At 71.4% G+C, this 49,898-nt stretch carries 39 protein-coding genes and 1 pseudogene (1 of these 40 running past the window's edge); 25 read left to right on the forward strand and 15 right to left on the reverse strand.

All coding sequences use genetic code 11. The features are described 5' to 3' along the window. Positions 1 to 183, reverse strand: partial view of a M48 family metalloprotease gene (locus tag ACRWK7_RS14375; protein WP_431856937.1) — the 5' end (the start) only. The gene continues 909 nt to the left of window position 1, outside the view; 183 of the gene's 1,092 nt are visible here — the first part of the coding sequence; its start codon is at positions 181 to 183; the stop codon falls past the left edge of the window. A gap of 153 nt (positions 184 to 336) precedes the next feature. Between ACRWK7_RS14375 and ACRWK7_RS14380 the strand changes: the two genes are divergently transcribed. After that, positions 337 to 822, forward strand: a complete 486-nt coding sequence (locus tag ACRWK7_RS14380; RefSeq protein WP_431856938.1) for a hypothetical protein — start codon at positions 337 to 339, stop codon at positions 820 to 822. Here the strand turns inward: ACRWK7_RS14380 and ACRWK7_RS14385 are convergent. Together ACRWK7_RS14385 and ACRWK7_RS14390 are read right to left on the reverse strand one after the other, a co-directional pair. Further along, on the reverse strand, positions 819 to 4,133 hold the full coding sequence (locus ACRWK7_RS14385) for a response regulator (RefSeq protein WP_431856939.1): 3,315 nt from the start codon (positions 4,131 to 4,133) through the stop codon (positions 819 to 821). The genes ACRWK7_RS14380 and ACRWK7_RS14385 overlap by 4 nt on opposite strands. Positions 4,134 to 4,307: 174 nt before the next feature. Further along, positions 4,308 to 5,111 carry a hypothetical protein gene (locus ACRWK7_RS14390; RefSeq protein WP_431856940.1) on the reverse strand — a complete coding sequence of 268 codons (804 nt, stop codon included), beginning with the start codon at positions 5,109 to 5,111 and terminating at the stop codon, positions 4,308 to 4,310. A gap of 210 nt (positions 5,112 to 5,321) precedes the next feature. Here ACRWK7_RS14390 and ACRWK7_RS14395 point away from each other — a divergent pair, with 210 nt between their 5' ends. Together ACRWK7_RS14395 and ACRWK7_RS14400 are read left to right on the forward strand one after the other, a co-directional pair. Further along, a complete protein-coding gene (locus tag ACRWK7_RS14395) occupies positions 5,322 to 5,597 on the forward strand; it encodes a hypothetical protein (protein ID WP_431856941.1) in 276 nt (91 codons plus the stop codon). A gap of 124 nt (positions 5,598 to 5,721) precedes the next feature. Continuing rightward, a complete protein-coding gene (locus ACRWK7_RS14400) occupies positions 5,722 to 6,303 on the forward strand; it encodes a hypothetical protein (RefSeq protein ID WP_431856942.1) in 582 nt (193 codons plus the stop codon). An 18-nt stretch (positions 6,304 to 6,321) separates the two neighbouring features. Here ACRWK7_RS14400 and ACRWK7_RS14405 read toward each other — a convergent pair whose 3' ends face one another. Further along, complete coding sequence (locus tag ACRWK7_RS14405; protein WP_431856943.1) at positions 6,322 to 6,495, reverse strand: hypothetical protein; 174 nt, start codon at positions 6,493 to 6,495, stop codon at positions 6,322 to 6,324. A 261-nt stretch (positions 6,496 to 6,756) separates the two neighbouring features. On the opposite strand from ACRWK7_RS14405, the gene ACRWK7_RS14410 reads away from it, so the two are divergent. The 8 genes from ACRWK7_RS14410 to ACRWK7_RS14445 all read left to right on the forward strand — a co-directional run bounded on the left by ACRWK7_RS14410 (position 6,757) and on the right by ACRWK7_RS14445 (position 14,065). Further along, entirely contained in the window at positions 6,757 to 6,927 is a 171-nt protein-coding gene (locus ACRWK7_RS14410; protein ID WP_431856944.1) for a hypothetical protein, read from the forward strand. 15 nt (positions 6,928 to 6,942) lie between these two features. After that, positions 6,943 to 7,134, forward strand: coding sequence for a hypothetical protein (locus tag ACRWK7_RS14415; RefSeq protein ID WP_431856945.1), 192 nt, complete (start codon positions 6,943 to 6,945; stop codon positions 7,132 to 7,134). A 21-nt stretch (positions 7,135 to 7,155) separates the two neighbouring features. Next, complete coding sequence (locus ACRWK7_RS14420; RefSeq protein ID WP_431856946.1) at positions 7,156 to 7,893, forward strand: Crp/Fnr family transcriptional regulator; 738 nt, start codon at positions 7,156 to 7,158, stop codon at positions 7,891 to 7,893. Next, complete coding sequence (locus ACRWK7_RS14425; RefSeq protein ID WP_431856947.1) at positions 7,890 to 8,285, forward strand: hypothetical protein; 396 nt, start codon at positions 7,890 to 7,892, stop codon at positions 8,283 to 8,285. Before ACRWK7_RS14420 ends, ACRWK7_RS14425 begins: the two co-directional genes overlap by 4 nt. A gap of 183 nt (positions 8,286 to 8,468) precedes the next feature. Next, on the forward strand, positions 8,469 to 9,203 hold the full coding sequence (locus tag ACRWK7_RS14430) for a substrate-binding periplasmic protein (RefSeq protein ID WP_431856948.1): 735 nt from the start codon (positions 8,469 to 8,471) through the stop codon (positions 9,201 to 9,203). A gap of 73 nt (positions 9,204 to 9,276) precedes the next feature. Then, positions 9,277 to 10,827, forward strand: coding sequence for a methyl-accepting chemotaxis protein (locus tag ACRWK7_RS14435; RefSeq protein WP_431856949.1), 1,551 nt, complete (start codon positions 9,277 to 9,279; stop codon positions 10,825 to 10,827). Positions 10,828 to 10,853: 26 nt separating this feature from the next. Further along, entirely contained in the window at positions 10,854 to 11,342 is a 489-nt protein-coding gene (uraH, locus tag ACRWK7_RS14440) for a hydroxyisourate hydrolase (RefSeq protein WP_431856950.1), read from the forward strand. A gap of 353 nt (positions 11,343 to 11,695) precedes the next feature. After that, positions 11,696 to 14,065 carry an ATP-binding protein gene (locus tag ACRWK7_RS14445; RefSeq protein WP_431856951.1) on the forward strand — a complete coding sequence of 790 codons (2,370 nt, stop codon included), beginning with the start codon at positions 11,696 to 11,698 and terminating at the stop codon, positions 14,063 to 14,065. Here the strand turns inward: ACRWK7_RS14445 and ACRWK7_RS14450 are convergent. Next, complete coding sequence (locus ACRWK7_RS14450) at positions 14,038 to 14,763, reverse strand: response regulator (protein WP_431856952.1); 726 nt, start codon at positions 14,761 to 14,763, stop codon at positions 14,038 to 14,040. The genes ACRWK7_RS14445 and ACRWK7_RS14450 overlap by 28 nt on opposite strands. Before the next feature lie 133 nt (positions 14,764 to 14,896). On the opposite strand from ACRWK7_RS14450, the gene ACRWK7_RS14455 reads away from it, so the two are divergent. The 5 genes from ACRWK7_RS14455 to ACRWK7_RS14475 all read left to right on the forward strand — a co-directional run bounded on the left by ACRWK7_RS14455 (position 14,897) and on the right by ACRWK7_RS14475 (position 22,770). Further along, positions 14,897 to 16,066 carry a NapC/NirT family cytochrome c gene (locus ACRWK7_RS14455; protein ID WP_431856953.1) on the forward strand — a complete coding sequence of 390 codons (1,170 nt, stop codon included), beginning with the start codon at positions 14,897 to 14,899 and terminating at the stop codon, positions 16,064 to 16,066. 13 nt (positions 16,067 to 16,079) lie between these two features. Further along, the gene (locus ACRWK7_RS14460; RefSeq protein WP_431856954.1) at positions 16,080 to 16,685 is read left to right on the forward strand and encodes a TorD/DmsD family molecular chaperone; all 606 of its coding nucleotides are present in this window, start codon (positions 16,080 to 16,082) and stop codon (positions 16,683 to 16,685) included. Between the two features lie 210 nt (positions 16,686 to 16,895). After that, entirely contained in the window at positions 16,896 to 19,367 is a 2,472-nt protein-coding gene (gene torA, locus ACRWK7_RS14465; RefSeq protein WP_431856955.1) for a trimethylamine-N-oxide reductase TorA, read from the forward strand. A 64-nt stretch (positions 19,368 to 19,431) separates the two neighbouring features. Continuing rightward, complete coding sequence (moaA, locus tag ACRWK7_RS14470) at positions 19,432 to 20,433, forward strand: GTP 3',8-cyclase MoaA (protein WP_431856956.1); 1,002 nt, start codon at positions 19,432 to 19,434, stop codon at positions 20,431 to 20,433. A 576-nt stretch (positions 20,434 to 21,009) separates the two neighbouring features. Continuing rightward, the gene (locus ACRWK7_RS14475; RefSeq protein WP_431856957.1) at positions 21,010 to 22,770 is read left to right on the forward strand and encodes a methyl-accepting chemotaxis protein; all 1,761 of its coding nucleotides are present in this window, start codon (positions 21,010 to 21,012) and stop codon (positions 22,768 to 22,770) included. Positions 22,771 to 22,834: 64 nt separating this feature from the next. Here ACRWK7_RS14475 and ACRWK7_RS14480 read toward each other — a convergent pair whose 3' ends face one another. Further along, entirely contained in the window at positions 22,835 to 23,203 is a 369-nt protein-coding gene (locus tag ACRWK7_RS14480) for a putative zinc-binding protein (RefSeq protein ID WP_431856959.1), read from the reverse strand. A 620-nt stretch (positions 23,204 to 23,823) separates the two neighbouring features. On the opposite strand from ACRWK7_RS14480, the gene ACRWK7_RS14485 reads away from it, so the two are divergent. From ACRWK7_RS14485 to ACRWK7_RS14505, 5 genes are all read left to right on the forward strand, one after another. After that, positions 23,824 to 29,154 (forward strand): filamentous hemagglutinin N-terminal domain-containing protein, encoded by a 5,331-nt coding sequence (locus ACRWK7_RS14485; RefSeq protein ID WP_431856960.1) that lies wholly within the window; start codon positions 23,824 to 23,826, stop codon positions 29,152 to 29,154. 8 nt (positions 29,155 to 29,162) lie between these two features. Then, entirely contained in the window at positions 29,163 to 30,923 is a 1,761-nt protein-coding gene (locus tag ACRWK7_RS14490) for a ShlB/FhaC/HecB family hemolysin secretion/activation protein (RefSeq protein ID WP_431856961.1), read from the forward strand. 13 nt (positions 30,924 to 30,936) lie between these two features. Beyond that, complete coding sequence (locus ACRWK7_RS14495; RefSeq protein WP_431856962.1) at positions 30,937 to 33,879, forward strand: FkbM family methyltransferase; 2,943 nt, start codon at positions 30,937 to 30,939, stop codon at positions 33,877 to 33,879. A gap of 334 nt (positions 33,880 to 34,213) precedes the next feature. Further along, positions 34,214 to 36,625 (forward strand): 7TM-DISM domain-containing protein, encoded by a 2,412-nt coding sequence (locus ACRWK7_RS14500; RefSeq protein WP_431856963.1) that lies wholly within the window; start codon positions 34,214 to 34,216, stop codon positions 36,623 to 36,625. Between the two features lie 106 nt (positions 36,626 to 36,731). After that, the gene (locus ACRWK7_RS14505; protein ID WP_431856976.1) at positions 36,732 to 37,358 is read left to right on the forward strand and encodes a response regulator transcription factor; all 627 of its coding nucleotides are present in this window, start codon (positions 36,732 to 36,734) and stop codon (positions 37,356 to 37,358) included. Positions 37,359 to 37,413: 55 nt separating this feature from the next. Here the strand turns inward: ACRWK7_RS14505 and ACRWK7_RS14510 are convergent, their stop codons facing one another. The 3 genes from ACRWK7_RS14510 to ACRWK7_RS14520 form a co-directional block, all read right to left on the reverse strand. Then, positions 37,414 to 38,451 (reverse strand): alpha/beta fold hydrolase, encoded by a 1,038-nt coding sequence (locus ACRWK7_RS14510; RefSeq protein ID WP_431856964.1) that lies wholly within the window; start codon positions 38,449 to 38,451, stop codon positions 37,414 to 37,416. A gap of 236 nt (positions 38,452 to 38,687) precedes the next feature. After that, positions 38,688 to 39,146, reverse strand: a complete 459-nt coding sequence (locus ACRWK7_RS14515; protein WP_431856965.1) for a hypothetical protein — start codon at positions 39,144 to 39,146, stop codon at positions 38,688 to 38,690. A 139-nt stretch (positions 39,147 to 39,285) separates the two neighbouring features. Next, complete coding sequence (locus ACRWK7_RS14520) at positions 39,286 to 39,744, reverse strand: PRC-barrel domain-containing protein (protein WP_431856966.1); 459 nt, start codon at positions 39,742 to 39,744, stop codon at positions 39,286 to 39,288. 117 nt (positions 39,745 to 39,861) lie between these two features. Between ACRWK7_RS14520 and ACRWK7_RS14525 the strand changes: the two genes are divergently transcribed. Further along, entirely contained in the window at positions 39,862 to 40,293 is a 432-nt protein-coding gene (locus ACRWK7_RS14525) for a hypothetical protein (RefSeq protein ID WP_431856967.1), read from the forward strand. A 4-nt stretch (positions 40,294 to 40,297) separates the two neighbouring features. On the opposite strand, the gene ACRWK7_RS14530 is transcribed toward ACRWK7_RS14525, so the two are convergent. From ACRWK7_RS14530 to ACRWK7_RS14540, 3 genes are all read right to left on the reverse strand, one after another. Continuing rightward, a complete protein-coding gene (locus ACRWK7_RS14530) occupies positions 40,298 to 42,901 on the reverse strand; it encodes an ATP-binding protein (protein ID WP_431856968.1) in 2,604 nt (867 codons plus the stop codon). 89 nt (positions 42,902 to 42,990) lie between these two features. Next, on the reverse strand, positions 42,991 to 43,305 hold the full coding sequence (locus ACRWK7_RS14535; RefSeq protein ID WP_431856969.1) for a hypothetical protein: 315 nt from the start codon (positions 43,303 to 43,305) through the stop codon (positions 42,991 to 42,993). Next, a complete protein-coding gene (locus tag ACRWK7_RS14540; RefSeq protein WP_431856970.1) occupies positions 43,302 to 44,561 on the reverse strand; it encodes a M16 family metallopeptidase in 1,260 nt (419 codons plus the stop codon). The genes ACRWK7_RS14535 and ACRWK7_RS14540 overlap by 4 nt, the downstream gene beginning before the upstream one ends. Positions 44,562 to 44,695: 134 nt before the next feature. Here ACRWK7_RS14540 and ACRWK7_RS14545 point away from each other — a divergent pair, with 134 nt between their 5' ends. Further along, positions 44,696 to 45,478 (forward strand): MBL fold metallo-hydrolase, encoded by a 783-nt coding sequence (locus ACRWK7_RS14545; protein ID WP_431856971.1) that lies wholly within the window; start codon positions 44,696 to 44,698, stop codon positions 45,476 to 45,478. Here ACRWK7_RS14545 and ACRWK7_RS14550 read toward each other — a convergent pair. Both ACRWK7_RS14550 and ACRWK7_RS14555 read right to left on the reverse strand, forming a co-directional pair. Then, positions 45,475 to 46,437 (reverse strand): DUF808 domain-containing protein, encoded by a 963-nt coding sequence (locus ACRWK7_RS14550; RefSeq protein WP_431856972.1) that lies wholly within the window; start codon positions 46,435 to 46,437, stop codon positions 45,475 to 45,477. The genes ACRWK7_RS14545 and ACRWK7_RS14550 overlap by 4 nt on opposite strands. A gap of 115 nt (positions 46,438 to 46,552) precedes the next feature. After that, the gene (locus tag ACRWK7_RS14555; protein WP_431856973.1) at positions 46,553 to 47,908 is read right to left on the reverse strand and encodes an aspartate aminotransferase family protein; all 1,356 of its coding nucleotides are present in this window, start codon (positions 47,906 to 47,908) and stop codon (positions 46,553 to 46,555) included. Positions 47,909 to 48,147: 239 nt separating this feature from the next. On the opposite strand from ACRWK7_RS14555, the gene ACRWK7_RS14560 reads away from it, so the two are divergent. Together ACRWK7_RS14560 and msrB are read left to right on the forward strand one after the other, a co-directional pair. Further along, positions 48,148 to 49,083 carry a LysR family transcriptional regulator gene (locus ACRWK7_RS14560; RefSeq protein ID WP_431856974.1) on the forward strand — a complete coding sequence of 312 codons (936 nt, stop codon included), beginning with the start codon at positions 48,148 to 48,150 and terminating at the stop codon, positions 49,081 to 49,083. Positions 49,084 to 49,115: 32 nt separating this feature from the next. Beyond that, the gene (gene msrB, locus ACRWK7_RS14565; protein ID WP_431856975.1) at positions 49,116 to 49,592 is read left to right on the forward strand and encodes a peptide-methionine (R)-S-oxide reductase MsrB; all 477 of its coding nucleotides are present in this window, start codon (positions 49,116 to 49,118) and stop codon (positions 49,590 to 49,592) included. A gap of 88 nt (positions 49,593 to 49,680) precedes the next feature. Here msrB and ACRWK7_RS14570 read toward each other — a convergent pair. After that, positions 49,681 to 49,898, reverse strand: a pseudogene (locus tag ACRWK7_RS14570) (bifunctional 4-hydroxy-2-oxoglutarate aldolase/2-dehydro-3-deoxy-phosphogluconate aldolase); the annotation flags it as partial.

Raw genomic sequence — 49,898 nt, forward strand, 5'->3', positions numbered from 1 at the left:
GGCGCTGCCGGGCATGGCGGGCGGCGCGGACAGGCCGGCGAGGCCGCGTTCGGCGGCGAGGCGGAGCTGCAGGTCGGCTTCGGCCCGCTGGCGGTCCCCGTCGATCCTCGGCACCTCGGCCACCGGGCGGCTGCACGCCGCCAGCATGGCCAGCGCCATCAGCGCACCCCAGCGCATCCGCATCGACCCTCCCCACGTCCGGACCGGCGCGCGGCCGCAAGAAACGTGCCGGGCGGCGGCTTTGTCACGGTTTCCCCAGCGGGCGGGGGACTATGCTGTTGCGAGGTCCGGGTGGCCTGGGTAGAAGCGGAACGGTCCTGTCGCGGAGCGGTGGTGGTGAGAAGACGCGCGTCCTTCCTGGCGGTCATGGCGACGGTGCCGGCCCTGCTGTGCGCCGCCCCGGCGCGGGCGGGCGGCGCGGACGACGCCGCGGTCCTCTGGGACTGGGTTGCCCGCACCATCGCCATGGTGGCGCGTTGCGCCGACCACGACGTCGAGCGGCGCGAGGAGCACCTCGACGTCATGGAGCAGTATTTCGACGACGTGAAGGACGCCCAAGCGAAGATCGAGGCGGTGCTGGCGCAGGAGGCCGCGCGCGCCGGCTCCCGCAGCCCGGCGCGCGACACCGCGCGGCGCATGGACGAGGCGTTGGTCAAGGCGCGCGCCGCCCTGGACGAGCAGAACCAGGGCCACGACATCCGCTTCGTCAAGAACGTCTGCAAGGGCCTGCCCACCGAGTACCGCGCCGGCAAGGCGCCGTTCGCCCCGCTGGCCGAGCGGTTCCCCGGGGAGAGCAGGACGATCGGGATCGCCGGGCCCTAGGTCATCGGGATCGGCATGCGTTCCCGGTAGGCCCGCAGCGCCGCCAGCCCTTCCTGCGCCGCCTCCTCGACGAGGGCGTGCAGGGCGCGCACGGCGGCGAGGTCGCCCTCGTGCGCGGCGGCGCAGAGCTGGCGGCAGCGCGCCGGCAGCACGCGCAGGCCGACGTTGCCGGCGTAGGACACCATCGCGTGCGCCCGGCGGTCCACCGCCGCCAGATCGTCGCCGGCGGCGCGCAGGGCGGTCAGCCGCTCGGGCGCCGAGCGCAGGAAGTCGTCGATCAAGTCAGCGCAGGAGCCGTTGCTGAGCGACTCCCGCAATTCGTCCAGGATGAACTCGTCGAGCACCGGCAGGTCGGCCTCGTCGGGATCGAGGGCGTTGGCGCCGTGGGCGGCGGCGCTCTGCACGGCGGCCAGCAGGGCGGCGCGCTCGATGGGCTTCAGCACGTGGCCGTCCATCCCGGCGTTGCGGCACTCCTCGATCTGGCGGGGCAGGGCGCCCGCGGTCAGCGCCAGGATCGGCAGCCGCCCGACCGGCGGCGGCAGGGCGCGGATGGCGCGCGCCGCCGCCAGACCGTCCATCACCGGCATCTGCACGTCCATCAGCACGAGGTCGTAGCGGGCGTGCTGCACGGCGTCCAGCGCCTCGGCACCGGTCTCCACGGTGTCCACCGCGTGCCCGGCGAGGCGCAGGATGGCCGAGGCCACCGTGCGGTTGCTGTCGAGGTCGTCGGCCACCAGGATGCGCAGCGGGTGCGGGGCGGAGGCCGGCGCCGGCGCCGGCAGCGCGGGCGGCGCGGGGCGCGGGGCGGCGGCGAGCAGGGTGTCGATCTTCGCCTTCAGCTCCAGCGCCGAGAACGGCTTGGGCAGCATTTCGTAGACCGGCTGCGGATCGTCGCTGCTGGTCACCGTGTGCGTCGCGAAGCCGGAGGTGACGATGATGCCCAGGGCGGGCCACAGGCGCTTCACCTGCTGGGCCAGTTCGATCCCGCTCATGCCCGGCGGCATGATCACGTCGGTGACCAGCAGGTCGATGGTTTCGCCGCCGTTCAGCACCGCCAGCGCCTCGTTGGCGTTTCCCGCCTGTAGGACACGGTGCCCGTAGCCCTCCAGCACCAGCGCCGTGGCCTGGCGCAGCAGAGCGTCGTCGTCCACCACCAGAATGCTGGCGACGCCCGGCGCCTGCGCGGCGGCGGCGCAGGGGGCGGGGAGGCGAACCAGACGCTCCGCCGGGAAGCGCGCCGCTATGGTGGATCCCTTGCCGACGCAGCTGCTCAACGCCAGCGTGCCGCCGTGCAGCTCCACCAGATGCCGGGTCAGCGGTAACCCCAGGCCGGTGCCGGTGATCTGTCGGTTCGCCGGGTTCTCGACCTGCTCAAACGCCTGGAGGACGCGCGGCATGTCCTTCTCGTCGATGCCGATGCCGGTGTCGGACACGGTGACCGTCGGCGCACCCTCCTGCAGGTCCACGGTCACGGTGACCTGACCGCCGCTCGGCGTGTACTTCACCGCGTTGGTCAGCAGGTTCAGCACGATCTGCCGGATCCGCTTCTCGTCGGCGCGGATGAACTGCGCCTCGGCCGCCACCCTGGCGGTGAGCGTGACGCCGGAGCGCTCGGCCCGCGCCGTGATCATTCGGGTGCAGAAACGGACAGCCGCCGAGAGGTCCACTGTGTCCTCGTGCAGGCGCAGGCGGCCGGCCTCGGCCTTGGCGTGGTCGAGGATTTCGTTGATCAGGCCCAGCAGGTGTTGGCCGCTGTCGCGGATGTCGGAGCCGAACTGCACGTACTGCCGGTCGCCGGCCGGGCCGAACGCCTCGCGGGCGATCAGGTCGGCGAAGCCGATGATGGCGTTGAGCGGCGTGCGCAGCTCGTGGCTGAGGCTGGCGAGGAAGGCGCTCTTGGACTGGTTGGCGAGTTCGGCGGTGCGCCGGGCCTCCTCCAGGTCCTCCTCCATGCGCTTGCGGTCGACGATGTCGCGGATGACGAAGACGAACTCCACCGGCTCGCCGGTGCGCGGGTCGGTGAGCAGCCTGGCCGACGCCTCCGTCCACACCCAGCCGCCGTCCTTGTGCTGCATCCGGAAGCTGGCGGTGCCGCGCGGCCGCGTCGGTGTCAGGCGGCTGAACAGGGCGCCCGCGGTGGCGCGGTCTTCGGGGTGGACCTGCCTGGTGAAGCCCTGTCCCGTCAGCTCTCCCGGCCGGTAGCCGAACACGTCGTGCACCGCCCCCGAGCAATAGGTGCGCACCCCGTCCAGCGACACCCGCACGATCACGTCGGAGACGTTCTCGGCCAGCAGGCGGTAGCGCGCCTCGCTCTCGCGCAGCGCCGCGTCAGCCTCGACGCGCCGGGCGATGTCGCGGATCACCATGACGTAGGCCGGCGCCCGGCCGGCGGCGTGGCCGGCGAAGGCGCTCACCCCGACCTCGACCCACACCCAGCGTCCCTCGGCGTGGCGGATGCGGCCGGTGAAGCGCGACTCCGGCGCGGGCGGCGCGTGCCCGCCGCCGGGCAGCGCCCCGGCGGCCAGCCGGTCGGCCGGGTGCAGCAGGTCGATGAAGCGCTGGCCGACCAGGTCGGACGGCGCGCAGCCCATCATCTCGCGCACGGCGCCGGAGGCGAAGGTCAGCACGCCGTCCGGCCCGACCTTGCCGATCACGTCGGAGACGGCGTCGGCGATCAGGCGGTAGCGGGCCTCGTTGTCGCGCAGCGCGCGCTCGCTCTCGACGCGGCGGCGCTCCCGCAGCAGCAGCGTGCCGAGGAACGCGGTGCCGAGCACCGAGACGGCGACCAGCATCGCGCTGTCGTCGTGCAGCCGCGTGCCGCGCAGCTCCGGCGGCAGCAGCGCCGCGCAGGCCACGTAGGCGAGGCCGGTGCACAGGCCGAGCAGCGCCATGTGCCGGCTGCCCAGCCGCATCCGGCGCGCCGCGGCGACGCGGGCGAAGCCGACGCCGATCAGCGCGGACGACGCGATGGCGCCCAGCCCGGCGTACACCCCGGCGCCGCCGAGCCAGACCCGGTAGGCCGCGGCCATCGCGGCGGCCACGGCGGCGGCGGTCGGCCCGCAGATCGGGCCAGCGAGGCCCAGCATCACCGCGCGCGCGTCGATGATGACGCCCGTCGCCACCGGAACCGGCTGCGCCATGGCGATCAGCGCCCCGGCGCCGAACAGCGCGCCGCACGTCAGCGGCCATGCCCGCCGGCGGCTCAGCCGGTGTTCCAGGTCGCCGTAGAGGATGGCGACGAGCGCGAGCAGGCCGACCCCCTTCAGGAGCTCGACCAGCGCCTCCGCCCAAGACAGCGTCCCCAACTGCATCGCCGACGCATTCCTCCACGCCGCAAGGCGCTCTTATGACGGCCGCTAGTCTCCACACCAGGGGATGGAGACTATTCAAACGGCCCGGTGGTTAAGGTTCAGTCAAACCACGTCGGCTTAGACGCCGCGCGGGGCCGTCTTATTCGGCAATCTCAAATTCGGTGTTGTCCGGTGTCAAGGCGGTGCCGCCTCGTTCCAGCGCCGGACGCGTTCGAGGGTCAGCGCCGCGGCGCGGCAGCGGTCGACCGCCGAGGTCTTCTCGCGCAGCAGGCCCAGGCGCTGCTCCTCGGCCGGCGTCAGGCGCGGCGTGCCGGTGCGCCGGCGCGCGGCGAGCGCCAGCTCGTCGATGGCTTCCGCCTCGCTGTACGCGCCGCAGGTCGCGGTGACCCGCTGCCGCTCCGCCGGGGCGAGGCCCTTGAGGTCGGCCGCCAGCCGCTCCTCCGACAGCGGGCGCGACGCCCCCGCCGGCAGGCTGGCCAGCGTCGCGGCGTAGGCCGGCGGCACCTCCATCGCGGCGAGGTACGCGGCGGCCTCCGGTTCGGCGACGCGGCGCAGCAGCAGGTGCTCGCCCAGGCGCTCGACGCCGGCCGCCCACACCAGGAAGCAGGCGCCGGCGCACACGCACTCGGCGCCCGGCTTGCAGTGCGGCGGGAAGACGCCGCCGCGGTCGGGACGGTAGTGCGGCGCCACCGTGGTCAGGTGGCGGGCGCGGATCAGGCGGCCGATGCGCATCGCCTCGCCGGCGTCGCCGCCGCGCGCCACCGTGTCGATGCGCGTGAGGTACGGGCCGGAGCGCGCCAGCAGCGCCGCCACGGCGTCGCCGTCGCCGCGCCGGATCTCGCCGGTCAACGCCAGCGCCCCGCACGTCCCCGCCGCCGGGGGTGCGGTGTCCGGAGCGGCGGCAACGACGCGGCGTACCTCGTCGCCCGAGACCGGCAGGCAGCGCACGGCGGCGCCGGCCGGCGCGGTCGCCGCCACCAGCCATCCCAGGAGCGCCGCGACCCCCCAGAGCAGCTTTTGACATTGGTCAAGCGGCGGGCGGCGCGCCGCGGAACACGAGTGCCGATTCATGACAACGCCGCAACAGAAATCGATCACGTGTGTCGTCATCGAGATCGATGCGTGGTTCTCTTCTCTTTCGGGGTATGGCATTGTTGATGCCGGGCGGTGTTTATTCGGGCGGTCACAATGAAGCGGGTGCTTTTCGGCGCCGCGTTGCTGCTGGGCGGCTGCAGCGCGCACGACGGGGCCTCTCTCAACGAGCGGCTCTACAAGTTCGCCAACGCCGGCATGGTGCGGGTGGGCGATCACGGCGCGCTGAACGCGTCGCAGGTCCATTCGCCACGCGAATGCGCCGCGCTGACGCGGCCGGGCGCCCAGATGACGCAGACCAGCTACGAGACTCTGCGCGCGCTGTGCGTCAAGGACGCCACCTTCAGCGCCGAGGTCTCGGCCCTCAACTGACGCGGCGCGGCGCCCCCGGCAAAGGTATGGGGGCGCAAAGGCCGCAGGGGGCGGAGGCGTGCCGGGGCGTACACTGGGGATGCCCGCGGGGTGTGCGCGGGCGCGCTCTCCGGGAGGGGCTCCGATGCGGCGGCTGATCCTGGCCCTTGCGGGCATGCTCTTGCTTTCCAACTCAGCGGTGGCGCAGGACGGCGTGCCCGACCTGCGCGCAACGGCGGTCGGCCGGCCGCTGGCGGCGGCCCTGGACACCTGCGGGATCCAGGTGATCCGCCATTCCATGCCCAAGGGCATCGGCGGGCTCTGGCTCGACACCAAGCACCTCATCATCCTGGCGCAGGACCTGGAGGGCAGCGAGGCCACCCTGGTCCTGGCCCATGAATCCACGCACGCCGCGCGGACCTGCGCCGGCCTGACGCCGCCGCAACCGGCGGACGTGGAGGCGCGGCCGGCCTGGATCGACGCCATGCTGGACGAGGAGGCGGAAGCCCTCGTCACCGAGGCGTCGATGGCGGCGGAACTGATCTCCGGCGGGGTGGAGGACGCGCGGGAGGCGGCGGCGCGGCGCCCCTTCGTCGATCCTCTGCTGGCGATGCTGGTCGATGGGGTTCCCAGGGCGCAGGTGCGGGCGGCGGCGCGCCATGCCATCGAGCAGACCACCTATCGGAAATACTACGAGTCGCTGTTCTCCCTGTCGGCGGCACGGTAACGGGCGGTTCGGAGCGGATCAGGCCAGGGCGCGGGCCTCCTCCAGGTGCCGGCGCGCGCGCGCCAGCGTTTCGCGGTTGTTCTCCAGCCGCTCGCGCAGCGTCCCGCCGGTCGGGTACAGCCGGACATCACCAAGCGTCCGTTCGGCCTTGTCGAGGAACGCCATGATGGTGAAGGCGGTGTCGGCGGTCATCGTCTGTCCTCTTCTTCTTGGGCTGCGGGCGTCGGGCGACGGGGCGGTCGCATCCTCCTCAGCAAACGCCGTGCCGCAGCGCGAACGACGGCGGATCAACGGGAATCCCCTATCGGGAAGGGGCCATTCTCCCATCCGAGGGAACGGCAGTGTCAAAAGCGGGAGCGTGCGGTAGCCGCGCGGCGCGGCTCCGGCGGGTGGGGATGTGGCACGCCCCATGCACTGCCGTTCGTACACACCGCCCCACGACACGAGGTCGCCATGCGCGACGACTATGAATTCCTCCTGGCCCTGAGCAACGAGGCCGACGAGGAGGTCCGCTCGCAGATCCGCCTGATCTGCGAGAAGCCGACGATCGCCGCCCCCGCCAAGCCGCCGGCCCGCGGCGTCCTGCCCCGCCGCCCCGAAACCAGCCGGCACGACGCCCGCTAACGCACGAGGCCTCCCATGCAAGGCCGCATCGCCATCAGCGCCTACTGCCACGCCCTGATCCTCGGCTTCGCCGATGACCGCGCCCGCGACGTCGCCGACCATGTGTTCCTGGAGCTGTTCCCGGAGGTTTCCGCCGCGGAGCGCAAGGCCATCCTCGACGCCGAGATCGACGCCGTGGAACCGCGCGGCATGCCCATCGCCCACTGATCCCTTCGCCCGGACCCCGCCATGAAGAAGATCCGCACCCGCCGCCAGGCCGAAGCCGCCAAGGCGCTGTCGTCCATCGCCCCCTTCGACCGCCTGTCGCTGCTGCGCTTCTGCGGCGTGACCGAGATGATCGAGGTGCGCAGCCTGCCGCGCGGCGCCGTCCTGTTCGCCCGCGGCTCGGCGCCGGACCAGCTGCTCATCCTGCTCAGCGGCACGGTGTCGCTGGAGGCGGCGGTGCGCGAGGGGCAGCCGACGGTGGTCGAGGTGATGGCCCAGCCCGGTCCGCTCAACGCCATCGCCGCGCTGGCCGGCGGCCCGTGCCCGGTGCAGGCGGTCGCCACCCGCCCGGTGCGCGTCGCCACGCTGCCGGTGGCGGTGGTCCGCTCGCTGGCCATGCTGGAGCCGGCCTTCGCCGAGGCGCTGTTCGGCATGATCGCCCAGCAGTACCGCGCCGCGGTCGAGCAGATCGGCGACCTGAAGGCGATGTCGGCGGCCGAGCGGCTGGGCTCCTACCTGCTCCAGCAGGCGTCCGCGGCGGAGCCGGCCGACGGCGGCGGCGTGCGCATGCGCCTGCCCATCGCCAAGAACCAGATCGCGCAGAAGATCGGCATGGTGCCGGAGAGCCTGTCGCGCGCCTTCGTCGGCCTGCGCCGGCTGGGCGTCACCACCGCCGGGCGCGACGTCGCCATCGCCGATCTGGCGCGGCTGCGCGCCTTCTGCGCCAACCGCAACGCCGAACCGGCGCGGGCGGCGTCGTGACCGGGCGGGGTGGCGCGCTGTTGGCGGCGCTCCTGCTGGCGCCGGCCGTCGCCGCGGCGGACCCGGCGGACGAGATCCGCGCGCTCGATCCGCCCATGGCCGCCGCGCTGGAGCGCGTCGCCACCGACTGCGCCGGGACGGAGACCATCGCCGACTGCCAGACCGCGATCCGCGCCTGGTTCGCCACGCACGACGCGCGCACGACCCGCTGGCAGCTCGACCATCTGATCGAGGAGCTGCGCTTCGACATCGAGGTCGCGGCCGTGCTCGGCGTCATGCGGCACGCCGAGGCCGCCGACGCGCTGCAGAGCTTCCGCGCCCGGCACGAGGCGCTGCAGGCCGCCCGCCGCGCCGCCGCGCCCCCGCCCGCGGGCAATTCCCTGATCCGGTAATGGTCATTGCGCCATTCCCGCAAATGGGAGTGGCGGAGCGGCGACGGCACCGACAATGGCGGCGGCGCGCGGTTTTCGCGGCGGCACGCCCATTGCTTTACCCCTTTCGACACGCCCGAGCCTCGCCTGACCCGCGCTCCCGCCGTGCCGCAACCGTGTGACAGCGCACAAGGAACCCGTTCCATGATCCGTTCCGTCCTCGCCGGCCTCCTCCTGGTCTCCACCGCCTCGGGCGCCTACGCCGCCGACGTGCCGGTCATGACCTACCATGAATTCCCGCCCTTCGTGACCGAGCAGGGCAAGGGCCTGACCTACGCGCTGGCCGACTACATGACGAAGAAGTCGGGCGGCAAGTACACCTTCGTGGTCGAGGCCATGCCGCGCAAGCGCCTGGACACCGCGCTGGCCGAGGGCAAGGCGGTGGTGGTGCCGTGGGCGACGCCGGCGTTCTTCGGCGACCAGGACCAGACCAAGTACAAGTGGTCGGCCACCCTCATCCAGGACGCCAACGCCGTGGTGTCGCCGAAGGCGGCCCCGGTCGAGTACGCCGGCCCGGAGAGCCTGTCCGGCAAGACCCTGGGCGGCGTCGCCGGCCACCGCTACGGCCCGGTCGACGCGCTGGTGGACGGCGGCAAGGTCAAGCGCGACGACGCCAACTCCGAGCTGACCAACCTGAAGAAGGCGGCGCAGGCGCGCATCGACGTGACCATCCTGGCCGACACCGCCGCGCGCTACCTGATCAAGAGCGAGAACCTGGCGGACAAGCTGCACGTCTCGGCGACGCCGCACAGCAAGTACGAGCGCCGCCTGTTCGTCGCCGGCCCGGACGCCGAGCTGGCCGGCTTCATCGCCAAGACGGTCGAGGGCATGGCCTCCGACGCCGACTGGAAGGCGATCAGCGAGCCGTACCTGAAGTAAGCGCCGACCCCGGGGGAGGGGGCCCGCCCCCTTTCCCCGTCCCCTGTTCCACGCCCCGACAGGAAGCCCCGCCATGTCCGCCGCCACCCGCCGCAAGAGTCTGAAGGTCACGTTCCTCGCCTGGACCGCCGCGCTGCTGGTCCTCGTCTTCGCCGGCTTCAGCGCGTGGCAGCTGCGCAACGAGGCGGCCGCCCAGCGGGCGCTGGTCGAGGCGCGCGGAACCCTCATCACCTCCCTGCAGGCCGAGGCGGTCGTGGCGCCGCTGTGGAACATGGAGGACGACACCGTCACCAAGATCCTGGCGAGCTTCGCCCGCGACCCGGACTACCAGGGCTCGCGCGTGCTGGACGGCGCCGGCAAGCCGACGCACACGCACGGCGCCGCCCCCAGTGCGGACGCCATGCTGTTCACCCAGGACATCGCCCGCGGCGGCAAGAAGATCGGCGTCCTGGAACTGCGGCTGTCGCGCGCCTCGCTGGAGGCGGCGCAGAGCGCCGCGATGATCGGCTCGGTGCTGACGCTGAGCGCGGTGGCCGCGGTGATCCTCGCCGGCTTCTTCGTGATGCTGCGCCACATCCTGCGCCCGCTCGACCGCATCCGCGAGGCGATGTACGCGCTGTCGCACGGCGACCTCTCCGCAGACGTTCCCGGCCTGGACCGCGCCGACGAGATCGGCTCGATGGCCGACGCGGTGCAGACGTTCAAGAACAACGCGCTGGAGATGCAGCGCATCGAGGCCGAGCGCGCCGCCGAGAAGCAGGCCGCCGAGGCCGAGAAGCGCCGCGCGCTGGCGCAGATGGTCAGCACCTTCGAGGCGTCGGTGCAGACCGTGGTGCAGTCGGTCGCCTCCGCCGCCACCGATCTCCAGGGCTCGGCCGAGACCATGAGCCGCGTTGCCCAGGAGACCCGCCGCCAGTCCACCGTCGTCAGCACCGCGTCGGAGCAGACCTCGGCCAACGTGCAGACCGTCGCCGCCGCCACCGAGGAGCTGTCCGCCTCCATCGGCGAGATCAGCAAGCAGGTCGGCCACGCCGCCACCGTCGCCAACCAGGCGGTGGAGGAGGCCAACCACGCCAACACCATCGTCCAGGGCCTCGCCACCGCCGCCGCCCGCATCGGCGAGGTGGTCAACCTCATCAACGACATCGCCTCGCAGACCAACCTCCTCGCCCTCAACGCCACCATCGAGGCGGCGCGCGCCGGCGAGATGGGCAAGGGCTTCGCGGTGGTGGCGAGCGAGGTGAAGGCGCTGGCCACCCAGACCTCGCGCGCCACCGACGACATCCGCGGCCAGATCACCGGGGTGCAGCAGGCCACCAACGAGGCGGTGCAGGCCATCCAGGCCATCACCGGCACCATCGGCGACATCAGCCAGGTGTCCGCCGCCATCGCCTCGGCGGTCGAGCAGCAGGGCGCCTCCACCAGCGAGATCGCCCGCAACGTCGAGCAGGCGGCGGTCGGCACGCAGAACGTGTCGGACAACATCGCCAACGTCAGCGAGGCCGCCGGCGAGGCCGGAACGGTGGCCGACACGGTGCTGACCGCCGCCGTCGCCCTGTCCCGCCAGGCCGGCGCGCTGCGCCGCGAGGTGGACCAGTTCATCAGCAACGTCCGGGCGGCGTGATCCGCCCCCTCCCAAGGAGAACGAGCATGTCGATGTCGAGACGAGAGGTCATGGCCGCCGGTGCCCTGGTGGCCGCCGCCGCCGTTCCCGCCGCCGCGCAGGCGCAGGGCGCCCCGGCCAGCCCGCCCCCGGCCAGCCCGACGGTGAGCGCCAACACCAAGCCGAAGCTGAGCACGCACGTGCTCGACACCTACCACGGCCGTCCGGGCGCCGGCGTGAAGATCGACTTCGCGCGCGTCGAGAAGGATGGGTCGAAGACCCTCATCAAGACCGTCACCACCAACGCCGACGGCCGTACCGACCAGCTGCTGTTCACCGCCGAGGAGATGGCGGTGGGCACCTACGAGCTGACCTTCCACGTTGCCGACTACTACCGCGCCCAGGGCCTGACGCTGCCCGAGCCGGCGTTCCTCGGCGCCGTGCCGGTGCGCTTCGGCATCTTCGACGCCAAGCAGGGCTACCACGTGCCGCTGCTGTGCACGCCGTGGACCTACACCACCTATCGCGGAAGCTGATGCCGTTCGTGCCCGCGCGCCGTCGGCTCGGCGAGTGGGTGCCAGGACGCTCAGGTGCGTCTCGGGCACACACAGCCGGCCGGCTCGCGCGGGAGTTCGTCCTGCCAGGGCGGCGGTGGCAACCAGAACCGTTGTAGTTCGAAGCAGGCGGAACCCGGGCCGGCATGAAAGGGGCTCTGCCCGCTGGCCCCTCGCGGTCGGCATAGCGGCACTCTGTCGACACCCGGCATTGTCAACACTATCCGCCAATAGCTGCCCAATCAGGTCATCGTCACTTGCCTCGTTCGATCTCTGCCAGTCGCCGCCATTGAAATGTGTATGATGGCCGGTCCGTGATGCGGGGGAGGTGCGGTGTGGCCAAACAGGCGGAAGACCTTCTGGCACCTTTGCGCCCGCTGGTGGAGGGCCGGGAGGACTGGCTCATCGAGCGGGTTCTCGGCTATGCCAAGGAGCACGGCTACGCCATGTACAGCTCGACCCTGGTCGAGGCGTGGCGGGCGTCCATCCGCGGCCTGTCGCAGGCGCTCGTGCACGCGCTCGAGGTGCACGCGCGGCCGCCGGTGCTGAACGCCGGGCTGGACTTCCACCGGGACTCGGTCGCCCGCTTCGGCGTCGAGGAGGCCCGTGCGCACCGCGCCCGCGGCATCCCGATCACGCTGTTCCTCGGCCTGCTCAAGTATTACCGGCAAAGCTACCAGGACCTCGTCGAGGAGGCCGGCCTCCCCCTGGCGACCGAGCGCGTCTGCCGACGCTTCATCGACCGCGTTTTCGACCGCGTCGAACTCGGGCTGTGCAGCGAATGGGATGGTCTCGCCGAGACGGAGAAGATCCGCGAGATCCAGGAGCACAACGTCGCCATCACGCGCGAGAAGCTGAAGTACCTGACGATCTTCGAAAGCCTGCGGGACCCGGTGATCTTCCTGGACCCGAGCGGCCGCATCGAGAACATGAACAACGCCGCCTGCAGCGTCTTCGACGTCGGCTCCGAGCCGGGCGTCCTGTACTACGGCCACGGGCTGATCGGCCCGGTGGCGGAACGCATGGGCGAGCTGCTGCGCGAAGCCGGCAACGACAGCGACGTCGAATGCACGCTGGACACCCGGCGCGGCCCCCGCCGGTTCGACGCCAAGCTGCGCCCCATGCTGGACATTTCGGAGCGCTTCCTGGGCACCGTCGTGATCCTCACCGACGTCACCGACTACCAGCGCGCCCGCGAGCAGGCCGAGCGCGCCAACCGCGCCAAGTCCGCCTTCCTGGCGACCATGAGCCACGAGATCCGCACGCCGCTCAACGGCATCCTCGGCATGGCGCAGCTTCTCCAGGCGACCGAGCCGTCGGCCCGGCAACGCTCCTGCATCGACGCCATCTCGACCTCCGGCGAGGCGCTGCTGGCGATCCTCAACGACGTGCTGGACTACTCGAAGATCGAGGCCGGCCGGCTGGAGCTGGAGGCCATCGACTTCCGCCTGGACGAGCTGCTGGAGACCATGCGCTCGCTGACGCAGCACCAGGCGGCGCGCAAGGGCATCGTGCTTCGCGTCGAGCGGGCGCCGCGCGTGCCGCAGCGTCTGCGCGGCGATCCGGCGAAGCTCAGCCAGGTGCTGCTCAACCTGATCGGCAACGCCATCAAGTTCACCGAACGCGGCGAGGTCGGGCTGCGCGTCTCGACCCAGGCTGGCGCGCCGCCCGGCCGGGTGCGGCTGCGTTTCGCGGTGACCGACACCGGCATCGGCATCCCACCCGACGCGCGCGCCCGGCTGTTCGAGGCGTTCGCGCAGAGCGATACCTCGATCTCCCGGCGTTACGGCGGCACCGGCCTGGGGCTCGCCATCTGCAAGCGCATCGTCGACGCCATCGGCGGCCGCATCGGGGTGGACAGCGCGCCGGGGGAGGGCAGCACCTTCTGGGTCGTCGTCGATCTCGACCGGGCCGCCCGTGCCGTGCCGACGCCGGTGCAGGATGTCGCCGACGAAACACGGATGCCGCCGCTGTCCGTGCTGGCCGCCGAGGACAACGAGGTGAACGCCGTCGTCCTGACCGGCCTGCTCGAACTGGACGGGCACCGGGTGACGCTGGCCGCCGACGGGCTGACGGCGGTGGACCTCGCCGCCGCGCACGACTTCGACCTGGTGCTGATGGATCTGCGCATGCCCGGCCTGGACGGGCTGGAGGCGGCGCGGCGCATCCGTGCCCTGGACGATCCCCGGCGCGCCGCAGTGCCCATCGTGGCGATCACCGCCAACAGCCAGCGCGCCAAGCTCGACGCCTGCTTCGCGGCGGGGATGGACGGCTTCCTCGGCAAGCCGTTCCGCCGGGAGGATCTGAGGAAGGCGTTGCGCGACGTGCTGGCCGAGCGGCAGCCGGGCAGCGCCGCGGCGCTCGACCCGGCGGTGCTGGCGGAGCACGCGGCGCTGCTCGGCTGCGAGCGGCTGGCCCGCATCGTCGATGCCTTCCGGACATCCAGCGCGGCGCTGCTCGCCGACCTGCGCGCGGCGGCGGCGGCGGGCGCGTGGGCGACGGCGGCGGAACGGGCGCACGCGTTGAAGAGCGCGTCGGGCAACGTCGGGCTGACGGCGTTCGCCGCGCTGGCGAAGCGGGCGGAGCGGGCGACGGACGCGGCGTCGGCGGCGGCGCTGGACGCCGCCTATCCGGGTGCGCTGGCGGCGCTCGATGCCGAGTACCGCAGGGTGTGCGCTCAGGCGACCGCTTCGACGAACACGTAACCGACGCCGTGCTCGGTCAGGATCATGCGCGGCGCGTTGGGGTCCGTCTCGACCTTGCGGCGCAGGCGGCCGACCAGCACGTCCACCGTGCGGTCGTTGGGCGCCCAGTCGCGCCGGCTGACGTGGTCGAGCAGGTTGTCGCGGGTCAGCACCCGACCCGGGTTGCGCACGAAGGCCAGCAGCAGCTCGAACTCGGCGCGGGTGAGGCGCACATCCTCGCCGGCCGGTGAGCTCAGGCGGCGCTTGCCGACGTCCAGCGACCAGCCGGCGAAATGCTTGACCGCCGCGCCGTCGGCCGGGGCCGCGTGCGCGGCGGAGGTGCGGCGCAGCAGGCCCTTGGCGCGGGCCAGCAGCTCACGGGCGCTGAACGGCTTGGTGACGTAGTCGTCCGCCCCGGTCTCCAGGCCGACGACGCGGTCGATCTCGTCGCTCTTGCCGGTCACCAGGATCACGCCGATGTCGGAGGTGCGGCGCACCTCGCGCAGCAGGGTCAGCCCGTCCTCCCCCGCCAGCCGGATGTCGAGCAGCACGAGGTCCACGTCGCCGTGCGCCAGCGCGGCGCGCATGCGTTCGCCGTTTTCCACGGCGCTGACGCGAAAGCCCTCGGCCTCGAAATAGGCGGTCAGGGTGATGCGGGTGGTCAGCTCGTCATCGACGACCAGGATGTGCTTGTGGGCGCTGTGCTGCTGGGTCGCCATGCGGCCGCTCTCTCCGCGGGGACGTCGTTTGCACGTCGTTTACAACATTCTACACGCCGTTCAAGCGCTGCCGAAACCCCGTTCACACGCCCCTGCTAAACGTGACGCTGTAGGAGAGCGTATGGAGGGCGTCATGCTCGGACGTGTGGTGAGGTGGTTCTCGAAGCCGGCGGCCTGGGGCGCGACCGCGCTGGCGGCGTCGGTCGCGGCGCTGGCCGCCTATGGCGGGTTCTCCGCGGTGGTGGACTACACCAACCGCATGGAGTTCTGCATCTCCTGCCACGAGATGAAGAACACCGTGTACGCGGAGTACCAGCACACGCCGCATTTCAGCAACCCGTCGGGCGTGCGGGCGGTGTGCGCCGACTGCCACGTGCCCAAGGCGCTGGGCCCCAAGCTGTGGCGCAAGATCCAGGCGTCGGGCGAGGTGTGGGGCAAGATCACCGGCGTCATCGACACGCCGGAGAAGTTCGAGGCGAAGCGCCTGGAACTGGCGAAGCGGGTGTGGGCGAGCATGGCGGCGAACGACTCGCGCGAATGCCGCAACTGCCATTCCTTCGAGACCATGACCATCGACAAGCAGCGCGAGAACGCCCAGAAGCTGCACCCGCAGGCCATCAAGGAAGGCGATACCTGCATCAGCTGCCACAAGGGCATCGCCCACAAGCTCCCTGACATGAAGGGCGGCTACAAGAAGGTGTTCGAGGAGCTGCTGGTCTCCGGCCCCCGGGACGCGGCGAAGGCAGAGCGGCTGTTCACGCTGCGCTCCAAGCCGCTGTTCCTCGATCCGGCGGCGGTCAAGCCGGGCGGCAAGGGTGACGGCGTGCTGCTGCCGGCGACCGAGGTCGCGGTGGTCGGGCGCAGCGGCGATCTGCTGAAGGTGCGCCTGGACGGCTGGCAGCAGGACGGCGTGGCGCAGATGATCTACGCCCGCAGCGGCAAACGGATCTTTTCGGCGGCGCTTGGCAAGCCGGGCGAGAAGGCGGTCGAGACCAAGTCCACCATGGTCGATCCCGACACCGAGCAGCGATGGAACGAGGTCGCGCTGACCGCCTGGATCTCAAATGACGACGTGACGTCCGACGCGACGAAGCTGTGGGCCTATGCCGGCGAGCTGTACAACGCGTCCTGCGGCACCTGCCACACGCTGCGCGCACCCAGCCACTACCTGGCCAACCAGTGGATCGGCAGCCTGGACGCCATGAAGCGCTTCATCTCCCTGGACAAGGAGGAGTACCGCTTCCTGCAGAAGTACCTGCAGCTGAACGCCCGCGACACCGGCGGCGCCACCGCTGCCCATTGAAGGAGGCCGGACCATGGCCGAAACCGTCAACGACACCCTGAAGCCGGTGCGGGGGGAGGTCTACCGGTGGCTGGCGGGCGTGTTCGCCCGCGAGCCGACCGCCGGAACCCTCGCCACCTACCGCAGCCCGGAAGGCCGCGCCATCCTTCAGGACTTGAGCCGGATGGAGCCTCTGCGGGAAGGGGCGGCCGGCTTCCTGACGCTGGTGAACGACGAGACGGACCTGGAGGCGCTGGCTTTCGAGTTGGCCGGCGTCTACGCCCGGCTGTTCCTGGGGGCCGGCGGGCCGGCGGCGGTGTCGCCCTACGAATCGGTGCACACCAGCCCGCAGCACCGCCTGTTCCAGCAGGCCACCACCGACATGGAGCGCCTGCTGGCCGAGCACGGCCTGTCGGTCGCCGGCGCGCCGGAACCGGCCGACCACATCGCCGTGGAGCTGGAGTTCCTGGCCGCGCTGGCGTCGTCGGGCGCGGCGGCGCTGGAACGCCGGCTGCTCGACGAGCACCTGCTGCGCTGGGCGCCGGCCTTCTGCGCGGCCTGCATCGAGCGCGATCCCGGCGGCTACTACGCCGCCGCGGCGCGGGTGCTGCGCGGCATGCTGGAGATGGAGGCGGCGTAGCCGCCGGACCGAGGTGCGGGGCCGGGCGCTGAGCGGCGCCCGGCCTTTTTCATGCCCGCCCCGGCCCCGTTCACACCCGGTTTACAAGATTTTTCACCGCGGTTACCCGCCCCCGAAACGCCGTTCACAACGCCCCCCTACAACGGGCAGCAGGGAAACAGGGTGCGGGGCCGTGTGGCACCGCCGCCCATCGCGCAAGGGGTGAACGCCATGACGAAGCTCTTCGAGAAGGACTTCCAGCCCTTCGTGTCGCGCCGGTCCTTCCTGGAAGGGGCGCTGATCGCCGGTGCCGGACTGCTGGCCGGGCCGTCGCTGCTGGCCAGGGGGGCGATGGCGGCGCAGCCGTCGGCGCTGGCCATGTCCGGCTGCCACTGGGGCGCCTTCCGGGCGCGCGTCGAGAACGGCCGGTTCGTCGAGGCGATCCCCTACGAGAAGGACCTCTTCCCCAGCCCGCAGCTGCCCGGCGTGCTGGACGCCGTCTATTCGCCGACCCGCATCAAGTACCCGATGGTGCGCGCCGGCTATCTCAAGGACGGCCCGAAGAGCGACACGGCCAAGCGCGGCGCCGACGAGTTCGTGCGCGTCAGCTGGGAGCAGGCGCTCGACCTCGTCGTCAAGGAGCTGCAGCGCGTCTCCAAGGAGCACGGGCCGACCGGCATCTACGCAGGCTCCTACGGCTGGAAGAGCGTGGGCAAGCTGCACAACTGCCAGAACCTGATGCGGCGCATGCTGAACCTGAACGGCAGCTACTGCTCGTCGGCCGGCGACTATTCGACCGGCGCCTCGCAGGTGGTCATGCCGCACGTCGTCGGCCGCCTGGAGGTCTATGAACAGCAAACCGCATGGCCGGTGGTGGTCGAGCACTCCAAGTTGGTCGTCATCTGGGGCGCCGACCCGGTGACCACCAACCAGATCGGCTGGATCGTCCCCGACCACGGCGGTTACGCCGGCCTGAAGGCGCTGAAGGAGAAGGGCACCAAGGTCGTCTGCATCGACCCCGTTCGCACCGCCACCGCCGAGTACCTGAACGCCGAGTGGATCGCGCCGAAGCCGCAGACCGACGTGGCGATCATGCTGGGCATCGCCCACACGCTGGTCGCCGAGAAGCTGCACGACCAGGCGTTCCTGGACGACTACACGGTCGGCTTCGACAAGTTCCTGCCCTACCTGATGGGCGAGACCGACAAGACGCCGAAGACCGCCGAGTGGGCGGCCGGCATCAGCGGCCTCGACGCCGAGCTGATCAAGCGCCTGGCGCGTGATTTCGCCAAGAACCGCACCATGCTGATGAGCGGCTGGTCCATGCAGCGCATGCACCACGGCGAGCAGGCGCACTGGATGCTGATCACGCTGGCCAGCATGCTGGGGCAGATCGGTCTGCCGGGCGGCGGCTTCGGCCTGTCCTACCACTACGCCAACGGCGGCGCGCCGAGCGCCGACAGCCCGGTGCTGCCGGGAATCACCGACGGCTCCAAGGCCGGCGGCGCGGCGTGGCTGGCGACCGGCGGTGCGGTGGTGATCCCGGTGGCACGGGTGGCCGACATGCTGCTGAACCCCGGCAAGACCATCGACTTCAACGGCGCCAAGGTCACCTACCCGGACGTCAAGCTGTGCTACTGGGTCGGCGGCAACCCGTTCGCCCACCACCAGGACCGCAACCGTCTGGTCAAGGCGTGGCGGAAGCTGGAGACGGTGATCGTCCACGACTTCCAGTGGACCGCCACCTGCCGGCACGCCGACATCGTGCTGCCGGCGACCACGACCTTCGAGCGCGACGACGTCGAGCAGGTCGGCGACTACGCCATGAAGGCGATCATCGGCCTGCACAAGGTCATCGACCCGGTGTTCGAGGCGCGCGACGACTACGAGATTTTCCGCGAGATCGCCAAGCGCCTGGGCAAGGAGAAGGAATTCACCGAGGGCAGGAGCCAGCTCGACTGGATCCGCTCCTTCTACGACGCGGCGTTGCAGCAGGCCAAGGCGAAGAACCAGAAGATGCCGCCGTTCGAGGACTTCTGGAAGGGCGATTCGGTGGTCGAGTTCGACGTTCCCAAGGAAGCCGCGGAGTACGTGCGCTACAAGAGCTTCCGCGACGAACCGCTGCTGGAGCCGCTGGGCACGCCGTCCGGCAAGATCGAGATCTACTCGAAGAACATCGAGAAGATGGGCTACGACGACTGCGGTCCGCACCCGCGGTGGATGGAGCCGGTCGAGTGGATGGGCGGCCCGACCAAGGCCACCTACCCGCTGCACGTCACCACCAGCCACCCGAACCTGCGGCTGCACTCGCAGCTCGCCGGCACGGTGCTGCGCGACAAGTACGCGGTGGCCGGCCGCGAGCCCTGCCTCGTCAACCCCAAGGACGCCGAGGCGCGCGGCATCAAGACCGGCGACGTGGTGCGGGTCTTCAACGACCGCGGCCAGATCCTGGCCGGCGCGGTGGTGACCGACACGATCCGCCCGGGCGTCGTCCGGGTGAGCGAGGGCGGCTGGTACGACCCGGCGGAACCGGGCACGCCGGGCACGCTGTGCAAGTACGGCGACGTCAACGCGCTGACCGTGGACGTGCCGACGTCGAAGCTCGCCCAGGGCAACTGCGGCCACACCGCGGTCGCCCAGCTCGAAAAGTACGCCGAAGCGGCCCCGGCGGTCACCGCCTTCGGCCCGCCGAAGAGCGCGTAGCGCCACCTCCTGCCCTCCCCCGCCTGCGGGCGGGGGAGGGGCCTTCCCAAAGAGAGCGACCGCCATGACGCCTCTACAGGACTCCTTCGGCCGCACGGTCAGCTACCTGCGCGTCTCGGTGACCGACCGCTGCGGCTTTCGCTGCGTCTACTGCATGGCGGAGGACGCCGGCTTCCTTCCCAAGGCCGAGGTGCTGTCGCTGGAGGAGATCGACCGGCTGGCCTCCGTCTTCGTCGGGCTCGGCACCCGCAGGCTGCGCCTGACCGGCGGCGAGCCGCTGGTGCGGCCCGGCATCATGGAACTGGTCCGCTCGCTCGGCCGGCATGTGAGATCCGGCGCGCTCGACGAGCTGACGCTGACCACCAACGGCTCGATGCTGTTCAAGCACGCCGCGGGGCTGGTGGATGCCGGGGTGAAGCGCATCAACGTGTCGCTCGACACCCTCGACCCGCACAAGTTCCAGGTCATCACCCGCTGGGGCAAGCTGGCCAAGGTGGTGGAAGGCATCCAGGCCGCCAAGGACGCCGGGCTGCACATCAAGATCAACACGGTGGCGCTGAAGGGCGTCAACGACGACGAGTTCCACACGATGATCGAGTGGTGCGGCGAGCGCGGCTTCGACCTGACCTTCATCGAGGTGATGCCGTTGGGCGACCTGGGCGACGTCTCCCGCCTCGACCAGCACATCCCGCTGACGCGGGTGCGCGCCGAGCTGGAGACACGCTGGACGCTGGAGGACACCGACCACCGCACCGGCGGCCCGGCGCGCTACGTGCGGGTGAAGGAGACCGGCAGACGGGTCGGCTTCATCACGCCGCTGACGCACAATTTCTGCGAAAGCTGCAACCGGGTGCGGCTGACCTGCACCGGCACGCTGTGCCTGTGCCTGGGCCAGGAGGACGCCGCCGACCTGCGCACGCCGCTGCGCCTGAGCGACGACGACGGCCTGCTGATCGACGCCGTGCGCGCCGCCGTCCGGCGCAAGCCGAAGGGCCACGACTTCATCATCGACCGCAACCGCCACGGCACCGCGGTGTCCCGCCAAATGAGCGCGACCGGAGGCTGAGCTGCGCGCCCTGATCGTCCTTATGCTACAACCACGGTTTCGGCGCCAGGAACACGCTGAGCGGCGATACCTGCTGGACGCGGCTGACCGTCCCGTTCTGACCGGCCGTTGAGGCTGTATGGATCGCACGGGCCATCGTGCGGCCTGCCGGGGTGTCGGCACGGCCCGCATCGCCAAGCAGGCCGCCCGTCCGTCGGAAAGAAGCCCGAGCGGATGCCGTTCTCGCCATCGCACGCCCCCGTGCCGGTTCTGGTCGCAAGCCGCCGCGGACCGGCGCGTCGGCGAACGGCTGAAGACGGCTGCCACCTCGCCCGCGCGGTCGATGGTTACCTCTGGGGCCTCATCCGCGGTGTTCTCTCCGGATCGACCATGCCGGCCGTCGCCGAGCGGTCGGCTGCTCCTGGCAATTGTTGCACCACGCTGGACGTGAACACTTCTTCGACGTGCTCCCCATTCCGCAATGGCAAGTGGTCGGTCAGACATTTCCTTTCCTGCTTAAGAATTATTTATCTTCATTGAGGTAAGGATCGTTTCCGGATGATGCTCCCGTTTCCGGGGCGGTCTGCGGAGTGGCCCATGGTCAAGAATCTCAGCATCAAGGGTAAGATCGGTCTGATCCTGGCGATCAGCGTCGTCGGTCTCGGCGTCATCGTCGGCATCGCGCTCGTCAACATGCGTGCGCAGATGTTCGCCGACCGCGAAGCCAAGGTGAAGAACTTGGTCGAGGTGGCCTACAGCCTCACCGCCCACCATGAAGCGGAGGCGAAGGCCGGCCGCGCGACGCAGGAACAGGCGCAGAAGGCGGCACTCGCCGCGCTCTCCCAGCTTCGTTACAACGATACCGACTATTTCTTCGCGCTGGACTCCGCGGGTCTCACCATCGCGCACGCCAATCCGGCGCAGGTCGGCAAGGACCTGACCGGTGCACGGGATCCCAACGGCGTCTACTTCGTGCGCGCCATGCTCGACGCCGCCCGCGCCAGCCCCGCGGGTGACTTCGTCCGCTACGCCTTTGCCAAGCCGGGCGGTGATCCCAACCGGCCGCAGCCCAAGCTGGCTTACGTGCGCGCCTTCGCGCCCTGGGGATGGACGCTGTCCACCGGCATCTACATCGACGACGTGGACACCGCCTTCGCCACCGAGGCGTGGCGCCAGGGCATCGTCAGCGCGGCGGTCATGCTGCTGGGCGTGCTGGCGACGCTGCTGATCGGGCGGGCGGTGGTGAAGCCGATCCCCGGCATGCAGGCGGTGATCTCCGCCGCCAGCACCGGCGACCTGACGCGCACCGCCGCAGCCGACGGGCGCGACGAGATCGCCACCATGGCCCGCGACTTCAACGGCCTGATCGGCACCTTGCGGGACAGCATCGCGCGGGTGGGCGAGGCCAGCGCCTCGGTCTCCTCCGCGTCGGTGGAACTGAACGCTTCCGCCGGCGATATGAGCCGCAACGCCGAGCGCATGAACGAGAAGGCGGACAGCATCACCTATGCCGTGACCCAGGTGGTGCGCGCCGTCGGCGACCTGTCGGCGGTGGCCGAGCAACTCGCCGCCAACGCCGAGACGGTGGCCGCAGCCGCCGAGGAGATGGGGGCCTCGATCAGCGAGGTGGCCCGCCACGCCGCCGACAGCTCGCAGGTGGCGCACCGGGCCTCCACTGCCGCCGAGCAGGCCGGCGGCGTGCTGCACGCCGCCGATGGTGCCATCAAACAGGCCGTCGCCAACATCCGCGGGCTGGCGCAGGCGAGCACCGAAATTGGCCAGGTCATCAAGGTCATCTCCGACATCGCGCAGCAGACCAACCTGCTGGCCTTGAACGCCACCATCGAGGCGGCGCGGGCCGGCGAGATGGGCAAGGGCTTCGCGGTGGTCGCCAACGAGGTGAAGAATCTCGCCACCCAGTCAGCCAGGGCCACCGAGGAGATCGAGCAGAAGATCACCGCCACCCAGGAGCAGACCGAGAGGAGCGTCGCCTCCATCGACGAGGTGGCGCGCATGATGGAGCGGGTGAGCGGGGCGATCTCCTCGATCAACGGCGTCATCGGCGAGATCGACGCGATCGCCGGTTCCATCGCCCACGAGGTGCAGCAGCAGAGCGCCACCACCGCCGAGATCGGCCGCAATGTCTCGCAGGTGGCCTTGGCGGCCAAGGAGGTCGCCAAGGACACGGTGGAGACGTCGAGCCAGGCACGCGTGGTGAAGGACGCCGTGGAGTTCCTCGCCCGCATCGCCGGCGAGACGGCAAGCGGTGCCACGCAGACCTCGGCCGCCGCGAACGAACTGGGGCGGCTGGCGACGGACCTGGATCGGATGGTGTCCCGCTTCAAGCTGCGGGCGTGAGCGGCGGTCCAGGGCATCGACTCGACCGGTCGCCGCATGCCGGACGGCGCCCGGGAGCCGCGGATCAGCGGGACGGCGGCATCATCGCTTGCACCATGGCGAGCACGCGCTCGATCTCGTCGGGGTCGGGATCGACTCCGGCCTGCTTCTTCAGATCGTGCCGGGTCAGCACATGATGCACCGTCGCCTCGACGCCGTGCCGGCCCAGGCAAGCCTTCACGCAGGCCAGCACGCAGCCGTCCAGTGCCACCACCGGCCGGCCGGAGGTCGCGAGCCTGACGAGCGGCTTGACCCCGCCGCCGACGCCGGCGATGCAGGACATCTCGGCCAACCCGAGCCGGTCGAGCCGCAGCGCCACGGCGTTGGCGACCTGCGCCACGTTGGAGCAGCCGGAACAGGAGTAAACGAGCGGCAGTTCAGCGCGGTCTGTCATCGACACCTCCGAGCAGCGCGCATACTGCCCGGTCGGGCGGACGAGCGTTTGATCCCGGTCAAGCGTCTCCGTTCACCGAACTGCGCGGACACCACAAGGCGGCCAGCCTGCGGCGAGATCTCGCCCGCCTTATGAACGGATGAGCGCCGCGCGGGCCGGTCGGCGTGACGGCCAGCGTCCGCCTGTTCGACAGCGTCGAGATCTGGCTTTACGCCGCCGAGAGCGTGCTGGAGCACCCGATGCGCGGGCTCTGGCGCTGGCGTCAGGGGGCGCTGGGACCTGTTGTGCGGCGGCCAGGGGCTCGACCCGGCCAACCCTTGCCGCCGCCCGAGCCGCACGGCGAGTCAAAATCGAATGTCAGAATCCAAGGAGAATTCTCATATTCTCGCCATAATCAAGTACAAATGACAGAATTACACTATACTGACGCATTGTATCAGAATTTATCACGGACAATAACAGTATACGTCATAGGTTTATAGTTGCGCTTACCTTCGTATTTATTCATGGTTCCTCCGCGCCATCCGGTCATACCACCTCGGGTCTGAGGCTCTCGCGCCGTCGGGCTGCGCACGGCCGTGCGTGGCGCTGGGAAATCTGTGTCTACCTGGAGACGATCCGTGCCGCACAAGAACCGCCTGCGCGTGCTGCTGCTGTCCACCGTCACCCTGATTCCCGGCGCGGGCGCCTACGCCCAGCCGGCGCTGCCGACCGGCGGCGCCTTCGTCGCCGGATCGGGCAGCATTGCACAGACGGGTTCGACCCTGACCGTGAATCAGACGACGGCGCGCGGCGTCGTCACTTGGCAGGACTTCTCCATCGGCAAGGGCGGAACGGTCCAGGTCAACAACGGCTCGGGCGCCACGCTGAACCGGGTGACCGGCGGCAGCCTCAGCCAGATCATGGGCACGCTGAAGGCGACGGGCACGCTCTACCTCGTCAACCCGCAGGGCGTGGTGGTCGGCGAATCCGGTGTGGTGGTGACCGGCGGCAGCTTCGTCGCCTCGACGCGCGACGTGCTCAACGAGCACTTCATGGCCGGCGGCAGCCTGCTGTTCAAGGGCGAGAGCCAGGGCACGGTCAAGAACCTGGGCAAGATCTCCTCCACCGGCGGCGACGTCGTGCTGATCGCGCGCGAGGTGGTGAACGCCGGCGAGATCAAGGCGCCGAACGGCACGGCCGCGCTGGCGTCGGGCACCGAGGTGCTGCTCAGCGAGGGCAGCAACAGTGGCGAGCGGGTGTTCGTCCGGGTCGGCAACGCCGGCGGCAAGGCCGAGACGTCCGGCGTGATCGAGGCGGCGCAGGCCGAGCTGAAGGCGGCGGGCGGCAACGTCTACGCGCTGGCCGGCAACACCGGCGGCGTGGTCCGCGCCACCGGTTCGGCGACGCGCGCCGGCCGGGTCTGGCTGACCGCGGCGCCGCAGGACGGGACCGGTGGCCACGTCGTCACCGAAGGGACGGTGGCGGCGACGGACGCCGACAGCAATGGCGGACGCATCGACGTCTCCGCGACGCGGGGCTCGGCGCTGCACACCGGCACGCTGTCGGCCGACGGAACGACGGGCGGTACGGTGACGGTGACGGCCGACCGGGTGCTCAACCAGGGCCGCGTCTCGGCCGACGGCGAGCGCGGGCGGGGCGGCACGGTGGCGGTGACCGCGAAGCGAGGCTACACCGACACGACGCGCGCCAGGACCTCGGCCAAGGGCAAGGGGGATGCCGGCGGCCGCGTGGTGATCCAGACCGAGGGAACGCTGTACGCCTCGGGCACGGTCGACGCGACGGGAGCCACGGCCGGCGGCGCGGCGGACCTGTTCGCCGGCGAGGTGCGGTTGGTCGGGGCGGCGGTGGACGCCTCGGGCGGGACCGGCGGCGGGACGATCCGGGTGGGCGGCGACTACCAGGGCCGCGGCGAGGCGCCGCGGGCGCGCAGCACGCTGGTCACCCCGGCGGCGACGCTGAAGGCCGACGCCACAGGGAGCGGCGCTGGCGGCCGGGTGATCGTGTGGTCGGACGAGCGGACGGAGTTCGCCGGCACGATCTGGGCGCGCGGCGGGGCGCTGGGCGGCGATGGCGGCTTCGTGGAGGTGTCGTCGAAGGACGCGCTGCACTTCGCCGGCGTGGCGGACGCCGGGGCGTCGCGGGGAGCGGGGGGCACGCTGCTGCTCGACCCGAAGAACATCACGATCAGCGACCAGGCGGCGTACCCGCAGTACCAGCTCCTCGACCCGGATCCGGCGTCGGGCAACAACTTCGGCAGCGAGGTGTTCGCCCTGCCGGGCGGCAACGTGGTGGTGAAGAGCCCGGACATCTATGGCGGGACGGGCATCGACGACGGCGGCGCCGTGTACCTGTTCAACGGCACCACCGGGGCGCTGATCTCGGCGCTGGTGGGCACCCAGTCGGCCGACACCGTCGGTTCGAACAGCGTGACGGTCCTGTCCAACGGCAATTACGTGGTCAGCAGCGGCTGGAGCAACTTCGGCGCGGTGACCTGGGGCAGCGGCAGCACTGGCGTGGCCGGGGCGATTTCCGCCGCCAACAGCCTCGTCGGCACCTCCGAGAACGATCAGGTGGGCTCCGGCGGCGTGACGGCGCTGAACAACGGCAACTACGTCGTCAGCAGCCAATACTGGAAGAACGGCACGAAGGGCTCCGCGGGTGCGGTAACCTGGGGCAACGGCAGCACGGGCATCGCCGGTGTGGTGTCCGGCACCAACAGCCTCGTCGGTACCACCGCCAACGACAGGGTGGGCGCCGACGGGATCTGGGCGCTGACCAACGGCAACTACGTCGTCGCCAGCAGCTCCTGGAACAGGGGCACGGCGCTCCAGGCCGGGGCGGCGACCTGGGGCAACGGCAGCACCGGGATCACCGGCGCGGTCTCCGCGTCCAACAGCCTCGTCGGGTACTCGACGAACGATCAGATCGGCATCGGGGGCGTGACGGCCCTGAGCAACGGCAACTACGCCGTCAACAGCTACGCCTGGAACTATTCCTCCACGGCGACCCAGGCGGGCGCGGTGACCTGGGGCAACGGCACCAGCGGGAGCGTCGGCCTCGTCTATTCCGGCAACAGCCTCGTCGGCACCTCCACCAACGATCAGGTCGGCTTGAAGGGGGTGACGCCCCTGAAGAACGGCAACTACGTCGTCAGCAGCCCCAACTGGAACAACGGCGCGGCGAGCAAGGTGGGCGCGGTGACGTGGCGCAGCGGCAGCGCCATGACCATGGGCATCGTCAGTTCGGCCATCAGCCTCGTCGGCACCGCCACCAACGATCAGGTGGGTTCCGACGGCGTCACCGCGCTGGGCAACAACGGCAACTACGTCGTCGTCAGCAGCCTCTGGAGCAACAGCGGCGTGGCCAAGTCGGGCGCGGTGACGTGGGGCAACGGCACCACCAGCCTCACGGGCGCGGTGTCCGCCGCCAACAGCCTCGTCGGGAGTTCCTCGCTGGATCAGGTGGGCGGCGGCGGCGTGACGGTGCTGACCAACGGCAACTACGTCGTCAACAGCCACAACTGGAGGAACGGCACCGTGACCTCGGCGGGCGCGGCCACGTGGGGCAACGGCACCACCGGCGTCGCGGGCCTGGTCTCCTCCACCAACAGCCTTGTCGGGACGTCCGTCCAGGACTTCACGGGCATCACTCCGATGGGCGAGAACGCGGTGAAGGCCCTGAGCAACGGCAACTACGTCGTCGTCAGCAGCCTCTGGGACAACGGAACCTCGGTCAACGCGGGTGCGGTGACGTGGGGCAACGGCTCCGTCGGCGTCACGGGCGCGATCTCCTCCGCCAACAGCCTCGTCGGCACCGCCGCCAACGACAAGCTGGGCAGCTCTGGCGTGACGGTCCTGAACAACGGCAACTACGTCATCCAAAGCCCCTTCTGGAACAACGGCACGGCGATGTTGGCGGGTGCGGCGACATGGGCCGACGGCAGCGCCATGCTGACCGGGGCGATTTCTTCCTCGAACAGTCTTGTCGGCACCTCCGCCGAGGACCGGGTGGGGGAGAACGTGACGGCTCTGAGCAACGGCAACTACGTCACCAGTTCCGGCTCCTGGAGCAACGGCACGGCGAACAGGGCGGGCGCGGTGACGTGGGGCAATGGCACCACCGGCGTCTCGGGCGCGGTCTCCTCCGCCAACAGCCTCGTCGGAACCGCCGCCCACGACGTGGTGGGGACCAGCGTAACGGTCACGGCCAGCGGCAACTACGTCGTCGCCAGCAATTACTGGGCGAACGGCACCGTATCCCAAGCGGGTGCGGTGACGTGGGGCAACGGCACCACCGGCGTCACGGGCGCGGTCTCCTCCGCCAACAGCCTCGTCGGAACCCAGAGCAGCCAGTGGCTGTCGGTCAGGGCCGTGCAGGGGGATCGCTTCTACGCCGGCTCAGAACCCTCGCCGCTCTCGACCGGATCCCTGGCCGTCGGCCTGACCAACCCGTCGGACCTGACCTTCGCCATGGCGTCCGGCCAGTCGATGGGCATCGCGCCGTCGTTCCTGACGCGGGTGCTGAACACCGGCACGGCGGTGACGCTGCAGGCCAGCAACGACATCACCGTGGACAGCGCCGTCACCGTCGATAACCCCGCCGGCAACGGCGGCGCGCTGACGCTGCAGGCGGGGCGTTCGATCCTGCTCAACGCCGGCATCACCACCGACGGCGGCAACCTCACCCTGATCGCCAACGAGACGCTGGCCAACGGGGTGGTCGATGCCCAGCGCGACCCCGGCAACGCGGTGATCACCATGGCCGCCGGGACCACGCTGAACCTCGGCGCCGGCGTCCTCACCGCCAGGATCACCCCCGGCACCGGCAAGACCAACACGGGCTCCGGCGCCATCACCCTGGACACCGTCACCGCCGGCTACGTCCAGGTGCACAACCAGGGCCTCAGCGCCGGCAGCGGCGTCGTCGTCAACGGCACCATCACCGCCACGGGCTTCGGCGACGCGCTGGTGCTCGCCGCCGACAACGGCGTCTTCGCCAACACCGCGGGCAGCGGCGCGCTCAGCGCCGCCTCCGGCCGCTTCCTGGTCTATTCCGCCGACAGCGCCACCACCACGCTCGGCGGCCTGACCGCCGACGCGATCCACGGCAAGACCTACGCCACCCTCTACCCAACCCTGGTGACCGGGAGCGGCAGCCGGATCATCTATGCCGACGCCGAGCCGACGACGCCCACGACACCGACCACCCCCACGACGCCGACCACGCCGACCACGCCGACCACCCCCACGACGCCGGTCGAACCGCCGGTCACGCCTCCGGTGACCCCGCCGGTCGAACCGCCGGTGACGCCCCCGGTGACTCCGCCGGTCGAGCCGCCGGTGACACCCCCGGTCACGCCTCCGGTGACGCCTCCGGTGACCCCGCCGGTCGAGCCGCCAGTGACTCCGCCCGTGACCCCGCCGGTCACGCCTCCGGTGTCGCCTTCGGTCACCGTCCCGGTGCTGCCGCCGCCGGTGATCGGCGGCACGGCGACGCTCACCGGCTCGTCCGGCTCCGCCGCGCTGTCCGCCGGCAGCGCCCCGGTTCTGCCCGCCGCCGCCGCACCGGCCCGCCCGGCTGCCGGTTCCGCGCTGTCCGGCGGCGCCATCGTCACCGTGCAGCCCTCCGGCGCGCCCGGCGCGACCCAGGGTGGCGGCCAGTCCGCCGCACCCGGCGCGCGCATGGAGACGTCGGTGAACGCCGGTGGCTTCTCCATCGTCTACAGCCAGCCTGCGACCTATACGGTCGGCGCTCCCTCGGGCACCGCGCCGGTGGACGGCGGCGCGGGCACCGCTGCCGGTGCGCCGCTGGCCGCAGCCTCCAGCTTCAACACCTTCCGCAGCGACGACGGCGCCAGCGTGAACCTCGTCGGTGGCGGCTCCTCCGCCGCCAGCCCGGACACCGCCGCCGACGGCTCCTCTCCGCGCCGCCAGGGCGCCGGATCGTGAGCCCGACCATGAGCCTGACCATGAACCTGACTTCCCGCCTGCGGCGCGCCGTCGCGCCCGCCGCCCTGCTCACCGCGCTGGCCATGCCGGCCGTCGCCCAGGACTTCGAGCGCATCGCGCCGAAGGAGCCGCCGGCCAACCCGCCGGCCGGGAGCCTGCCGGCGCCGCCGGTCCCCGCCCCGACTCCCGGTGGCGGGACGGTGCTGCTGCCCGCCCTCAAGGGGGTGGTCTTCCTGCCCGACGCCGGTCAGTTGCGTCGGGACGGGGTGGCGTCCGCGGGCATCGACAGCGGCCGCGTCGACGTGCTCGACCGCGACGACTTCCGCGCGCTGCTCGCGCCGTTCCTCGGCCAGCCGGTCACCCTCGACCGGCTGAACGAGATCAGCCGGCTGGCCGTGGTCTATTTCCGCGAGCACGACCACCCGCTGGTAGACATCGTCATTCCCGAGCAGGACGTCTCCGCCGGCACCGTGCAGATCCTGGCGCTGGAGTTCCGCGCCGGCACCGTGCGCACCGAAGGCAACCGCTGGTTCTCCGACGGCCTGCTGCTGTCGCAGGTGCGCACCCGGCCGGGCGACCGAATCCTCGCCAGCGACCTGCTGGCCGACGTCAACTGGCTCAACCGCAACCCGTTCCGGCGCGTCGATCTGGTCTACGAGCGCTCCGAGCAGGCCGGGCGCAGCGACATCGGGCTGCGCGTCGCCGACCGGCTGCCGCTGCGTGCGTTCGGCGGCTACGAGAACACCGGCACCGCGTCGACCGAGCGCGGGCGCAGCTTCGTCGGCGTGAACTGGGGCAACGCCTTCTGGCTCGACCACCAGCTCTCCTACCAGTTCACCGCGAGCCCCGGGGCATGGCGCGACGGCCTGAAGGGCCTGGAGCGGGCGCGCTCGGCCAGCCATTCCGGCAGCTACTTCGCGCCGCTGCCCTGGCGGCACACGCTGACCGTGTTCGGCAGCTATTCCGAGACGCGGCCGGACCTGGAGGATTCCTTCACCCAGCTCGGCCGCTCCTCGCAGGCCTCGGTGCGCTACGGCGTGCCGCTGCCGGCGCTGTGGGGGCTGGAGCACGAGGTGCAGGGCGGCTTCGACTGGAAGCGGACCAACAGCGACCTCGCCTTCGGCGGCACCTCGGTGGCGCGCTCCGCGGCCGACGTGGCGCAGTGGATGCTCGGCTACAGCGCGGTGCGGCCCGACGCGTGGGGCAGCACGGCGGCGGGGCTCTCCCTGTTCGTCAGCCCCGGCGGCTTCGACGACAAGAACAGCTCGACCGCGTTCCAGCTGCAGCGCAGCGGGGCGGAGGCGCGCTACCACTACGGGCGGCTGACGCTGGAGCGCCTGACGCGGCTGCCGGAGGGGCTGTCGTGGTCGGTGCGGGTGCAGGGGCAGATGGCCGACCGGCCGCTGCTGGCGACTGAACAGCTGGGCTTCGGCGGCGGCACCAGCGTGCGCGGCTACGACGAGCGCGTGGTCAACGGCGACCAGGGCGTGCTGATCTCCAACGAGCTGCGTTCGCCGGAGTTCGGCGTGCTGGGCCAGGAGGATGCGGCGCAGGTGCTGGCGTTCTGGGACTACGGCGCTGCGTGGAACCGCAACGCCGGCAACGGCGTCCCGCGTTCGGCGCGGCTGTCCGGCGCCGGCGTCGGGCTGCGCTATGCGCTGGCACCGTACCTGTCGCTGCGCTTCGACTACGGCTGGGCGCTGACCAAGGCGCCGGGCGAGGACAAGCGCGGCACCCGGCCGCACATCGGCCTCACCGCCGCCTTCTGAGCACGGTCCTGCCATGACGCCGCCGAACCAGCCCCGCCCCCCGGCCGACCCCGTCGTGGCCGCCGGCCTCGCCGCCGCCCTGCGGGCACACCAAGCCGGTGCGCGGGCGCAGGCGGCGGAGGAATGCCGCCGCGTGCTCGGCACCGCGCCCGAGGAGGCGGAGGCGTGGCACCTGCTGGCCCTGGCCTACCTTCTGGACGGGGCGGCGGGGCCGGGGCTGGCGTGCCTGCGCCGCGCCCTGGCGCTGGCGCCGGGCCGGGGCGACGTCCTGATGAACTTCGGGCGTGCCCTTGCGGAGGGCGGACGCTGGGGCGAGGCGGAGGCGGTGCTCGAACGCGCGCTGCAGTGCGTGCCCGGCCATCCGGAAGCCTTGTTGACACTGGGCAACGCCCGGCAGATGGCGGGCCGTCCCGACGCCGCCGTCGCCGCGTACGAGGCCGCCCTGCGGACCGAGCCCGACCGAACCGACATCCGGCACAACCTCGGCCTCGCCCTGCGCGCGGCGGGCCGCGTGCGCGAGGCGGAGGCCATCCTGGCGGCGCTCGCCGCCCGGGCGGACGCCGCGCCCGACCTGGCGGTCGAACTCGCCCGGACCCGCGCCCTCCAGGGCCGCCTGGGTGAGGCGGAGGCGTTGCTGCGTCAGGTGCTGGCCCGCCATCCGCAATATCTGCCGGCCGCCTTCGCCCTGGGCATCACGCTGTCGGACCTCGGGCGTTGGGTGGAGGCCGAGGATGTCTTCCACACCATAACCCGGCTCGATCCCAACCATGCCGAGGCCCATCAGGCCCGCGGCGCGCTGCTGAAGATCCTGGCCCGCCCGACCGAGGCCGTGCTGTGCCAGGAACGCGCCCTGGGGCTGCGTCGCGATTTTCCGCAGGCGACCCTCAGCCTCGGCGCGGTGCTGGTCGACTGCGGGCGGCTGGCCGAGGCGGTGGAGGCCGACCGCTGGTGCCTCGCCATGGCTCCCGACCTGATGGAGGCGCGCAGCAACCTGCTGCTGGCGCTCTGCCAGTCGCCGGGGATTCCGCGCGCCGACCTCGACGCGGAGCACCGCGCCTGGGGCGCGCGCCACGGCGCCGGCGCCGCTGCCGCCGCCCACACCAACCGCGCCGATCCGGACAAGCGCCTGCGCGTCGGCTACGTGTCGGCCGACTTCCGCACCCATTCCGTCGCCTATTTCCTCGAGCCGGTGCTCGCCGCCCACGACCGCGGACGCATCGAGGTGGTGTGCTACGACAACTCGCCGCACCGCGACGCCACCACCGGCCGCCTGCAGGCGTCGGCCGACCTGTGGCGACCGATCCGCGGCCTGGACGGCGCGGCGGCGGCGCAGCTCGTGCGCGAGGACGGCATCGACATCCTGATCGACCTGTCCGGTCACACCGCCGGCAACCGGCTGGACCTGTTCGCCCTCAAGCCGGCTCCGGTGCAGCTCACCTGGCTCGGCTATCCGGAGAGCACGGGGCTGACGGAGATCGCCGGCAAGATCACCGACGCCGTGGCCTGCCCGGCGGGCGAGCGTTTCGCCAGCGAGGAGCCGGTGCGCCTGCCGGGCGGGTTCCACTGCTACCGCCCGCCCGACGACGCTCCCGATCTGGTCCCGCCGCCGATGCTGGAGGCCGGCCACGTGACGTTCGGCGCCTTCCACGACGTGCCGAAGCTGTCTCCCGAGACCATCGCCGCGTGGGGGGAGATCCTGCGCCGGATTCCGCGGTCGCGCCTGCTGCTCAAGGCGCAGCAGTTCGCCGACGCCGCCGTGCGGGACCGGGTCCGCGCCATGCTGGCGGTCGCCGGGGTGGCGGCGGATCGGGTGGACCTGCGCGGCCGGGTCGGCACCACCCGCGCCCACCTCGGGCTCTACAACCGCGTCGACATCGCGCTGGACGCCTTCCCCTACAACGGCACGACGACCACCTGCGAGGCGCTGTGGATGGGCGTGCCGGTGGTTGCGGTGCGCGGCGACCGCCCGGCGTCGCGCATGTCGGCGAGCCTGCTGGAGCAGCTCGGCCTGCCCGAGCTGGTCGCTGGCGACGTGGAGGGCTACGTGCGGCTGGCCTGCGCGCTGGCCGGGCGGATGGACCTGCCGGACCTGCGCGCCGGGATGCGGGCGCGGTTCGCCAACTCGACGCTGGGCAACCCCGCCGCGTTCGTGCGCGGCCTGGAGGACGCCCTGCGCCGGGTCTGGCGGGGCTGGTGCGCCGGGCGGCCGGAAGAGGGGGCGGAACCGCCGCCTCTCCCCCGGCCCGCCGCCACGGCCACGCCGCCGGTTCCACCGCAGCGGGCGTCACCGTTCTACACGCCGCCGCCGTCCTGCCAGATTCCCGACCTGGACGGGATCTACCGCCGCGTGTTCGGCGAGCGCGGAGACGGCACCTTCGTGGAGGTCGGGGCCTTCGACGGCGAGACGTACAGCAACACCGTGTTCCTGGCCGACATCGGCTGGCGCGGGCTGTACATCGAGCCGGTGCCGGCCTTCGCGGCGGCCTGCGCCCGGCGGCACCGCCACAACCCCGATGTCCGGGTGGTCGCCTGCGCCGCCGGCGCCGAGGCCGGCGAGGCCGTGCTGTCGGTCGGCGACGCGCTGTCGACGCTGTCCGGTGAGCAGATGGCGTTGTACCGGATGCGCGGCTGGGACACGGGGGTGTTCAGCGGCAAGCGGCTGACCGTGCCCGTGCGACCGCTGGACGCGGTGCTGCGCGAGCACCGGCTCGCCCCGGGGTTCGAGCTGCTGGTGGTCGATGTGGAAGGCGGCGAGGACGCCGTGTTCGACGGCTTCGACCTGGAGGTCTGGCGCCCGCGGATGCTCATCGTCGAACTGCACGACCGCAACCCGGCGTACCAGGGGGTGCCGGGCGTGGCCGACCGGCACGCCGCCGTGCGCCGCCACATCGGCGAGCGCGGGTACGAGGCGTGCTACGCCGACGCCGTCAACACCGTCTTCCTGCGCCGGCCCTGACGCAACCGCCGCTGGAGGCGAAGGGCGGGCGCGGGGGCGGCGGCGCGATACATTCAAGCACGCCGTTACGTTGAAAAGGCAATAAGTGTGGATATTATTCCGTCACCGAACAAAATTCGGCATGGTATTATTACGAATTCTATCACGGTCCAAGAATATGACCGAATTCTGACGGGAAGCTGACACGACTTTGCGGATCGTGAGAGTTGGGAATAGTCCGAAGCGGAAACGAATGGTGTCAGCTTCCCCGCTGCCGGTGCGGGCGCGAACCGGAGCGCCAAGGGTTCCAATGACCGACGGCTGCCGGGTCCGTCTCCGATGGTGGATGGTTCTGGTGCTGGCGACCGTCCTGCTGCTCGCCGGAACCCCGGCGCGCGCCGACCGTGTCCTTGCGTTGGGAAACGATCCCGTGGCCGCCGCCGACCACCTGTCGGTGCTGATCGACCCGACCGGCCGGCTGGACATCGACGAGGTGGCCGGCGAGCGCTGGCGCGACGCCTTCGTGCCGGTGGCCGGCAACGTCCGGGCGGGCTACACCAGCGCCACCGCCTGGGTCCGGCTGACGGTGCGGCCGGCGATCACCGCCACGTGGTGGCTGGCCGCCGCCCAGCCCTTCGTCGATTCCGTGGCGCTCTTCGTCCCGGACGGGCAGGGCGGCTGGCGGCTGCACGAGGGCGGCGACACCCGGCCCCTGGCGGAGGCCGCCGTGCCCTACCGGCTGCCGGTGTTCCCGCTGGCCCTGGCCGGCGGGCAGGAGACGACGCTCTACCTGCGCCTGCGCAGCGCCAGCACGCTGTCGGCGGAGCCGGTCTTCTACCCGCCCGAGCGTTTCGCCCACGCCGCCGCCGGGCACGCCCTGTTCGCCGGCGGTATCCTGGCGATCTACCTGATCATCACCCTGAACATCATCTACTACACCCGGCTGCGCGACGTCCTGTACGCCTCCTACTGCGGCTGGATGGCGTCCAACGGCATCTCGTTCTTCGCCATCTTCGGCTACGCGCGCGAGTTCCTGTTCCCCGCCGGGGGATGGATTCCGACCTGGGTGGTGGAGACGTCGATCGTCGTCGCGCTGCCGGTGGGCAGCGTCTTCATCTCGCGCCTCCTCTATCTGCGGCGCAACCACCCCTGGTTCGCGCGCTTCTACGCGCTGGCGACCTGGGTGGGGGTGGGATGCCTGCTGGCGACGCTGGCCGGCTACTTTCCGCAGGTCGCGCTGCTGGTGAACTGGGTGGGCGTGCTGCTCGGCCTGCTGGCGGTGGGGCTGTCGGCGCGTCTGGCGATGCGGGGGTTCCGTCCGGCGTGGCTGTACGCGCTCGCCTTCACCGCCCATCCCTTCGGTCTCGTCGTGGTCACCCTGCGCAACGCCGGGCTGATCGAGCCGGGGCTGCTGGCCGACCACGTCTACGTCATCGCCTCGCTGCTGAACGCGGTGATCCTCGCCGTCGGTCTGCTCGACCGTCTGAACATGGACGCGCGCGTCACGCTGGAGGCCAAGCAGACCGCCCTGGACGCCGCCCTGCGCCACGAGCGCGAACTGGAAACCCGCATCGCCGTCCAGTCCCGCGCGCTGGCCGAGGCCAGCGCCGCCCTGTCGGAGGCGGAGGTCGGGCGGCGGCGGACCGAACAGGCCCTGCAGAAGAGCGAGGCCCTGTTCGAGACGCTGATCACCGCCGCGCCGGTCCCGCTGCTGGTCGCCATCCCGGCCCGCGGCGCCATCGTCTTCGCCAACGAGCGCGCCGCCGCCCTGCTGGGCCGGCCGGTGGCGGAGATTCTGGGGCAGTTGTCGCTCGACCGCCTGCTGCCGGCGTCCGACCTGTCCCGGCTGGACGGGGCGCTGCGGATACAGGAAATCGTGCAGGACCTGGAAACCCGCATCCTGACCGGCCATGCCGCGCCCCTGTGGGGGGCGCTGTCGGCGGCGCGCATCGCCTTCAAGGGCGAGGATGCGCTGATGGTCGGCATCAACGACATCACCACCCGCCGCAAGCTGGAGTTCGCGCTGCTTACGGCGCGCAACCAGGCGGAGGAGTCGCTGGCGCTGGAGCGTGTCCGCATGCAGGAGCAGCGTCAGCTGATCTCCACCACCGCGCACGAGTTCAAGACCCCGCTGGCCATGATCGACCGGGCCGCGCAGATGCTGCAGTTCGACGTCGAGGCCGCCGCCGGCCAGGACGAGCGCACGGCCAAGCGGCTCGACACCGTGCGCGATGCCGTCCGGCGGTTGCGCCGCGTCGTCGACAGCTTCCTGGCCGACGCCGCCCTGGAGGCCGGGCGGCTGCCGGTGGAGATGCGGCCGACGCCCGTGGCGCCGCTGCTGAAGCGGGCGCTGGCGCTGCTCGACGCGCGGGAACCGCCCCGCACGGCGCGCCTGCGCCTGTCCGGCGACGACCTGGTCTGCGAGGCGGACGGGCGCCTGCTGTCCATCGTGCTCGACAACATCCTGGACAACGCCTGCAAGTACTCGCCGCCCGACAGCACCATCGAGCTGGAGGCGCGGCTGGACGGGCCCGACCTGCTGCTGAGCGTCACCGACCACGGCATCGGCGTTCCGGCGGAGGAGCTGGAACTGGTCGGCTCGCGCTTCTTCCGGGCGACCAACGCCACCGGCACGCCGGGAACCGGGCTGGGCCTGAGCACGGCGCGGCAGTTGATCGGGCTTCAGAACGGCACCATCGTCCTGCACAGCCGCCAGGGCGCAGGCACCACGGTCACCATCCGGTTGGGGAGAGGCATCCAGCCATGAGCGAGGGGAAGACGGGTATGAACGCGGACGGCGCACCGGCCATCCTGGTGGTGGAGGACGAGGCTTTCCTGCGCGACACGCTGGTGGAGTTCCTCATCACGCGCGGCTGGCCGCGCGGGATGTCCAGGTCCTGCTGCTGGACGTCAACCTGCCGGACGGCAACGGGCTTACCCTGGCGCGCCGCCTGCGCAGCCAGGCCGGGCTGGATATCGGCATCATCGTGCTGACCTGCCGGGGAACCGTCGCCGACCGTGTCACCGGGCTGGATAGCGGGGCTGACGCCTATCTGGTCAAGGACGCCGACCTGCTGGAGATCGACGCCACCATCCGCAGCGTCCTGCGCCGCCTGCCGCAGGCACCGGCGTCCGCCGCGCCGCCCGTCGCCGCCGGATCCGCGGACCCGGGCCCGGCGCCCACCGGCCCAGCCTCTTCCGACGGGGCCTGGACCTTGACGTCGGCCAGCCCGGTGCTGCAAACGCCGGGCGGCGCGCGGGTCGTGCTGACCGTCAGCGAGCACGCATTCCTGTTGACCCTGCTCGACCGGCGCGGCGAACCAATGACCCGCGAGCAGATCGCCGCCGGCATGGAGCGGCTGCCGGGCTGGTCCCTGCGCAATCTCGACTCCCTGGTCCGGCGGCTTCGATCCAAGATTCGGGAGGTCTGCGGCGAGACGCTGCCCCTGCGCATGGCCTATGGCCGGGGCTACAGCCTGGAGGGCCAGTGGCGCTGCTGAGCGCGCAACGCCGCCCGCCCCGTCGGCATCCGGCGGTCGCGGGCGCCGTCCGCCGTCATGCCGGTGCCGCGTGCTGGGCAGGCTTGGCGCCCGACCCCACGGCCGCCACCGTCTCGATGGCCTCGGCCACCCGTCCGGGCGCCGCGTAATGGACCATGTGCCCCACGCCCGGGAGCACATGGAGCTCGCTGTTGGGGAGCCGCCGGTGGAGCCAGACCGAATGGCTCTCGTGATCGACGATGCGGTCCTCGGTTCCGGTCATGATGACCACGGGCTGGTGCAGGTGGGGCAGCCGATCCCGCAGCGCCCGCGCGGCCTGCATCATCGTGACGCCGTCCTGCGACTCCGCCCTGATCTGCGACGGGCGAACCAGGAGTTCGCCGGGGAAGCGCCGCAGGAAGGACGCCGGCACGGGGCGCGGGGCGAACACCGCCTTGTAGTCCAGCGGCAGCAGCGCGGTTCCGACGAGGGGGGAGAGCGTGTACCGCAGGACATCACCGACCAGGGGGATCGCCGACGGGACGGCCAACGAGACGTCATACCGCAGCGTGGCGGCGTAATAGCCCGCCAGCAGGACCAAGCCTTTCACCCCATCGGGCTGCCTCAGCGCCATCTCCAGAGCGACCAGCGTGCCCCAGGAATGGCCGGCGACCACCGGGTGCTCGATGCCGAGGCGCCGGCACACCTCCCACAGGAGATCGGCCTGCTGGGCCGCCGTCCACGAGGAACCACGCGGTCGCTCGCTGTATCCGTATCCCGGCCGGTCGAAGGCGATGACGCGGTGGCGCACCGCGACGCGGTCGAACACGCCGCTGATCAGGAAGTCCTCGGCGACCACGGCATTGCCGTGGATGAGGACGACCGGCGGCCCCTCGCCCGCTTCGAAGTAATGGAGCCGCACGCCACCCGCCGTGACGAACCGCCCGCCCGGCGGGTGCTCGCGTTCGGCCTTGCGCGCCCGGTAGGTGTTGACGACGGCTGCCGCCGCCAAGGCTGCTGCGGAGGCGGCCAGCAGGGTTCCGGCCCCTGGCAGCGTACGGGATCGCTTCACCGACGTGGCGACCTCGGAGGAGGGGGGGTGAACTCGGCTCACATCGGCCTCCAACGGCTTTCGGCTTGGAACGATCAGGACTGCGCAGCGCAGCTCGTTGTGCTCTGCAGCATGTGCAGGTGATGAACCGAAGCCGATCGGGATGGTTCCCCGGAGCGCCGGCGCTCCCTCCCCAGCACCCCGTGGCCTGCGGAGCAGGGGAGTGGTCACGTGTTCCACCCGAACGGAATCGGCCGGCACCGCTCCCGCGATGCCGGCCGTGATTGGGTGCGTCGGGATCAGCGCTGCTTGGCCAGGATTCCCTGCCCGGCGCTGTTGCCGATGCCGGCGGCGACGTTGGTGCCGACCAGCACGTCGGTGCTGACCAGCGGGCCGCGGCCGGTGAAGTTCAGGCCGACGCGCACGCCGTTGCCCTGGATGCCGCCGACGCTCTGCCCGGCGCTGTTGCCGATCCCCGCGGCCACGTTGGTGGCGGTCCCGACGTTGGTGCTGACCAGCGACCCCGGCCCGCCGCCCTGCACCCCGGTCACCCGCTGCTGCGCCGAGTTGCCGATGCCGGCGGCGAGGTTGGTGGCGTTGCTGACGTTGGTGCTGGCCAAGCCGCCGAAGCCGGGCGCCATCGGCATCGCGCGCGGCGTCAGGGCGGGGGCCCTGCCCTGGTTGATGTTCTGCGCCATGGCCGGAGCCGACAGCAGGGCGAGGGTCGCGAAGCCGGCGAGCAGCGGGGTGCGGATCATGAGGTTCTCCTTGGCTCGGGTCCGAGGCGCGCGGCCCCGGTGCGTTGCGGATGGCCGGACCCTAAGCCGCCAGCCTTCGGCCCGATGTGAGCCACCCCACAGCCGCCCTCACTTTCCCATCCTCATGCCGGCCCCGGCCTCATTTCGGCCGCGTGGCGTTCAGCGAGGTCATGGCGGCGTCGCCCTCGAAGGCGGGCAGCGTCTGCACCTCCTCGCGCGTCAGGCCGGAGACGAACAGCGCGTCGCTGTCCGAGCGCACCTCGACCCGCGACAGCTCGATGGACACGTCCTTGCCGCCGGATCCGGTGGAGACGATCAGCCGCAGCGGCTGCCCGTCCGGGCCAAGCAACACGTCCTCCACCGTGCCGGCCATCTGACCGTCGGTGGTCATGACGCTCTTCTCCAGGAAGTTCTCGGGATGCAGGACGCCGAAGCTCTGGCTGGTCTCGCCCACGGCCGGGCTGGCCGGCGCGGTCGTCGCGTCCGTCCGGGCGGCGTCGGGCTGGGCGGTGTCGGGCTGGGCGGTGTTGGTCTGGGCCTGGGCGCCGCCGGCGATGAGGGCGAGCGCCGCGGTGGCGGCGATGAGGTCGGTTCGCATGGAAGTCCTCCCCGGGGCGTGATGCCCCACAACCGTCAACAGCCCGGCCACGGCAAAGTGGCGGGAACCCGGCGCCCCCGCCGGGGTTCTCCAGGATGGATGTCTATCGGAGGGAGTATGGGCAAGGCATTGGCGGCGGGCGCGGCGCTGGCCGGCGTGGTGATGCTGGCCGGCTGCGCCGACGGGACGCGGACGCAGATGGCGCAGCAGGCGCAGACCGGGCTGGTCGGCATGCCGAAGAGCCGGCTGCTGTCCTGCGCCGGCGTTCCGGCGCGGCAGGCGGCGGCCGAGGGGCGCGAGTACTACACCTACGTCCACGGCTCGGGCTACGGCGGCGGGCCGTCGGCCGGCATCGGCATCGGCGGCGGCAGCGGCAACGTCGGGCTCGGCCTGGGGCTGGGGTTTCCGCTGTTCGGCGGCGGGTCCGGGGGCTATTGCGAGGCGACCTTCGTCCTGCAGAACGACGTGGTGCGGCAGGTCAACTACCCGGCCGGCGCCAGCCTGCCGGACTGCGGCAGCATCGTGCAGAACTGCATGGGCGCGCCGTAACGCGTCAGGCGGCCACGCCTTCCAGCGCGGCGCGTGCTTCGGCCAGGGCCTCGTGCACGGCGCGCACCGGTGGGTCCAGGTCGGCGTCGGGGCTCTGCGCCGCGCGTTGCAGCAGGCGGCAACGCGCCGACAGCGCGGCCAAGCCGATGTTGCCGGCCAGCGAGACCAGCGTGTGCGCCTCGAAGGCGACCTGGGCGCGGTTCCCGGTGTCGGCGAGCCGGGCGACGCGCCGGTCGACTTCGTCCATGGTATCGCGGACGAAGCCGGGCAGCGCGGCCTCGCCGATGCCCTCGGCCAGCGCGCGCAGCGCGGCACGCCTGAGAACCGGCGCCTCCTCGACCGCCGGCGGGGCCTTGACGGAGCGGTTGCCGCCGGTCCAGCGATGGATGGTGGCGAGCAGCGTCGCCGGGTCGACCGGCTTGGTGACGTGGTCGTTCATGCCGGCGTCGAGGCAGGCGCGCAGCTGCTCCGACAGGGCATTGGCGGTCAGCGCGATGATCGGGACCGCGGCCTTCCCGTCCGGCAGCCGGCGGATCGCCGCCGCCGCCTCCAGCCCGTCCATCACCGGCATCTGCAGGTCCATCAGCACGAGGTCGTAGTCGCCGTCGCGCAGCGCGGCCAGCGCCGCGGCGCCGTCCTCGACGATCTCCACCGTGTGTCCGGCCTTCTTCAGCAGGGAGGAGGTGACGATCTGGTTCATCGGCACGTCTTCGGCCAGCAGGATGCGCGTCGGGCGTCCGGCCGGCACGATGCCGGAGAGGCCGGCGGCCTTGCGGTCCTCGACCATGGCGGTCTCGCGGGCGAGCGGCAGCTCGAACCAGAAGCTGCTGCCCCGGCCCGGCTGGCTCTCGAAGCCGATGCGGCCCCCCATCATCTCGGTCAGCTGCTTGCTGATCACCAGCCCGAGGCCGGTGCCGCCGTAGCGCCGCATGCTGACCCGGCCGCCCTGGCTGAAACGCTGGAACAGCCGCGGCTGGTCCTCCTCCGTGACACCGGGGCCGGTGTCGGCGACCGCGAAGCGCAGGATCGGGCGCTCCGCGTCCGGCACCGCGACGCTGGCGGAGAGCCGCACGCTGCCCTCCGCCGTGAACTTGATGGCGTTGCCCAGCAGGTTCAGCAGCACCTGCCGGATGCGCGCCTCGTCGCCGCGCACGAGGCGCGGCAGGTCATCGGCCAGCACCATGTGCAGCAGCAGGCCCTTGCCCGACGCCGCGTTCGACATCAGGTCGCGGCAGTCGCTGAGCATGCGGCCGAGGTCGAAGCCGCGCTCCTCCAGCTTGACCTGCCCGGCCTCCATCTTCGACTGGTCGAGGATGTCGTTGATGATCGCCAGCAGGCCGCGCCCGGCCTCGCGCTGCAGGGTGACGTAGCGGCGCTGCTCCTCGTTGAGCGGGCCGTCGAGCAGCAGGTCGGCGAAGCCGATGACGCCGTTGAGCGGCGTGCGGATCTCGTGGCTCATCGCCGCCAGGAAGTCGGACTTGGCGCGGGTCGCCGCCTCCGCCTGCTCCTTGGACAGGCGCAGGTCGCGCTCGCGCTCGGCCAGCTGCTCCGACATCCGCCGCATCGAGCGGGCGAGCGAGCCGATCTCGTCCGGGGCCGGCCCGACGTCGAGCGGCACGTCGGCGTCGCCGGCGCCGATCCGTTCGGCGGCGCGGCCCAGCCGGCTCATCCAGCGCAGCACGGAGAAGTGCGCCACCGCCCACGCCATGCCGAAGGCGGCCAGCGCGGCGACGCCGAGCAGCGCCAGGCTGCGCACCAGATCCTGCCGCCCCTCGGCGAGGATCGGGTCCAGCGGCAGGCCGACCATCAGGCGCGCGTCGGTGCCGGCGATCTTCTGGGCGCTCCAGATGCGGCGCACGCCGTCGGCGCTGTTCCCTTCGACCAGACCGTCGTCCCCCGTCAGGAGGGCCTGAACCGTCGGCCAGGTGCCGATGTTCCGTCCCGCCCATCCCTCCGGATCCGGATGGCGGGCCAGGATGGTGCCGGCGCTGTCCAGCAGCGCGACGCGCGCCTCGGGATGCTTCACGCGCCGCAGCACGTCGCTCAGCCAGACAAGATCGATGGACACGCCCAGCACCCGGCGCGCCCCGTTGGGCGCGGTGAAGGGCTGGGCGGCGATGATGACCGCCTTGCCCGAGCGCTTGCCGACGATGTAGTCGCTGACCACGAAGTCGCCGGTCTCGACGGCGCGGCGGAAGTAGGGGCGGTCGCCGAGGCTGATGCCGTTGCCGGGGCCGCTGGTGTCGCAGATGATCCGGCCGTCCAGGTCGGTCGCCCAGACGCCGGTCGACCAGGGGTGCAGCTTCGGCATCGTCTTCGAAATGCTGACGCATTCGTCGACGTCGTCCTCGGCGCCGTTGATCGCCGGGACCATGGCCAGCACCGCGAGCAGGCTCCGGGCGTCCCGGATGACCTCCTCCTGCTTCCGGACGCCGCCGTGCGTCAGTTCGCGCGCCAGATCCTTGGCCTCGCGGACCCTGGCATCGATGCTCCGCTCCACGTACCAGACCGCCGCGGCGAAGGGCAGCGCGAGCGCCGCCAGCACCAGGGCGGCGAGGTGCATGCGCAGGCTGTTCAACCGCAGGCGCCGGGCGAGGAAGGAGGGCATGGGTTGGAGCTATTCCGAAAGTACCGGGTCAAGTCATACCATGCCGCCACCCGAAACTCGACAGTCACCCGCCATACGCGCGCTTTGTCTCAGCGCCGATCCTCCAGCACCGTCGGCGGACCCTTGGCGGCGAGGCGGACATGGTCGTGCACCTCGACGATCACCGCGTCGCGCACGCCGACCAGCCGCCATTCGCAGCCGACCTGGTTGCCGGCCGTGAGGTCGGCGGTGAGGCGCGCGGCGAAGCACGCGCGCGCCTCGGCGAGGCTGTCGAAGGCCCCGCACAGGTACCAGACGTCGTTCAGGTAGGTGGGGCCGCGGTAGTTGACGTGGTATTCGGTTTTGCCGAGCTCGTCCGAGGCCTCGCCCTCGGCCTCGGCGGGCGGTTGCGCGTCGGGCGTCATGCCGCCTCCAGCATCCCTTGCATGGCCTCGTACGGCGGCAGCCGGTCGAGAACGCCGACCGCGGACACCGCCATCGGCCCGGAGAAGACCCGGCTGGCCATGGCCGCCACGTCGTCCGGCGTCACCGCGTCGATGCGCGCGAAGATCTGCTCGATGCTGCGGACCTCGCCGGTGCGCAGCAGGGTGCGGGCGAACCGGTCGGCGCGCCGCATGGTCGACTCCAGCGACTTGCCGACCGAGAAGCGCAGCTGCTCCTTCGAGCGCCCCAGCTCCGCCGCGGTGACCCCGTCGCGGACCTTGCGCAGCTCCTCGAAGAAGACGGGGACCAGTTCCTCCGCCTCCTCCGGGCCGGTGCCGGCGTAGAAGCTCAGCGCTCCGCCGTCCACGTACTGCAGCGGCGAGGCGTAGACCGAGTAGACCAGCCCGCGCTTCTCGCGGATCTCCTGGAACAGGCGCGAGGTCATGCCGCCGCCCAGGATGTTGGCGAGGTGGCGCAGTGCGTAGCTGCCCGGATCCTCGGTGCCGACGCCGGGGAAGGCGGCCATGAAGTGCACCTGCTCGGCGTCGCGCTTCAGCAGCGCGGCGCCGCCGCGGCTGGCGACCGGCTCGTGGAACGGCTCGTCCGTGGCCCGGAGGTGGCCGAACATCGCCCCGATCCGGCGCACCACCGTGTCGTGGTCGACGTTGCCCGACACCACGTAGACCATGCGCCGGGGATCGTAGCGGGCGACGTAGTCGAACAGGTGCTCGCGCCCGAAGCCGGCGACGTTCTCGCGCGGGCCCAGGATCGGCCGGCCGAGCGCCTGCCCCTCGAACGCGGTGCGGCGCAGCGCCTCGTAGGCGACGTCCTCCGGCTCGTCGGCGTAGCGACCGATCTCCTGGATCACTACGCCGCGCTCCTTCTCCACCTCGTCCTGCGGGAAGGTGGAGTTCAGCACGATGTCGCCGATGATCTCGCACGACACCTGGACGTGCTTGGCCGCCATCTGGGTGTAGTAGGCGGTGACGTCGTAGTCGGTGTAGGCGTTGAACTCGCCGCCGCGGTTCTCGATCTCCAGCGCGATGGCCAGCGCGTCGCGGCTCCCTGTGCCCTTGAAGATCATGTGCTCCAGGAAATGGGAGATGCCGTTGATCTCCGGCCGCTCGTTGCGGGCGCCGACGCCGACCCACAGGCCGCTGGTGATGGTGCCCAGGTGGGGCAGGTGGTCGGTCAGGATGCGGAAGCCGTTGCTCAGCGTCGTCAGTTGGATGGTCACGCGGTACTCTCCTTGTCGCACGCCCACAAAATCGGGTCGCGGGGCGCCGGGGTCAACCGCCGCGGCCCCTCGACCGGACGCTTTGCGCGCTTAGATCACTGTCCGCGGCTGTCCGAACTGCGGAGGTGCCCTTCATGGCCAAGGTCCTGTCGGTTCTGCTGCTCCTGCTGTTCGGCGCGCCGGCTCTCGCCGATTGCCTGCCGGTCGCGGGCCTGCCGCGCTCCGGACTCGAGCTGGCGAGCCTGCGCGTGGCGCAGGCGCCGTCGGCCGGGACGGTGCGGGTCAGCTTCCTCGGCCACGCCAGCTTCCTGATCGAGACGCCGGGCGGCGTCAGCGCGGTGACCGACTACAACGACCTGTTCCGCCCGCCGGCGACCCCGGACGTGGTCACCATGAACAACGCGCACGTCACCCACTACACCGACTTTCCCGACCCCAACGTGCGCTATGTGCTGCGCGGCTGGGATCCCGGCGGCGGCATGGCGCAGCACGACATCGAGGTGAAGGATCTGCGCGTGCGCAACGTGCCGACCAATGTGCGCGACTTCGCCGGCACGCGGGTGGCCGGCAACTCCATCTTCGTGTTCGAGGCGGCGGGCCTGTGCATCGCCCACCTCGGCCACCTGCACCACGACCTGACGGACCTGCACCTGAAGGAACTGGGGATGATCGACGTGCTGATGGTGCCGGTCGACGGCTCCTTCACCATTGCGCAGGAGGTCATGCAGCGGGTCATCGGCCAGATCGGCCCGGCGGTGGTCATCCCCATGCACTGGTTCAGCGAGCAGCGCCTCGCCCGCTTCCTCGACATGATGCGGCCGACCTACACGGTGGAGATGCGCTCGTCGCCCAGCGCCCTGTTCTCGCGCACGACGCTGCCGCGGCGCACGGTGATCGTGCTGCCCGGCGGGCATTAACTCCGCAGCTTCGCCAGCACCGGCTGCGCAACGTTGTGCACCAGCGGGATGAGCAGCGCGCCCACCGCCAGCCCGAAGACGCCCGACCCGGCGGCCGAGGCGAACCACTCCACCACGCCGCCGGCCGCCGGCACGGCGTGGCCGGCAGCGGCGGCAACCTCGTGGATGGCGTGGCCGATCATCGGCAGGCCGAAGGCCTCCAGCCCGTGGATGATGATGCCGCCGCCGACCCACAGCATCGCCGCGGTGCCGACCACGCTCAGCGCCTTGAGGAACCAGGGCATGCCGACGACCAGGGCGCGGCCGACGGGCCGTGTCATCGGGTAGCGCGCCAGCGCCACGCCGGCGTCGTCCGCCTTCACGATCAGCGCCACCGTGCCGTAGACCACCAGCGTGATGCCGATGCCGACGATGGCGAGGATGATCGCCTGCTCCCAGAACGAGCTTGTGTCGGCGGCCACCGTCGACAGGGTGATCGCCATGATCTCGGCCGACAGGATCAGGTCGGTCTGAATGGCGCCGTTGACCTTCTCGTCCTCCAGCCGCTTGGCGTCGGCCTTCGGCTCGGGCAGGGCGCCGCCGGAGCCATGCGGCTCGGCGTGCGGCCACAGCGCCTCGTAGACCTTCTCCGCCCCCTCGTAGCAGAGGAAGGCGCCGCCGGCCATCAGCAGCGGCGTGATCGCCCAGGGCGCGAACAGGCTGAGCAGCAGCGCCGCCGGCAACAGGTACAGCAGCTTGTTCTTCAGCGAGCCGACGGTGATCTTGGCGATGATCGGCAGCTCGCGGTCGGCGGTGAAGCCCACCACGTAGCGCGGGGTCACGGCGGTGTCGTCCACCACGATTCCCGCCGCCTTGATCCCGGCCTTGGAAACGTGCGCGGCGGTGTCGTCCAGCGAGGCGGCGGCGACCTTCGCCAGTCCGGCGACGTCGTCAAGCAGTGCGATCAACCCGGTGCTCACGCGAAAGGCTCCCTCAAGCGGCGGATGCAGCGCTCAACACCGCACACCGGGGATCGGCTCCCGTCAACAGGAAAGGCCCGGCCGAGAGGCCGGGCCTTTGCGTCGCGTCGTGGTGTCAGGCGGTCGCCTGGATGGCGTCGGCGACGGCGTTCATCAGCGCGTCCAGCTCCGCCGGCTCGGCTATGAAGTGCGGGCCGAACTGCAGCGTGTCGCCGCCGTAGCGGACGTAGAACCCGGCCTTCCAGCACTTCATGGCGATCTCGTACGGCCGGCGCGCCGGCTCGCCGGGCAGCGCGGCGATGGTCACCGCGCCGGCGAGGCCGTAGTTGCGGATGTCGGCGACGTGCTTCAGGCCCTTCAGGCCGTGCAGGGCGTTCTCGAAATGCGGGGCGAGGGCGGCGGCCTTCTCCCACAGCTTCTCGCGCTCGAACAGTTCCAGCGCGGCGAGGCCGGCGGCGCAGGCGACGGGGTGGGCGGAGTAGGTGTAGCCGTGCGGGAACTCCACCATGTACTCCGGCCCGCCGTTGTCCATGAAGGTCTTATAGATGTCGCGGCTGGCGACCACCGCGCCCATCGGCACCGCGCCGTTGGTCAGGCCCTTGGCGACGTTCATGATGTCCGGCACCACGCCGAAGGCGTCGGCGCCGAACCGCGCGCCCATGCGGCCGAAGCCGGTGATCACCTCGTCGAAGATCAGCAGGATGTTGTGCTTGTCGCACAGCGCGCGCAGGCGTTGCAGATAGCCCTTGGGCGGCGGCAGCACGCCGGCCGAGCCGGCCAGCGGCTCGACGATCACCGCGGCGATGTTGGAGGCGTCGTGCAGCGCCACCAGCTCCTCCAGCGCGTCGGCCAGCTCGGCGCCCTCGTCGGGCATCCCCCGGGTGAAGGCGTTCTGCGGCAGCACCGTGTGCGGCAGATGGTCGGCGTCGACGCCCTGGCCGAACAGCTTGCGGTTGGCGCCGATGCCGCCCAGACTGATGCCGCCGAAATTGACGCCGTGATAGCCCTTGGCGCGGCCGATCAGCTTGGTCTTGGCCGGTTGGCCCTTCAGACGCCAGTAGGCGCGCGCCATCTTCAGCGACGTATCCGTCGCCTCCGAGCCGGAGTTGACGAAGAACACGTGGTCGAGCCCGGCCGGCGTCATGGACGCGAGCTTGTGCGCCAGCTTGAAGGCCAGGGGGTGGCCGAACTGGAAGGCCGGGCTGTAGTCCAGCTCGGTCATTTGGCGGGCGACCGCCTCCGCGATCTCGCGCCGTGAATGGCCGGCGCCGCAGCACCACAGGCCGGACAGGCTGTCGTAGATTTTGCGGCCCTCGGCGTCCCAGTACCAGGCGCCCTCGCCGCGCACGATCATGCGCGGGTTGCCCTTGAACTCGCGGTTCGCGGTGAAGGGCATCCAATGGGACTCCAGTTCCTCCGCCGTCAGCCCCGCCGCTCGGTCCGTCACCGTCTTGCTGTCCCAGGGTGCCATCCGTCCGCCCTCCCAACCTTCGAAAAGAGGAGTGTGCACCGGCGCTTGGATGCGGTTAAATCCGGACTGTTCAAACTTCACGTAAGCAAGTGCTTACCTAATGCATCGCACCTTTTCTCCGTCATCCCCGCGAAGGCGGGATCCATGACTGCCAAAGCACGCGGTTGTGGAACGTATGGATCCCCGCCTTCGCGGGGATGACGAGATTGGTGGAGGCATCGGACGTTGGAATGACAATCATGAGCAAACCGGCCCGCGCGCTGGCGGCGGTCAACGACACCGACGTCCGGCTTCTGCGCGTCTTTCGCACGGTGGTGGAGTGCGGGGGCTTCTCCGCCGCCGAGGTCGAGCTGAACATCAGCCGCGCCGCCATCAGCCTGCACATGGCCGACCTGGAAAAGCGGTTGGGCTTGCGGCTGTGCCGGCGCGGCCGGGCGGGGTTCCTGCTGACCGACGACGGCCGGCTGGCCTACGAGGCCACACTGCGCCTGCTCGCCGGGCTGGAGAGCTTCCGCAGCGAGATCAACGCGGCGCACGGGCGGCTGCGCGGCGAACTCAACATCGGCATCACCGACAACCTCGTGACGCTGCCGCAGATGCGCGTCACCAACGCGCTGCGCGCGCTGAAGCGGGCCGGGCCGGAGGTGCGGGTGAACATCCGCATGATCCCGCCCAACGAGGTGGAGCGCGGCGTCCTGGACGGCCGGCTGCACGTCGGCGTGGTGCCGGCGCGGCGCGCCTTGCCGGGGCTGGCGGGCTTCCCGCTGTACCGCGAGGAATCGCGGCTGTACTGCGGCCGGGGACACCCGCTGTTCGACGCGCCGGAGGGGGAGGTGACCCGCGCCGCCGTCGAGGCGGCCGACGCCATCGCGCCGACCCGGGCGCAGCAGCCGCCGGAGGCGGCGGACCTGCAGCAGACGCTGAACACCACGGCCACCGCCACGGATCGCGAGGGCGTGGCGTTCCTGATCATCACCGGCTGCTACGTCGGCTTCCTGCCCACCCACTACGCCCGGCAGTGGGTCGAGCGCGGCGCGATGCGCACGCTGCTGCCGGACACGCACCGCTACAGCCTGGAGTTCCACGCCGTCACCAAGACGGGCGCGCAGCCCAATCTGGTGCTGGAGCGCTTCCTTGAGCTGCTGAAGGCTGGCGAAGCCGACGGCATGCCCTAGATCCAGGGCGTGGCAGCAAGGAATCTCCGCCGATGACGACCTCTCCCTCGGGCTTCGACCTCACCCCGCCGTCGCCGGATCTGCGCCGGCGCCTGGAATCCCGCCTGACCGACGAGGAGCGCGAGGTGCTGCTCCGCCACGGCACCGAGGCGCCGTTCTGCGGCGGGTTGCTCGGCAACAAGGAGCCGGGGACCTACTGCTGCCGGCTCTGCGGCCTGCCGCTGTTCCGCGCCGGCACCAAGTTCGAATCCGGCACCGGCTGGCCGAGCTTCACCGCGCCCTACGAAGAGGGGCACGTGGCGCTGCAGCGCGACACCAGCTACGGCATGGTGCGGGTGGAGACGCTGTGCGGCCGCTGCGGCAGCCATCAGGGGCACGTCTTCCCCGACGGGCCGCCGCCGACCGGCATGCGCTACTGCATCAACTCGATCTCGCTGCGCTTCGTGCCGGACGGCGCGCCGCTGGCGAAGACGGCGGAGGAGTATGAGGAGATGGAGCCCCCTCCCTAACCCTCCCCCGCTTGCGCGGGAGAGGGAACTCCGCCGCTTGGTCGGCAGCCCCCTCTCCCGCGAAGCGGGGGAGGGATGGGGAGGGGGCCTACGCGGCCAGCGCCGCCGCTTCGCGCGCTAGCCGTTCGATCTCACCCCAGCGGCGCTCCTTGACCGCGTCGGCCGGAGTGAGCCACGTGCCGCCCAGCGCGAAGACGTTGGGCAGCGACAGGATCTCGCGGACGTTCTCGGCCTTCAGGCCGCCGGTCGGGCAGAAGCGCACCTCGGGCAGCAGCGGCGCCATGCCGCGCAGCGCCGGGGCGCCGC

Source organism: Azospirillum sp. (genome assembly GCF_050789165.1).

What these genes read in the sequence shown, in the direction of transcription:
- ACRWK7_RS14385 (WP_431856939.1), bottom strand. Translation starts at nt 4,133, where the DNA reads ATGCAGTTGGGGACGCTGTCTTGGGCGGAGGCGCTGGTCGAGCTCCTG.
- ACRWK7_RS14395 (WP_431856941.1), top strand. Translation starts at nt 5,322, where the DNA reads ATGAAGCGGGTGCTTTTCGGCGCCGCGTTGCTGCTGGGCGGCTGCAGC.
- ACRWK7_RS14400 (WP_431856942.1), top strand. Translation starts at nt 5,722, where the DNA reads ATGCGGCGGCTGATCCTGGCCCTTGCGGGCATGCTCTTGCTTTCCAAC.
- ACRWK7_RS14405 (WP_431856943.1), bottom strand. Translation starts at nt 6,495, where the DNA reads ATGACCGCCGACACCGCCTTCACCATCATGGCGTTCCTCGACAAGGCC.
- ACRWK7_RS14410 (WP_431856944.1), top strand. Translation starts at nt 6,757, where the DNA reads ATGCGCGACGACTATGAATTCCTCCTGGCCCTGAGCAACGAGGCCGAC.
- ACRWK7_RS14415 (WP_431856945.1), top strand. Translation starts at nt 6,943, where the DNA reads ATGCAAGGCCGCATCGCCATCAGCGCCTACTGCCACGCCCTGATCCTC.
- ACRWK7_RS14420 (WP_431856946.1), top strand. Translation starts at nt 7,156, where the DNA reads ATGAAGAAGATCCGCACCCGCCGCCAGGCCGAAGCCGCCAAGGCGCTG.
- ACRWK7_RS14430 (WP_431856948.1), top strand. Translation starts at nt 8,469, where the DNA reads ATGATCCGTTCCGTCCTCGCCGGCCTCCTCCTGGTCTCCACCGCCTCG.
- ACRWK7_RS14435 (WP_431856949.1), top strand. Translation starts at nt 9,277, where the DNA reads ATGTCCGCCGCCACCCGCCGCAAGAGTCTGAAGGTCACGTTCCTCGCC.
- uraH (WP_431856950.1), top strand. Translation starts at nt 10,854, where the DNA reads ATGTCGATGTCGAGACGAGAGGTCATGGCCGCCGGTGCCCTGGTGGCC.
- ACRWK7_RS14450 (WP_431856952.1), bottom strand. Translation starts at nt 14,763, where the DNA reads ATGGCGACCCAGCAGCACAGCGCCCACAAGCACATCCTGGTCGTCGAT.
- ACRWK7_RS14455 (WP_431856953.1), top strand. Translation starts at nt 14,897, where the DNA reads ATGCTCGGACGTGTGGTGAGGTGGTTCTCGAAGCCGGCGGCCTGGGGC.
- ACRWK7_RS14460 (WP_431856954.1), top strand. Translation starts at nt 16,080, where the DNA reads ATGGCCGAAACCGTCAACGACACCCTGAAGCCGGTGCGGGGGGAGGTC.
- torA (WP_431856955.1), top strand. Translation starts at nt 16,896, where the DNA reads ATGACGAAGCTCTTCGAGAAGGACTTCCAGCCCTTCGTGTCGCGCCGG.
- moaA (WP_431856956.1), top strand. Translation starts at nt 19,432, where the DNA reads ATGACGCCTCTACAGGACTCCTTCGGCCGCACGGTCAGCTACCTGCGC.
- ACRWK7_RS14475 (WP_431856957.1), top strand. Translation starts at nt 21,010, where the DNA reads ATGGTCAAGAATCTCAGCATCAAGGGTAAGATCGGTCTGATCCTGGCG.
- ACRWK7_RS14480 (WP_431856959.1), bottom strand. Translation starts at nt 23,203, where the DNA reads ATGACAGACCGCGCTGAACTGCCGCTCGTTTACTCCTGTTCCGGCTGC.
- ACRWK7_RS14490 (WP_431856961.1), top strand. Translation starts at nt 29,163, where the DNA reads ATGAGCCTGACCATGAACCTGACTTCCCGCCTGCGGCGCGCCGTCGCG.
- ACRWK7_RS14495 (WP_431856962.1), top strand. Translation starts at nt 30,937, where the DNA reads ATGACGCCGCCGAACCAGCCCCGCCCCCCGGCCGACCCCGTCGTGGCC.
- ACRWK7_RS14515 (WP_431856965.1), bottom strand. Translation starts at nt 39,146, where the DNA reads ATGATCCGCACCCCGCTGCTCGCCGGCTTCGCGACCCTCGCCCTGCTG.
- ACRWK7_RS14520 (WP_431856966.1), bottom strand. Translation starts at nt 39,744, where the DNA reads ATGCGAACCGACCTCATCGCCGCCACCGCGGCGCTCGCCCTCATCGCC.
- ACRWK7_RS14525 (WP_431856967.1), top strand. Translation starts at nt 39,862, where the DNA reads ATGGGCAAGGCATTGGCGGCGGGCGCGGCGCTGGCCGGCGTGGTGATG.
- ACRWK7_RS14530 (WP_431856968.1), bottom strand. Translation starts at nt 42,901, where the DNA reads ATGCCCTCCTTCCTCGCCCGGCGCCTGCGGTTGAACAGCCTGCGCATG.
- ACRWK7_RS14535 (WP_431856969.1), bottom strand. Translation starts at nt 43,305, where the DNA reads ATGACGCCCGACGCGCAACCGCCCGCCGAGGCCGAGGGCGAGGCCTCG.
- ACRWK7_RS14545 (WP_431856971.1), top strand. Translation starts at nt 44,696, where the DNA reads ATGGCCAAGGTCCTGTCGGTTCTGCTGCTCCTGCTGTTCGGCGCGCCG.
- ACRWK7_RS14555 (WP_431856973.1), bottom strand. Translation starts at nt 47,908, where the DNA reads ATGGCACCCTGGGACAGCAAGACGGTGACGGACCGAGCGGCGGGGCTG.
- ACRWK7_RS14560 (WP_431856974.1), top strand. Translation starts at nt 48,148, where the DNA reads ATGAGCAAACCGGCCCGCGCGCTGGCGGCGGTCAACGACACCGACGTC.
- msrB (WP_431856975.1), top strand. Translation starts at nt 49,116, where the DNA reads ATGACGACCTCTCCCTCGGGCTTCGACCTCACCCCGCCGTCGCCGGAT.